The 42,336-nt window shown below is 61.2% G+C and carries 40 protein-coding genes, 1 tRNA gene and 1 pseudogene; 18 read left to right on the top strand and 24 right to left on the bottom strand.

Annotation, left to right across the window (positions count from 1 at the left end; all coding sequences use genetic code 11):
* The first annotated feature begins 459 nt into the window (after positions 1-459).
* On the top strand, positions 460-2,400 hold the full coding sequence (locus CO660_RS29870; RefSeq protein ID WP_097601645.1) for a M23 family metallopeptidase: 1,941 nt from the start codon (positions 460-462) through the stop codon (positions 2,398-2,400).
* A 55-nt stretch (positions 2,401-2,455) separates the two neighbouring features.
* On the opposite strand, the gene clpB is transcribed toward CO660_RS29870, so the two are convergent.
* From clpB to CO660_RS29840, 6 genes are all read right to left on the bottom strand, one after another.
* The gene (gene clpB / locus CO660_RS29865) at positions 2,456-5,056 is read right to left on the bottom strand and encodes an ATP-dependent chaperone ClpB (protein ID WP_097601644.1); all 2,601 of its coding nucleotides are present in this window, start codon (positions 5,054-5,056) and stop codon (positions 2,456-2,458) included.
* Positions 5,057-5,309: 253 nt separating this feature from the next.
* Complete coding sequence (locus tag CO660_RS29860; RefSeq protein ID WP_097601643.1) at positions 5,310-6,038, bottom strand: DUF4167 domain-containing protein; 729 nt, start codon at positions 6,036-6,038, stop codon at positions 5,310-5,312.
* Between the two features lie 343 nt (positions 6,039-6,381).
* Entirely contained in the window at positions 6,382-7,242 is an 861-nt protein-coding gene (prmC, locus tag CO660_RS29855) for a peptide chain release factor N(5)-glutamine methyltransferase (protein WP_085779599.1), read from the bottom strand.
* Positions 7,239-8,318 carry a peptide chain release factor 1 gene (gene prfA, locus CO660_RS29850; RefSeq protein ID WP_097601642.1) on the bottom strand — a complete coding sequence of 360 codons (1,080 nt, stop codon included), beginning with the start codon at positions 8,316-8,318 and terminating at the stop codon, positions 7,239-7,241. Before prfA ends, prmC begins: the two co-directional genes overlap by 4 nt.
* Positions 8,319-8,346: 28 nt before the next feature.
* Positions 8,347-10,614, bottom strand: a complete 2,268-nt coding sequence (gene ptsP, locus CO660_RS29845; RefSeq protein WP_097601641.1) for a phosphoenolpyruvate--protein phosphotransferase — start codon at positions 10,612-10,614, stop codon at positions 8,347-8,349.
* Positions 10,615-10,703: 89 nt separating this feature from the next.
* Positions 10,704-11,978: an aspartate kinase gene (locus tag CO660_RS29840; protein WP_011426959.1), complete on the bottom strand. Its 1,275-nt coding sequence runs from the start codon at positions 11,976-11,978 to the stop codon at positions 10,704-10,706.
* 294 nt (positions 11,979-12,272) lie between these two features.
* On the opposite strand from CO660_RS29840, the gene ubiG reads away from it, so the two are divergent.
* Positions 12,273-13,019: a bifunctional 2-polyprenyl-6-hydroxyphenol methylase/3-demethylubiquinol 3-O-methyltransferase UbiG gene (ubiG, locus tag CO660_RS29835; protein WP_097601640.1), complete on the top strand. Its 747-nt coding sequence runs from the start codon at positions 12,273-12,275 to the stop codon at positions 13,017-13,019.
* Between the two features lie 60 nt (positions 13,020-13,079).
* Here the strand turns inward: ubiG and CO660_RS29830 are convergent, their stop codons facing one another.
* Genes CO660_RS29830 through CO660_RS29815 form a run of 4 tightly spaced genes read right to left on the bottom strand, consistent with a single transcriptional unit; the run spans position 13,080 to position 15,439 of the window.
* Positions 13,080-13,508: a DUF1178 family protein gene (locus CO660_RS29830; protein WP_097601639.1), complete on the bottom strand. Its 429-nt coding sequence runs from the start codon at positions 13,506-13,508 to the stop codon at positions 13,080-13,082.
* Positions 13,505-14,362 carry a carbon-nitrogen hydrolase family protein gene (locus CO660_RS29825; protein ID WP_097601638.1) on the bottom strand — a complete coding sequence of 286 codons (858 nt, stop codon included), beginning with the start codon at positions 14,360-14,362 and terminating at the stop codon, positions 13,505-13,507. Before CO660_RS29825 ends, CO660_RS29830 begins: the two co-directional genes overlap by 4 nt.
* Before the next feature lie 10 nt (positions 14,363-14,372).
* The gene (grxC, locus tag CO660_RS29820) at positions 14,373-14,630 is read right to left on the bottom strand and encodes a glutaredoxin 3 (protein ID WP_085779605.1); all 258 of its coding nucleotides are present in this window, start codon (positions 14,628-14,630) and stop codon (positions 14,373-14,375) included.
* A 32-nt stretch (positions 14,631-14,662) separates the two neighbouring features.
* Positions 14,663-15,439, bottom strand: coding sequence for a ComF family protein (locus CO660_RS29815; RefSeq protein WP_097601637.1), 777 nt, complete (start codon positions 15,437-15,439; stop codon positions 14,663-14,665).
* Positions 15,440-15,516: 77 nt separating this feature from the next.
* On the opposite strand from CO660_RS29815, the gene CO660_RS29810 reads away from it, so the two are divergent.
* Positions 15,517-16,401, top strand: a complete 885-nt coding sequence (locus tag CO660_RS29810) for a methyltransferase domain-containing protein (RefSeq protein WP_097601649.1) — start codon at positions 15,517-15,519, stop codon at positions 16,399-16,401.
* 15 nt (positions 16,402-16,416) lie between these two features.
* On the opposite strand, the gene CO660_RS29805 is transcribed toward CO660_RS29810, so the two are convergent.
* From CO660_RS29805 to CO660_RS29780, 6 genes are all read right to left on the bottom strand, one after another.
* Complete coding sequence (locus CO660_RS29805) at positions 16,417-16,584, bottom strand: Flp family type IVb pilin (protein ID WP_085779607.1); 168 nt, start codon at positions 16,582-16,584, stop codon at positions 16,417-16,419.
* A gap of 82 nt (positions 16,585-16,666) precedes the next feature.
* Positions 16,667-16,984 (bottom strand): hypothetical protein, encoded by a 318-nt coding sequence (locus CO660_RS29800; protein ID WP_064697586.1) that lies wholly within the window; start codon positions 16,982-16,984, stop codon positions 16,667-16,669.
* 126 nt (positions 16,985-17,110) lie between these two features.
* Positions 17,111-17,524, bottom strand: a complete 414-nt coding sequence (gene mutT, locus CO660_RS29795; RefSeq protein WP_085779608.1) for an 8-oxo-dGTP diphosphatase MutT — start codon at positions 17,522-17,524, stop codon at positions 17,111-17,113.
* The gene (locus tag CO660_RS29790; RefSeq protein WP_097601636.1) at positions 17,521-18,327 is read right to left on the bottom strand and encodes a GNAT family N-acetyltransferase; all 807 of its coding nucleotides are present in this window, start codon (positions 18,325-18,327) and stop codon (positions 17,521-17,523) included. Before CO660_RS29790 ends, mutT begins: the two co-directional genes overlap by 4 nt.
* Entirely contained in the window at positions 18,308-19,549 is a 1,242-nt protein-coding gene (gene argJ / locus CO660_RS29785; RefSeq protein WP_097601648.1) for a bifunctional glutamate N-acetyltransferase/amino-acid acetyltransferase ArgJ, read from the bottom strand. The genes CO660_RS29790 and argJ overlap by 20 nt, the downstream gene beginning before the upstream one ends.
* Before the next feature lie 114 nt (positions 19,550-19,663).
* Positions 19,664-20,545, bottom strand: coding sequence for a peptidylprolyl isomerase (locus CO660_RS29780; protein ID WP_085780207.1), 882 nt, complete (start codon positions 20,543-20,545; stop codon positions 19,664-19,666).
* Between the two features lie 246 nt (positions 20,546-20,791).
* Here CO660_RS29780 and secA point away from each other — a divergent pair, with 246 nt between their 5' ends.
* From secA to CO660_RS29765, 3 genes are all read left to right on the top strand, one after another.
* The gene (secA, locus tag CO660_RS29775; RefSeq protein WP_097601635.1) at positions 20,792-23,506 is read left to right on the top strand and encodes a preprotein translocase subunit SecA; all 2,715 of its coding nucleotides are present in this window, start codon (positions 20,792-20,794) and stop codon (positions 23,504-23,506) included.
* 177 nt (positions 23,507-23,683) lie between these two features.
* The gene (locus CO660_RS29770; RefSeq protein ID WP_097601647.1) at positions 23,684-25,099 is read left to right on the top strand and encodes an oligosaccharide flippase family protein; all 1,416 of its coding nucleotides are present in this window, start codon (positions 23,684-23,686) and stop codon (positions 25,097-25,099) included.
* Positions 25,100-26,377 (top strand): GNAT family N-acetyltransferase, encoded by a 1,278-nt coding sequence (locus tag CO660_RS29765; protein WP_097601634.1) that lies wholly within the window; start codon positions 25,100-25,102, stop codon positions 26,375-26,377.
* Between the two features lie 16 nt (positions 26,378-26,393).
* Here CO660_RS29765 and CO660_RS29760 read toward each other — a convergent pair whose 3' ends face one another.
* The gene (locus CO660_RS29760) at positions 26,394-28,022 is read right to left on the bottom strand and encodes an AMP-binding protein (RefSeq protein ID WP_097601633.1); all 1,629 of its coding nucleotides are present in this window, start codon (positions 28,020-28,022) and stop codon (positions 26,394-26,396) included.
* Positions 28,023-28,214: 192 nt separating this feature from the next.
* Between CO660_RS29760 and CO660_RS29755 the strand changes: the two genes are divergently transcribed.
* A complete protein-coding gene (locus tag CO660_RS29755; protein ID WP_097601632.1) occupies positions 28,215-29,195 on the top strand; it encodes an aldo/keto reductase in 981 nt (326 codons plus the stop codon).
* A 65-nt stretch (positions 29,196-29,260) separates the two neighbouring features.
* Here CO660_RS29755 and CO660_RS29750 read toward each other — a convergent pair whose 3' ends face one another.
* On the bottom strand, positions 29,261-29,839 hold the full coding sequence (locus CO660_RS29750) for a TetR/AcrR family transcriptional regulator (RefSeq protein WP_097601631.1): 579 nt from the start codon (positions 29,837-29,839) through the stop codon (positions 29,261-29,263).
* Between the two features lie 127 nt (positions 29,840-29,966).
* Between CO660_RS29750 and CO660_RS29745 the strand changes: the two genes are divergently transcribed.
* Positions 29,967-31,262, top strand: coding sequence for an MFS transporter (locus tag CO660_RS29745; RefSeq protein WP_097601630.1), 1,296 nt, complete (start codon positions 29,967-29,969; stop codon positions 31,260-31,262).
* Positions 31,263-31,386: 124 nt separating this feature from the next.
* Positions 31,387-31,471, top strand: a tRNA-Leu gene (locus CO660_RS29740).
* Positions 31,472-31,672: 201 nt separating this feature from the next.
* Here CO660_RS29740 and CO660_RS29735 read toward each other — a convergent pair.
* On the bottom strand, positions 31,673-31,960 hold the full coding sequence (locus tag CO660_RS29735) for a hypothetical protein (protein ID WP_097601629.1): 288 nt from the start codon (positions 31,958-31,960) through the stop codon (positions 31,673-31,675).
* A 167-nt stretch (positions 31,961-32,127) separates the two neighbouring features.
* On the bottom strand, positions 32,128-32,409 hold the full coding sequence (locus CO660_RS29730) for a hypothetical protein (protein ID WP_097601628.1): 282 nt from the start codon (positions 32,407-32,409) through the stop codon (positions 32,128-32,130).
* A gap of 209 nt (positions 32,410-32,618) precedes the next feature.
* Between CO660_RS29730 and CO660_RS29725 the strand changes: the two genes are divergently transcribed.
* On the top strand, positions 32,619-34,364 hold the full coding sequence (locus CO660_RS29725; RefSeq protein WP_097601646.1) for a cation:proton antiporter: 1,746 nt from the start codon (positions 32,619-32,621) through the stop codon (positions 34,362-34,364).
* Between the two features lie 16 nt (positions 34,365-34,380).
* On the opposite strand, the gene CO660_RS29720 is transcribed toward CO660_RS29725, so the two are convergent.
* Positions 34,381-34,671: a hypothetical protein gene (locus tag CO660_RS29720; protein ID WP_097601627.1), complete on the bottom strand. Its 291-nt coding sequence runs from the start codon at positions 34,669-34,671 to the stop codon at positions 34,381-34,383.
* A 195-nt stretch (positions 34,672-34,866) separates the two neighbouring features.
* Between CO660_RS29720 and CO660_RS29715 the strand changes: the two genes are divergently transcribed.
* Both CO660_RS29715 and CO660_RS29710 read left to right on the top strand, forming a co-directional pair.
* Positions 34,867-35,463 carry a YqaA family protein gene (locus CO660_RS29715; RefSeq protein ID WP_097601626.1) on the top strand — a complete coding sequence of 199 codons (597 nt, stop codon included), beginning with the start codon at positions 34,867-34,869 and terminating at the stop codon, positions 35,461-35,463.
* Between the two features lie 22 nt (positions 35,464-35,485).
* Positions 35,486-36,001, top strand: coding sequence for a disulfide bond formation protein B (locus CO660_RS29710; protein ID WP_097601625.1), 516 nt, complete (start codon positions 35,486-35,488; stop codon positions 35,999-36,001).
* Positions 36,002-36,011: 10 nt separating this feature from the next.
* Here CO660_RS29710 and CO660_RS29705 read toward each other — a convergent pair whose 3' ends face one another.
* Positions 36,012-36,569, bottom strand: a complete 558-nt coding sequence (locus tag CO660_RS29705; RefSeq protein ID WP_085779620.1) for an HNH endonuclease — start codon at positions 36,567-36,569, stop codon at positions 36,012-36,014.
* A 111-nt stretch (positions 36,570-36,680) separates the two neighbouring features.
* On the bottom strand, positions 36,681-37,373 hold the full coding sequence (locus tag CO660_RS29700) for a DNA-3-methyladenine glycosylase (protein ID WP_097601624.1): 693 nt from the start codon (positions 37,371-37,373) through the stop codon (positions 36,681-36,683).
* On the opposite strand from CO660_RS29700, the gene gluQRS reads away from it, so the two are divergent.
* Positions 37,372-38,253, top strand: coding sequence for a tRNA glutamyl-Q(34) synthetase GluQRS (gluQRS, locus tag CO660_RS29695; RefSeq protein ID WP_097601623.1), 882 nt, complete (start codon positions 37,372-37,374; stop codon positions 38,251-38,253). The genes CO660_RS29700 and gluQRS overlap by 2 nt on opposite strands.
* Here the strand turns inward: gluQRS and CO660_RS29690 are convergent.
* Complete coding sequence (locus CO660_RS29690; protein WP_085779623.1) at positions 38,218-39,141, bottom strand: YihY/virulence factor BrkB family protein; 924 nt, start codon at positions 39,139-39,141, stop codon at positions 38,218-38,220. The genes gluQRS and CO660_RS29690 overlap by 36 nt on opposite strands.
* Before the next feature lie 76 nt (positions 39,142-39,217).
* Between CO660_RS29690 and CO660_RS29685 the strand changes: the two genes are divergently transcribed.
* From CO660_RS29685 to CO660_RS32990, 5 genes and pseudogenes are all read left to right on the top strand, one after another.
* The gene (locus CO660_RS29685; protein WP_097601622.1) at positions 39,218-40,051 is read left to right on the top strand and encodes an SDR family oxidoreductase; all 834 of its coding nucleotides are present in this window, start codon (positions 39,218-39,220) and stop codon (positions 40,049-40,051) included.
* An 18-nt stretch (positions 40,052-40,069) separates the two neighbouring features.
* Positions 40,070-40,273: a twin transmembrane helix small protein gene (locus CO660_RS29680; protein ID WP_097601621.1), complete on the top strand. Its 204-nt coding sequence runs from the start codon at positions 40,070-40,072 to the stop codon at positions 40,271-40,273.
* A 410-nt stretch (positions 40,274-40,683) separates the two neighbouring features.
* Positions 40,684-41,262, top strand: a complete 579-nt coding sequence (locus CO660_RS29675) for a cob(I)yrinic acid a,c-diamide adenosyltransferase (RefSeq protein WP_097601620.1) — start codon at positions 40,684-40,686, stop codon at positions 41,260-41,262.
* Positions 41,263-41,294: 32 nt separating this feature from the next.
* Positions 41,295-42,077, top strand: a complete 783-nt coding sequence (locus tag CO660_RS29670; protein WP_097601619.1) for a rhomboid family intramembrane serine protease — start codon at positions 41,295-41,297, stop codon at positions 42,075-42,077.
* A 184-nt stretch (positions 42,078-42,261) separates the two neighbouring features.
* Positions 42,262-42,336 (top strand): annotated as a pseudogene (locus CO660_RS32990) (electron transfer flavoprotein subunit beta/FixA family protein); the annotation flags it as partial.

Raw genomic sequence — 42,336 nt, 5'->3', positions numbered from 1 at the left:
ATCCGCTTGAGTTTCTTTAGAACGAGAGACTTCGTCGCCAGCAGCGCCGCCGCCCTCGTTCAGTGAGTGGGCTTATAATCCCACCCCCTTTTCTAAGTCAACAGCCCTTTTCGAAAAAAATCATTTTTCTTTCAAGTCATTGTTTTTTCAGAAGAAGTTTCTTTGGAGCCTGTCAGTGCGATCATTTCGCGGATTCTGAGCTGTCTCCACCGAGCCGGAGAAGTGAACATTCGTCGACTTTTCGTGGAAAGAGCGCCGTTTCGTCTCTCGCGCCCCGACATGATCACAATCTACTGGTCTTTACGGACACATGATTCACACAGGCAAAATGCAGATAGGCTGCCTTTCCAGTGCACGATTTGACTTCGGTGCCCAAAATATGCACATCTTTCGCCCCAGCCAGGATGGCCGAGACATGCTTCCAGCGACGTCAAATGTAAGGACGCGGATCCGACTGCCATGATGACGGAGAAAATGATGATCCGCTCGTTGGGCAACGAGCCTCCGCTTCTGGCTGACGGCAGGCGTGCGCCTGACAAGCGAGAAGTGTCCCTGCGCTGGCTCTCGGGCACGTTCCTCACCGGCATCACCTCCTCTGTCCTGATGGGCGTCGCCCTTTTTGCCGCGCTTGATGGCCGCCAGCAGCTTGCGATTCCTGCCGAGGCCTATGCGAGTGCCGTCGCAGAGGGGCATGTGGACACGAGCGTCGTCCGTGGCGGTCGGCTGATCGCGCCCGCCATCGCCGCAAAACCTTCGGACCGGGCGATCATGGAAGTATCGACCGTTGTCCACGACGGCGAGAAGGAGGTCGTGCGCCGCCAGCCCTTCGCGCATGTGAAGATGACGCTGGCCGCCAACCATGTTGCGACCGAGGACTACCCCGATTTCGATCCCCTGGCGATATTTTCCGCCGATGAACCGCAGCCCGCCCCGCAGAGCCGCACCGGCGCACTCTATGGCTCCGACGTTGAATCCGAAGTCAGTCTGAAAACCGTTCCCTTCCCGACCGCTAAGACCAGTATGAAAATGGCCTCCGGCCTGTCGCTTGAGGAGGTCGAGGAAAACGTCCGCTCCAACGGCTCCGTGCTCACCGACGGCAATACGCAGCTTGCGGCCCTCTATTACGTCGATCCGCGTCGTTTCTCCAACGAGGAAACCGATGTCGATTTGACCGCGGGCCTGTCCGCCCGCGTGCTCGAGCAGAACATGACGGTCTCTGCGCCGGAATCGATCACGCCGCAGACCGAAGAATTCGCCGACGACATCCTTCCGGTTCGCGCGGATACATCGATCGCCAAGGCGCTTACGGATTCAGGCTATCCACAGCAATATGCCGATGGCATTGCCAATTATATCTCGCAGCAACTCGGCGCCAGCGATCTCGAAAAGGGCGACGTGCTGCGCATCGGCATTATCCAGAAGGGCGAACAGGCAAAGATCATCCGCGCCAGCGTCTACCGCGGCACCCGCCATCTGGTCACCGTGGCCCTGGACGACAAGGGCAAGTATGTGCCGGGCAGCGAGCCGCCGATGCTGGATGCGATCGCCACGGCCTTCGATGACAATACATTCGCTCCGCCGCCTGGACAGAACCTGCCGCGCGTCTATGACGGAATCTATCGTGCCGCCCTTTCCTACGGCATGACCAAGGATATGACCGCGCTGATCATCAAGTTGCTCGCAAGCAACGTCGATTTCCAGGCGCAGCTGAGACCGACCGATAAGCTGGAGGCTTTCTTCTCCGTCGCCGACAGCAGCGGCCAGGCGACCGAGGATTCCGAACTGCTCTACGTCAATGCTCGTTTTGGCGATACGCAAACGCGCATCTATCGCTTCCAGGATCCCGATGACGGGACGGTCGATTACTTCGACGAGAACGGCAAGAGCATTCGCCAGTTCCTGTTGCGCAACCCGGTTCCGAACGGCATTTTCAAATCGGGCTTCGGCATGCGCCGCCACCCGATCCTCGGTTTCGCCCGAATGCATACAGGCGTCGATTGGGCCGCGCCACGTGGCACCGCGATCATCGCCGCCGGCAATGGCACAGTCGAAAAAGCCGGTTGGGATTCCGGCGGATACGGCAATCAGACGATCATCCGCCATGCCAATGGCTACGAATCCTCCTACAATCACCAGAGCGCCATCGCCAAAGGCGTCGTTCCCGGCGCGAAAATACGTCAGGGCCAGGTGATCGGCTGGGTCGGCACCACGGGTGAATCAACCGGCCCGCACCTGCATTACGAGCTGATCGTCAACGGCACCAAGGTCGATCCGTTGCGCATCCGCCTTCCGGGCGGGAAGTCGCTGCAGGGCGAGGCGCTGGCGAAATTCGAAGACGAGCGAAAGCGTATCGATACGCTGCTGAACAACCCGACGCCGGATCAGGTGGCGAGCAAGTAATCTCTAAACGAAATGGCGGCCGAAGCCGCCATTTCTCATTCCGAAGCAAACTAAATTAAGCCGCAGCGCTGACCGTCTGCCGCGTGCTGAACTGCAGCCGGTCCGAGCCGTTCGTCACCTTGACAGTCGATCCGTCCGGCACCTGGCCCGACAGGATCTGCTCGGCCAACGGGTCCTGCACGAACTTCTGGATAACCCGCTTCAGCGGCCTTGCGCCGTAAATCGGATCGTAACCCTTGTTCGCCAGCCAGTGACGAGCGTCCTCATCAAGGTCGATGACGATCTTGCGTTCGGACAGCAATGCCACCAGCCGCTTCAGCTGAATGTCGACGATCGCACCCATCTCCTCGCGTTTCAGGCGGTGGAAGAGAATGATCTCATCGATGCGGTTCAGGAATTCCGGCCGGAAATGCCCACGCACGACATCCATCACCTGCTCGCGAACCGTATCGCTATCGTCGCCGTCCCGGAGCTGCGTCAGATATTCGGCTCCGAGGTTCGAGGTCATGATGATCATCGTATTGCGGAAATCGACTGTCCGGCCCTGGCCGTCTGTCAGCCGTCCGTCGTCAAGCACCTGCAGCAGGATGTTGAAGACGTCGGGATGTGCCTTCTCGATCTCGTCGAACAGCACGACCTGATACGGCCGTCGGCGTACGGCTTCCGTCAGCGCTCCGCCTTCGTCATAGCCGACGTAGCCGGGAGGTGCACCGATCAGTCGGGCGACGGAGTGTTTCTCCATGTATTCCGACATGTCCATGCGCACCATCGCCGTTTCGTCATCGAAGAGGAAGCGGGCGAGCGCCTTGGTGAGCTCCGTCTTGCCGACGCCGGTCGGGCCGAGGAAGATGAACGAGCCGATAGGCCGGTTCGGATCTTGCAGGCCGGCGCGGGCGCGGCGGACGGCGCGCGACACGGCCTGAACCGCATCGCCCTGGCCGATCACCGATTTTGCCAGCTCGTCTTCCATCCGAAGCAGCTTGTCACGTTCGCCTTCCAGCATCTTGTCGACCGGGATGCCGGTCCAGCGGGAAACGACATGGGCGATATTGTCGGGGCTGACGACCTCCTGCACCATCGCGCCGCGCTCGCCGTCCTGCTTCTCGGCTTCGACCAGTTGCTTTTCGAGATCCGGAATGACGCCGTAGGTCAGTTCGCCGGCGCGCTGGAACTCGCCCTTGCGCTGGGCGATCGCCAGTTCGTTGCGGGCATCGTCGAGCTGCTTCTTGAGATCGGCGGCAAGGCCGAGCTTCTGCTTTTCCGCCTGCCAGCGGGCCGTAAGCGCATCGGCCTCCTCTTCAAGCGCGGTGAGTTCGGTCTCAAGCCGCTTCAGCCGGTCGGCGGAAGCAACGTCGGTTTCCTTCTTCAGCGCCTCGCGCTCGATCTTCATCTGAATGATCCGGCGGTCGAGTTCATCGAGTTCTTCCGGCTTAGAATCCACCTGCATGCGCAGTCGCGCCGCTGCCTCATCCATCAGATCGATCGCCTTGTCGGGCAAAAAGCGATCCGTGATATAGCGGTGGGACAGCGTCGCGGCGGCGACCAGCGCCGCATCGGCGATGCGCACCTTGTGATGTTGCTCGTATTTCTCCTTGAGTCCGCGCAGAATCGAGATCGTGTCTTCGACCGTCGGTTCGTCGACGACGACGGGCTGGAAGCGGCGCGCAAGCGCCGGATCCTTCTCGACATGTTTGCGATACTCGTCGAGCGTTGTCGCGCCGACGCAATGCAGCTCGCCGCGGGCAAGGGCGGGCTTCAGAAGGTTCGAGGCATCCATCGCCCCGTCCGCTTTGCCGGCACCGACCAGCGTGTGCATTTCGTCGATGAACAGGATGATCTCGCCGTTTTCCGCCTGCACTTCATTGAGCACGGCCTTCAGCCGCTCTTCGAATTCGCCGCGGTATTTCGCGCCGGCAATCAGCGCGCCCATGTCGAGCGCCATCAGCTTCTTGTCCTTGAGCGATTCCGGCACGTCACCGTTGACGATGCGCAGAGCCAGACCTTCGACGATCGCGGTCTTTCCGACGCCCGGCTCGCCGATCAGCACCGGATTGTTCTTGGTGCGGCGCGACAGGACCTGGATGGTGCGGCGGATCTCATCGTCACGGCCGATCACCGGATCGAGCTTGCCCTCGCGGGCTTCGCCAGTGAGGTCGCGCGCGAACTTCTTGAGCGAATCGAAGCCCTGCTCGGCACTGGCCGAGTCCGCCGTCCGGCCCTTGCGGATATCGTTGATGACTTGGTTGAGGCCTTGGGCCGTCACCCCTGCATTCTTCAGCGTCGAATAGGTCGAAGCCGAGGATTCGATCGCCAGCGCCTGCAGCAGACGTTCGACCGTGACGAAACTGTCACCGGCTTTCTTGGCCGCCTCTTCCGCGGTCGAAAGCACCTTGGCGAGCGGCTGCGCTAAGTAGATGTTGCCGTTGCCGCCTGATATCTTCGGCAACTTGGCAAGAGCCGCGTCATTGGCGAGGCGAGCAGCCTTGACATCGCCGCCAGCACGCTCGATCAGCGACGCCGCCATGCCCTCATCGTCGTCGAGCAGAACTTTGAGCACGTGTTCGGGTGAAAATTGCTGATGCCCCTGCGCCAGCGCATAGGTCTGGGCCGACTGGATGAAACCGCGCACCCGCTCGGAATATTTCTCGATATTCATATTCTACCTCCATTGATCGCCCTGCCCTTACGAGGCGCAGACCGATGATTGAGATCGACCCCCTTAAAAGGCAGGTCGCGCTTGGCCCGTCTGGGATTTGGGCGAAGCAGTCGAAGAGAATATGGTACGCTGTTCCGGGAGTTTAAAGAGCCCATAAGACGAAAATCCCCGGTACGAAGTCCGGGGATTTTCAAGGAAATTCGAACAGATGGCATAAGTACCCGGCTCTCCCCGAAAGGAACGGCCAGATCCCTTATTCCGATGCGGCGTCCGCCAGAACCGGTGCCTCGGCGGAAGCACCCTCGCCTTCGGGGGCTGCATCGCCGTCTGCGCCGCGACGCGGGCGACGGGGACGATTGCCGGGGCTACGACGACGGGGCTGGCGTTCGCGTGACTGGCCGGCAGAGCCTTCCTCGTCCATGGCGACCTCGGCGGGAATGCCTTCGATCTCCGGCTGTGGGCCGGTTCCGTCGATGATTTCGGGCTGGGGTGCCGGGGCAGGCGCCGCAGCTGGTGCCGGCGCCGGCTTTGTCTGCGCCTGCGGCTGATGCTGTCTGCTCTGCGGCGGCTGGACGACGACGACATCGTCGCCGTCATTGTCGCTGACATCGATGTCGTCGCTGTCGCGATCCGTCGCGTCGCGGTCATTGTAGTCACTGCGATCGTCGCGCTGGAACCGCTCCTGCATCTGCGCCTGAGCGCTGGCGATGATCCGATTGTAATGTTCGGCGTGCTGAAGATAATTCTCGGCTATCACACGGTCGCCGGAGCTCTGGGCATCACGGGCAAGCTGCGCATATTTCTCGGCGATATGCTGTGCAGTACCGCGAATCTTCACATCGGGGCCGGAGCTGTCATAGGTCCGGGTCAGCGGGTTGCCGCCCTTGCGGTTGAAATTGTTGTTATTGTTATTTCCGCCGCCGCCATTGTTATTGTTGTTACCACGCCCTCGACCGCGCTTGTTTTGCTGTCCTGGCCTCATAGATCGTTCACCTGAATTCTCTGTTTGTGATGGATACATGGCACCAACCGCCATGACCGGAAAACCGGGTCAGGACCTTTGTGCCGCGAGCATACTGCGCCTTTGCGCCGACCTGCCGCTTGGTTCTCAAGTCAGTTTGACTGATTCACGCGTTGGGTCGTGTTCAACCGTTGAAACTCTCGTTTAAAAGAGCGGACCCCCGAGGCAAACCAAGTACCGAACGAATCTCGTTCATTCCTATCTGCCCAACACGTGTCCGCAACCTATATTGCTTCCCTGGGAAATCCAAGCCTTTTCTTCGCAATAGCAATAATGTCCCGCCCAATGCCGCAATTATCGCCTTTTACGCGAGCGCGAAAACGAGCGCCCTGTCGTTCTGACCATAATCTTTCACGGATTTGAGGCACCTGAAGCCTTCCGCTTCGAAGATCGCCGTCACATCGTTTCGCTGATCGTAGCCGATTTCCAGTCCCACGACCCCTTCGGGCCTCATGAACCTTGCCGCATCCTTGGCTATGGCTTTGTAAGCGTCAAGCCCATCCGGGCCGCCATCCAGCGCTGCAACCGGATCAAATTTCGTCACTTCAGGAGCGAGATCGTGAATGACATTGGAGGCAATATAGGGCGGATTTGAGACAATCGCGTGAAACGAGCCCTGGATGTTCTCGAACCATCTCGACTGCACGGCCTGAAAGCGATCCTGCAACCCGTTTCTTTCTGCGTTTGACTTTGCCGTCCGAAGTGCATCCGACGATATGTCGCTGCCGATACCTGACGCCTCGGGACATTCGCTCAAAAGCGCAAGACATATCGCCCCAGTCCCGGTTCCGATATCAAGAATATGGAGATGGCGTTGCGCCATTGCAAGGTCCTTCAGATAAGGAAGCACCGTATCGACCAGGATTTCCGTATCCGGACGCGGCTCCAGAGTTTCCGCCGACAAGCCAAGCGGCAGGCCATAAAATTCCCGCTCGCCCAGAATACGATGCACCGGCTCATGGCCGAGCCGGCGTTCCACCGCCTTGAAAATCACATCAATCTGCTCAGGTGAAAGCCTCTCGGCCGACCGCGTCAACAGCTCCGTCGACGACAGTTTCAAAAGACCTGCGACAAGCAGCCGCGCATCGGTCGCCGGATCGACAATGCCCGCCTCTGTGAAACGACGGCGCGCTTCGGCAAGCGTATCGGCGACCGTAGCGCTCACTGCTGTTCGCCGAGCTGCGCCAGCTGGCTTGCCTGGTAGTCGGCCATCAGCGCATCGACGACCTCCTCGATCTCTCCTTCCATCATCCGGTCGAGCTTGTAAAGCGTCAGATTGATGCGATGGTCCGTGACGCGCCCCTGAGGGAAATTGTAGGTACGAATGCGTTCGGAACGATCACCGGAACCGACCTGGCTCTTGCGATCGGCCGAGCGCTCGCTGTCGGCGCGCTGCCGCTCGGCGTCGTAAAGCCTGGAGCGCAGCACCTGCATCGCCTTGGCGCGGTTCTGATGCTGCGATTTTTCCGAGCTGGTGACGACGATGCCGGTCGGCAGGTGGGTGATGCGCACTGCCGAGTCCGTGGTATTGACGTGCTGGCCGCCGGCTCCCGAAGAGCGCATGGTGTCGATGCGGATGTCCTCCGGCCGAATCTCGATGTCGATCTCCTCGGCCTCCGGCAGCACCGCCACCGTTGCGGCCGACGTGTGAATGCGCCCGCCCGCCTCAGTCTCCGGCACGCGCTGCACGCGGTGCACGCCAGATTCGAATTTCAGCTTAGCGAAGACGCCCCTTCCGGTGATCGTCGCAATGATTTCCTTATAGCCGCCGGCTTCGCCCTCGCTTGCCGAGAGCACTTCGACTTTCCAGCCCTTCTCGGAGGCGAAACGCTCGTACATGCGAAAGAGATCACCGGCGAAAAGTGCTGCTTCCGAGCCGCCGGTGCCGGCGCGGATTTCGAGGATTGCGCTTTTCTCGTCGGCCGCATCTTTCGGCAGAAGCAGAATTTGCATCTCCTGCTCCAGCGCCTCGATCCGCTCCTTCACCTCGGGCAGTTCGAGTTCGGCGAGGTCTCGCATCTCACGATCGACCGATTTGTCCTCGAGCAGCGTTTCGAGATCGGCAAGCTCGGCGACAGCCTTTTCATAGGCGCGGATCTTCGTCACGACAGGCTGCAGCTCGGAATATTCGGATGCAAGCTTCACATAAACATCGGCGGCTGGACCGGCCGACATGCGCGCTTCGATCTCGCCGAAACGGCGTTCCAGCTCGCGCATCTTTTCAACGGGAAGCTTCGCCACCCTGCACTCCGATTCTTCTTATATTTCTCTAAAGGGGAATATTGTGGCTCTCGGCGAAGCGGGCAAGCACCTCGCGCATCGGCACCGTGCTACGATGATCGTCCAGCACTTCGTCCATCACCTTCGCCAATGCCCCGACATCAAGCCCGAGCAGCATTGCCTTTACCGGACCAATCGAGGCCGGCGACATCGAGATCGAGCGAAAGCCGACGCCAAGCAGCGCCATTGCCGAAAGTGGCTTGCCGGCAAGCTCCCCGCAAAGCGTCACGGGCGTCTTGTTCCGATCCGCCCCACGCACGATATCCCGGAGGATCCGCAGGAAAGGCTTGCCGAGTGGGTCGAAGCGATCCGACACCCGCGCATTGCCGCGATCGACCGCCATAGAAAACTGGAAGAGGTCGTTGGAACCGACCGAGACGAAATCGACCGCCTCCATCAGTTCGTCAAGCTGCCAGAGCAGCGCGGGTACCTCCAGCATCGCTCCGAATTGCAGCTTGCGCGGCAGCCCATGCCCGAAGCGCGATAGATGCTGCACTTCCTTCTGCAGGAGCTCGCGCACCGTCTTCAACTCGGAAACCTCGGTCACCATCGGCACCATCAGCTTCAGCTCGGTGCCGGCCGATGCCTTCAGCAGGGCGCGCAGCTGGGTGCGCAACAATCCCGGCCGGTCGAGCGACAGCCGGATCGCGCGCCAGCCGAGCGCGGGATTTTCTTCCTCATGGCCTCGGAAATAAGGCACCACCTTGTCGCCGCCGATATCGAGCGTGCGGAAGGTGACCACGCGGCCTGCCGCCTGTTTGATCACATTACGGTAGAACTGCTCCTGCTCTTCCGCCTTCGGCATGGTCGAAGCGATCATGAACTGCAGCTCGGTGCGGAAGAGACCGATACCCTCCGCACCCGATTCCGAAAGCTGCGGCAGGTCGACCAGCAGGCCGGCATTCATCATCAGCGAAATCCGCTGGCCGTCCTTGGTGACCGGCTCGATGGCACGCAGCGCCCGGAACTGCTCCTGCCGCCTCGCGCGGAAGCGCACCTTTTCTTCGTAGGAGCGCCGGTGATCGGCCATCGGGCGAAGATGCACATGCCCTTCGTCGGCGTCGATGATCACGGCATCGCCATTCTCGGCGAGCGCCACAACGCCCGCCGCCTGGCCGATGACGGGAATGCCCATGGCGCGGGCGACGATCACCACATGGCTTGTCACCGCCCCTTCTTCCAGCACCAGTCCGCGCACATTGGCGCGGGGATAATCGAGCAGCTCGGCCGCCCCCATGGCCCGCGCCAGGATAATCGCGTCATTGGGAAAACCTTCGGCGGTCGTGCGCCCGGTATAACCCGTCAACTGCCTGAGCAATCGGTTCGCCAGATCCTCGAAATCATGCATGCGTTCGCGCAGATAAGGGTCGGTCAACCGCATCATCCGCGCCTTGGTGTCGCTCTGCACCTTTTCGACCGCCGCTTCGGCCGTCAGGCCGTTGCGGATCGCCTCCTCGAGCTTGCGCACCCAGCCCTGGTCATGCGCGAACATCCGATAGGTTTCGAGCACCTCGCGATGCTCGCCCTCCATCGACACGTCACGGCGCGACAGCATGTCGTCAATCGAGATCCTCAGCGACCCCATGGCCTCCGCCAGCCGCCGGATCTCCTTCTCCGTATCCTCGTTCAGCAGGTTGGTGACGACGATGCGCGGCTCGTGCAAGACGACATAGCCGAGGCCGATGCCGTCATTATAGGTGTCGCCGTCGATCGTCACCGAGCGTGTCAGATCGAGTTCGAGGCCGGGCTTGGTGATCTTCTTGAGCTCGCCGGTGGCGATCATCTCGGCAAGCACCATCGCCGTCGTTTCGAGCGCTTCCACTTCCTCGTCGCGATAGTTGCGGCTCGCCTTGTTCTGCACGACGAGAACGCCAAGCGAGCGCCCGGTCCTGAGGATCGGCACACCGAGGAAGGAATGGTAGATTTCTTCGCCCGTCTCCGGCAGGTAACGGAAGGCCGGATGCGACTGCGCGTCGGAAAGGTTCAGCGGCTGCGCCGAGGCCGCAATCGTGCCGACCAGGCCCTGTCCCATCTTCAGCTGCGCCAGGTGCACCGCCTCTCGGTTGAGGCCTTCGGTCGCGTAGAGTTCGAGCACGCCGTCGGCGCGCAGCACGTAGACGGAGCAGACTTCCGCCACCATGTTGCTGGCAATCTGGCGGACGATCCGGTCAAGACGATCCTGCGGCTCCAGCGGCTCTGCCATCAACTCGCGCAGCCGCCTGAGCAGCACGCGCGGACCGCCGGAAAGGTCTCTCATGGCGTCTCAAGCTCCCGAAACAACGCACTCAGTCCCGGCAGGCCGGCCCTCGTCTACTCAACCTGAAGGGGCAGGCCGCCCACTGGGAATCAATTCTTATCCAGACCGTAGCAGGAATGCAAAGTTCTGACAGCGAGTTCTGCATAGGGACCGTCGATCAGGATGGAAATCTTGATCTCGGAGGTGGTGATCGCCTTGATGTTGATGCCTTTTTCGGCAAGTGCACGAAACGCGGTGGCAGCAACACCCGCATGGCTGCGCATGCCGATTCCGATGACCGAGACTTTCACCAGCCCCGATTCGTTCTGCACGACATCGTAACCGATCTTCTCCTTATGGTCGCCGAGCACCTTGATCGCCTTCTCGACGTCGCCTGACGGCACGGTGAAGGTCATGTCGGTCTTCGATCCGTCCTCGGAGATATTCTGGACGATCATGTCGACATTGATATGGGATTCGGCAAGCGGCCCGAAGATCGCGGCGGAGACGCCCGGCCGGTCAGCAAGACGGCGAAGCGAGATCTGAGCCTCATCCTTGGCATAGGCGATGCCGGTGACTACTTCCTGTTCCACGATTTCATCCTCGTCACAAATCAGCGTTCCGGGCGGGTTCAACAGATCGCCCATGCCCGGAGCATCGGGATCTTCGAAAGACGATCGCACAAAGGTACGCACCTTGTGCACCATGGCAAGCTCGACCGAGCGCACCTGCAGCACCTTGGCGCCGAGCGAGGCCATTTCGAGCATTTCCTCGAAGGCGATCTTCTTCAGCCTGCGCGCCTGCGGCACGATACGCGGATCGGTCGTATAGACCCCGTCCACATCGGTATAGATATCGCAGCGATCCGCTTTGACAGCCGCGGCAATGGCGACGGCCGACGTGTCCGATCCGCCGCGTCCCAGAGTGGCGATGCGGTTGTCGGGTCCCAGCCCCTGGAAGCCGGCGATGACGGCGACCTGTCCCTCGCCCATGCGTTTGATGATGTCGGAGCCGTCGATTTCCAGAATCCGGGCAGCGCCATGCGCATTGTCCGTGCGGATCGGAATCTGCCATCCCTGCCAGGACCGCGCATTGATATCCATGGCCTGCAATGCAATCGCCAACAGCCCCGAGGTCACCTGCTCGCCGGAGGCGACGACGGCATCATATTCCCGCGCATCGTAAAATGGCGAATTGGCGCCGATCACCTTCGGCGTACCCTGCACCCAGCCGACCAACTCATTGGTCTTGCCGGACATGGCCGAGACCACCACCGCGACCTCGTGGCCGGCATCGACTTCGCGTTTCACGTGGCGGGCAACGTTCTTGATGCGGTCCAGGTCAGCGACGGACGTGCCGCCGAATTTCATTACGATGCGTGCCATATGCCTCTACCACGACTGGCGCCGGACAGCGGAAACCCGACCCGGCATCACGAAAGCTCTGGGGCGAACCGCTTGGCGAAAGAGCCGGGCTTCCATTTCTGGAACCGCTCTAAAGCCCAGGCCCCTGAAGGCCCCAAGTTGCGGCGTCTCTTAGCGAGTTTGGCGGGGGGAGGCAAGCGTACACGATAAAAGCAATTGCCGGCCATTTGCACGCTCGCCCCTCCCTTATGCGCCGCCCCTTGACTTATGCCCCCGATCGTCCGACTTCACATGACATGAACGATGGAGAACACCATGACGGAAACCGCCAGAAGCACGATCGACCAGGGCGAAGTGGACCGCTTCTCGGCGATGGCGGCGGAATGGTGGAGCCCGACCGGCAAGTTCAAGCCACTGCACAAGTTCAATCCCGTTCGCCTCGCCTATATAAGAGACAAGGCCTGCGAGAATTTCGGCCGTGATCCGAAAAACGCCCGGCCGCTCGAAGGTCTGCGCGTGCTCGATATCGGCTGCGGCGGCGGCCTCCTGTCTGAGCCAGTCGCGCGCATGGGCGCCTCCGTCGTCGGCGCCGATCCTTCCGAGAAGAATATCGGCATTGCTTCGACCCACGCCAAGGCGTCCGGCGTCCCGGTGGACTATCGCGCCGTCACTGCCGAGGAGCTTGCAGATGCCGGCGAGACCTTCGATATCGTCTTGAACATGGAAGTGGTCGAACACGTCGCCGACGTCGAACTCTTCATGACGACCTGCGCGAAAATGGTCCGCCCCGGCGGCCTGATCTTCGTCGCCACTATCAACCGCACAATGAAGGCGGCGGCCCTTGCCATCTTCGCCGCCGAGAACATCTTGCGCTGGCTGCCGCGCGGGACGCATCAATATGAAAAGCTGGTGCGCCCCGAAGAATTGGAAAAGCCGCTCGCGGCAAGCGGTCTCGAGATCACCGACCGCACCGGCGTCTTCTTCAACCCGCTGTCGAACCAGTGGAATCTGTCCCGAGATATGGATGTGAACTATATGTTGCTGGCGAAGCGGCCGGCATAATCAATAAGCCGGCTACACTTCGGCGGATGCTCGCGCCAAGAAGGGTGCACTGACTGCATCTTAGTTTACGTCCTCCGGCAGCACTGGAATGGCGGCGATCTCAATGCCCTCTTCGACGAGCGCCTGGGCCTCGTCGACCGTCGCCTGGCCGATGATGCCGCGGGCATCCGCCTCGCCATAGTGGATCTTGCGGGCTTCCTCAGGGAACTTCGCACCGACATCCTCGGAATTGGCCTTGACGGCCGCGACCGCCTCTTTCAGCTTTTCCAGGGCCTCGCGGCGCATGGCGTCCATCGCCAGCGTCTGCCGCTCGTCCTTCTTGCGCGCGGTCGACACCGAAGGCGCCATCAGGAGCTTGGAGACGGCGGCGGAATGGCAGACCGGGCAGGTCAGGAAGCCGCTGGCGACTTGGCGGTCGAAATCGGCGCTTTCCGAAAACCAGCCTTCGAACTCATGGGCACTGTCACAGGTAAGGGAATAGCGGATCAAGCGGCGACGCCTCCTGCGACTGCCCCCGCGATCTTCTCGACCGAGAATTCCCGGCCATTCCTCAGGTTCGGGATCTTGTCACGGGCGGCCTTGACCGCGCAGGGATCGATCTCGGCGAGGATGATCGCCTCGCCGGTCGCGCCGGCGGACACCAATACCGTTCCCCAAGGATCGATAATCATCGAATTGCCAAAAGTCTCGCGTCCGTCCTCGTGGCGGCCGGCTTGCGCAGCAGCGATGACAAAGACGCCGTTCTCGATCGCGCGTGCCCTCAGCAGGATTTCCCAATGCGCCTCACCGGTCTGCCTGGTGAACGCTGCGGGAACCGTCATTACCTCGGCACCGGCGATCGCCTGCGCACGGAAGAGCGCCGGAAATCGAACGTCATAGCAAATGGCGAAGCCCATTTCTGCGAAGGGCAGCGACAGGACGCGCGCTTCCGAGCCGGCCGTATAGGCCGCACTTTCGCGCCAGCTTTCGCCATTGTCGAGATCGACGTCGAACATGTGGATCTTGTCATAACGATTGAGAATCCGCCCATCGGGACCGAACAAGAACCCGCGGTTTGCAATCTTGCCGTCGGCAAGCGCGATCGGCGTCGATCCGACATGCATGTAGATGCCAAGTTCCGCTGCAAGCGCCGAACCGGTCTTGACGATGATATCGCGCGTCTCGTCGGCAAGCACGGCGCGTGCCGCCGCCCGATCACGCTGCAACATTCCGGTCATTTCGGGCGTCTGCACATAGGTCGCGCCTTGAGCGGCAGCCTCGCGCACCAGCCGCGCCATCGCTGCGGCGTTCTTTTCCGGATCGACCCCGGAGCACATCTGGACGGCGGCGGCCTTGAAGCTCATCGGTTCGTCCTCAGGCCGCCAGCATCGGATCGAGCTTGCCGGCCCGGTCGAGCGCGAAGAGGTCGTCGCAGCCGCCGACATGTTTGGTGCCGATGAAGATCTGCGGAAATGTCGTGCGCCCGTTCGCCTTGCCGATCATCTCCTGGCGAAGATCCGGCGAATAAGTCGCGTCGTGCTCGACGTAGTCGACACCCTTCTGTTCGAGAAGGGATTTGGCGCGGCTGCAATAGCCGCAGAACTGCCGTGTATAGATCGTGACGGGTACCATGATATCTCCAGACGAATGCCGGGTATTTTCTGTCATATAGGCTCGGAGAGAGCCCTTGCAAAGGCCAAAACCGTTATCTCGGCCGCACCCGCCTTGCGCAGCGTCCGGCTGGCGGCGGCGACCGTCGCCCCGGTCGTATAGACGTCGTCGACAAGCACAATACGCTTGCCGAAAACGTCGTTCTCGCAGCCTTTGGCAATCGCGAAAGCGCCTCTGACATTGTCCTCGCGCGCCTTGGCGCCGAGGCCGACCTGCTGACTGGTGCGCTTGACGCGGATGAGCGTTGCGGCAAGCAGCGGCTTGCCCGATAGGCTCGCCATATGGCGGGCAAGTTCGGCAGCCTGGTTGAACTTACGAGCCAGCATGCGGGTGCGGTGCAACGGCACCGGGATCAGCGCATCGCAGCTTTCCACCGCGCCGTCGGAGGCGCGCAGCATCCAGCCGGCCATCATCGGCGCCAGATCGGTACGATCGCGATATTTCAAACCGTGAACGAGATCTCGGATGGCATGATCGTGCGTCGCCGCTGACCGCAACCGGTCGAAAGGCGGCGGATTGGCGATCGCCTCGGCGCTGAGGATGCCGACGCCGAGATCATGCGAGAAGGGAATGCCGAGCACTTCGCAATAGGGCCGCTCGATGAATTGGATGCCGGACCAGCATTTCGCACACAGTCCGCGATGGTCGCCGGTCGAAATGCCGCAGACGGAACAGGCGGGCGGATAGAGAAAATCGGCGAGCGCCGAAAACGGTCGCAGGAGATGCGCCCGGAGCAAATCTGTCGGCCATTCGGATTGGATCCGTTTCATAAGGTCGAGACTAGCCTGTTCTCTTCGAAAGGAAAATCGCCTTGCCGCTTCAGCGAGCCGGGACTATGGACATTCCCATGGAAACGATCTTCGACAGAGCCCTGATCGCCGCACATCGCCATCGCGCGCTTGTCAACAACGACCTGAAAGCCGCTTTCCTGCTCGACATCGCGGCCGAGGAAATGGCAGAGAGGCTTGATGTCGTCGAGCGGCGCTTCGACACCGCCGTTGAATTGCATGGCACGACCGGTGCAGCCGCCCGCGCGGCGCTGGCGACGGGCAAGATCGGCGCGATGATCCGCGTCGAGAGCGAAAGGGCCTATACGGGCCCGGGCGAAACCTTGATCGAGGCGCCGCTCGAGGAGGTGCCGCTTCCGCCGCAATCGGCCAATCTCATCCTCGCACCGCTCTGCCTGCATCTGACCAACGATACGCCCGGCGTTTTCATCCAGATTCGGCGCGCCCTCAAGCCGGACGGCCTGTTCCTGGCGGCCATTCCCGGCGCCGGCACGCTGCAGGAACTGCGTGAAGTGCTTTTGGCCGCCGAGGTCGAGACGACGGGCGGCGCAAGCCCCCGTGTCGTTCCCTTCGCCGATGTGCGCGATATCGGCAGTCTGATGCAGCGCGCCGGCTTCACCCTGCCGGTGATCGACGCAGAGAACTATACGGTCCGATATGACTCGCTCTTCCCGCTGATGCGCGATCTCAGGGCGATGGGCATGAGCAATCCGCTTGCAGCCCGCAGCCGCATGCCGCTGACGCGCGCCTTCTTCCTGCGCGCCGCAGAGATCTACGCCGAACGATATTCCGATCCCGACGGACGCATTCGCGCGACATTCTCGATCATCTATGTCTCCGGATGGGCTCCGCACGAGAGCCAACAGAAGCCGCTCCAGCCGGGCTCGGCCAAAGCACGCCTTGCCGACGCGCTGAAAGTGCACGAACACAAGCTCAAGCAGTGATCGTCCGCAGCTTCTTCAATTGACGGTGATATTGTTGCTGACCACGTTGAAGACGTTCTGCAGGCTGCCGGTGAAGATGCCGAGACCGGAGACAAGCGCCGTGCAAATGATGGCGGCGATCAGGCCGTATTCGACCGCCGTTGCGCCGATGTCATCTGCAAGAAATGCTTTCCAAAGACGCATTACCCCCACCTTCTGCGTGAACCGCCTGCAACGATCAATTCCGCAGCCACCGAGCGATGGCCGTCATTCCAAGCGTCCGGCTTCAGCAACCGGCGCCGACGCCGTAGCCTTGGACGACGCAGACTGAGCCGGGCGTGTCCTGAAGGACGCTACGACGAATGGTATAGTGCTTGCCGCTTTCGTTCTTCGGAATCGATCCGGTCGTGATCGTATCGAAATCGACCGGTGCGCTCGCAAAGACGCTTTTCTTCGAGGAATCCGCAAGCATGGGCGTCAGAATCAACGTCAACGCGACCACCGCCGTGCCGAACAGAAGGGCGATATTGAGCGCACCGGTCCTGCGCGAGGCAGACGAAGCCCGTTCCTTTTCCCGGACAGCTTTCCAGAAATCATCGTCCATGACGTCAAGCCTTTTAATACACGCACGCCAGATGCTTGATTGAGGCCGATCTTTGGCAGAAGGTGTTAAACGATCCATTAATATCCACAGCCGAAAACGCCGCGGCGAGACAATAATCAGCTAATGCTAAAGTAAATCCTGCAACATCGGGATCAGCGGCTCGTCGGCCGGCGGCATCGGGTAATCCCGTAGCGCCTGCGCACGCACCCATTTCAGAGCCTGCCCCTCGCGGCCCTGGGCAATCCCCTCATAGCGCCGGCAGATATAAAGCGGCATCAGCAGGTGGAACGTCTCGTAGGAATGGCTGGCAAAGGTGAGCGGCGCCAGGCAGGCGATCTTGGTCTTGACACCAAGCTCCTCCTCGAGCTCGCGCACCAGCGTCTCCTCCGGAGTCTCGCCGGGCTCGACTTTCCCTCCGGGAAACTCCCAGAGCCCCGCCAGCGACTTTCCCTCAGGACGTTGTGCCAATAGGATACGCCCGTCGGCATCGATCAGCGCACAGGCGGCGACCAGCAATATCTTCCGGCCTGCCTCGCTCATCGCGACCCTCGCTGCCAATAGCAGTAATGATAGGCGTCGCGAAACCCGAGGCGCTCGTAAAGCGCGATGGCCGGGCGATTGGAAAGCTTGACCTGCAGCCAGGCCGAACGGGCGCTACGCATGCGCGCCCAGCGTAGCGCTGAAGTCAAGATTTCGGTGCCGAGCCCTTCGCGCCGTCGCGTTTCGCAGACCGAAAGCGACATGATGCCGGCAAGATCGTTATCCTGGACGCAGAGCACGGTCGCAAGCGGTCCCTCCACGGCATTCTCGATGAGGAAAAGCCCCGACGGCGGCTTGATCGCCGAAATGATTTCGGCAAGCGCCGGTTTCAGGCTCACTGGCGCCCCGTCGACCGCCAGGTTGGCATCGACGAAACGACCGACATCGTGGGTCGGCAGATGATCGAGAGTGTCCGGCAGCTCGGCTTCAGTGAGATCGCAGGTCATCACCACGGTCTCGTCGAACCGTGTCCAGTTCCGGGCGCTGAGAAGCTCGATCAGCACCGGCGAGGCGAGCGGTGTCTGACGGACCACGGCGGCGCGGCCATAGGCCTCGAACTTCCGGCTCGCCTTTTCCAGACGGATATCGACATCGCGATGGTCCGAGGGGTCGAGCGGCACAATGGAATTCAGCCGGTTGGACGGGTGGCCCGCCGTCAGCCGCACCTGCCAGCTGCCGTCATATTGCACGGACGCCGCCGGCCAGGCGCGAAAGCCGACGGCCTCCAGCCTGCGAACCAACGGCAAATTCTTTGAAGATATGGACGCCTGGCCCAATGGACGATCAGCTCCGATAGTCGCCATTGATTGCAACATATTCCTTGGTGAGGTCGCAGGTCCAGACGGTTGCCGACCCCGTACCGAGGCCGATATCGACTTTAACGGGGATGTCCTGCGCTTTCATCACATTCGAGGCGGCGGCCTCGGAATAATCCGGGTCACGCTCGCCGTTGACGGCGACCCTGATATCGCCGAACCAGATGGCGAGCCGGTCACGATCCGCCATCTCCCCGGCTTTGCCGACGGCCATGACAATACGGCCCCAATTGGCGTCTTCGCCGGCGGCCGCCGTCTTGACCAGCGGCGAATTGGCGATCGACAGCGCAATGCGCTTGGCGGCGGCATCGCTCTCGGCGCCCGTTACAGTGATTTCGAGCATCTTGGTGGCGCCTTCGCCGTCGCGCACAACCTGCAGCGAAAGGTCCTTCAGCACTTCGTTCAGGGCGGCGCGGAAAGCTGCAAGGCGCGGATCGTCGGCGCGTTCGATGTGGGCCTGGCCGTCCTCGGCCGCAGCCCCCGTCGCAAACAGCATCAGCGTATCGGAGGTGGACGTGTCGCTGTCGACGGTCATGGAATTGAAGGTCGGCCCGACGCCGTCGGACAGAAGCGCCTGTAGCGCTTCGGAGGCGATATCGGCATCGGTGACGACGAAGGAGAGCATAGTCGCCATGTCGGGCGCAATCATGCCGGCGCCTTTGGCAATGCCGTTGATCGTCACGGCCACGCCGCCGATCTCGGCGCTGCGGGTCGAAACTTTCGGATAGGTATCGGTCGTCATGATCGCCTTGGCGGCTTCGAACCAGAAATCGCCGGTCGCCTCGGCCTGCATCCTGTCAAGAACGCCAGCGAATTTGGTGGCATCGAGCGGCTCACCGATGACGCCGGTCGATGCCAGATAGATCTCGTTTTCGCCGCAGCCGACGGCCGCAGCAGCCGACTTCGCCGTCAGCGCGGTCGCCTGGCGGCCCTTCATGCCGGTAAAGGCATTGGCATTGCCGGAATTGACGACGACGGCGCGCGCAGTGCCGTGGGCCAGGTTCGCACGGCAGAAATCGACTGGCGCGGAGGGGCATTTGGAACGGGTGAAGACGCCCGCGACCGATGCCGGCTTATCGAAGACCATCATCAGCACGTCGGTGCGGTTCTTGTACTTGATGCCGGCCGAAGCCGTCGCCATGCGCACGCCGCGCAGCGAAGGCATCGGAACGAAGGATTTCGGGGCGAGCGGCGAAACGGAACCGGACATGATGAAACCTGCCAATGAGCATTTCCCGGCGACTGAAAGAACCGGCTCGCCGTCCGGAAATGCGACAACAACGATAAGGAAGGGCCCGGAAGAACCGGGCCCTGATGCGAATATTTACTGCTTCGGCGCCGGCTGGGCGGGCTCGCTGCCCGGCTCCGGCTGCTTGTTGGCCTCGTCGTAACCCTTACGCAAAGTCTCGTCCGAGATCTCGATCTTGGCAGAAGACTTCGCCTGATTGAGCAGGGCAAGATACTTGTCGCGCATGACGAGCTGACGAACCTGGTCCTGCACCTGATCGAAAGGCGGCGGCGGAGCGTCGCGCTTGTCCTCGACCTTGATGACATGATAGCCGAAATCAGTCTTGACCGGCGTTTTCGAATAGGCACCCTTCTCGAGCGCGAAGGCCGCGTCCTCGAATTCCTTCACCATACGGCCGCGCGAGAAATAGCCGAGATCGCCACCTTCCGACTTGTTTGGGTCGGTGGATTTTTCCTTGGCGAGTTCGGCGAAATCCTTGCCAGCGTCAAGCTGCTTGATGATGTCCTTGGCTTCGTCCTCAGTCTTGACCAGGATGTGGCGGGCGTGGACTTCTTCCTGCTTCGGCAGAGCTGCGACTTCCTTGTCGTAACGAGCCTTGATTTCGTCAGGCGTCACTGTGTCGACGACGTGCTTCTTGAAATAGGCGTTGTGAAGCTCACGATCGGTGAGATACTGCATGCGCTTCTTGAATTCGTCGGTCTGGTCGAGCTTCTCAGTCGTGGCGCCGGTCGCAAGCAGTTTCACATCGATGGCTGCGGAGAGCGCCGCGACCTTCTTCTGGTCATCGGGAAGCTGCGCCAGCTGCGGATCGAGGTTGGCAACGGCGAGATCGAGTTCAGACTGGTGGATCTCCAGATTGCCGACCATGGCGACGACGGCGTCCTCTGCATGGGCCGGAGCCTGGAATGCAACAAAAGTTGCAAACGCCAGCACGGCGAATTTATTGGTGCTCAACATCAAATAACCCTTCACAGTTACATCGCCGGCTTCAGCATCGCCTGTTCCAGCTCAAAATAGCCATCAACACCGGATTGTGGCCTTTCTGTATCCGCCAAATCCGTTGACATCATTCGACCCCCCTCTTATCTGTCACGCAACCTCGCGTCCAGAACAGTTTCCGGGCGTTTCAAGGCGTGCGCCTGATTTTCGGCTGGGCCACGGACAAGAAACGTCGCGGATGAATATTGAGAAAGGACCAGTCACATGGTCAGCTTTGGCGGTATAGCCCGCAAGTTATTTGGGTCGTCCAATGATCGCCGCGTGCGGTCCTACCAGCCGAACGTCGCCGCGATCAACTCCATCGAAGAGAAGACGAAGGCGCTGACGGACGAGCAGCTCGCGGCAAAGACCGTCGAATTCCGCGCCCTTCTCGCAGAAGGCAAGACGCTCGACGACATCCTGATTCCCGCCTTCGCCGTCGTGCGCGAGGCGTCGCGCCGCGTTCTCGGCCTGCGACCTTTTGACGTACAGCTGATCGGCGGCATGATCCTGCATTCGAATGCGATCGCCGAGATGAAGACCGGCGAAGGCAAGACCCTCGTCGCCACCCTGCCGGTCTATCTGAACGCGCTTTCCGGCAAGGGCGTGCACGTCGTCACCGTCAACGACTATCTTGCCCAGCGCGATGCCGCGACCATGGGCCGCGTCTACAGCTTCCTCGGCATGACCACAGGCGTCATCGTCCATGGCCTCTCCGACGAGGAGCGCCGCGCGGCCTATGCCTGCGACATCACCTATGCCACCAACAACGAGCTTGGCTTCGATTATCTGCGCGATAACATGAAGTACGAGAAGAATCAGATGGTCCAGCGCGGCCACAATTTCGCGATCGTCGACGAAGTCGACTCGATTCTCGTCGACGAAGCGCGCACGCCGCTGATCATCTCCGGCCCGCTCGACGACCGTTCCGAGCTCTACAATACGATCGACGCCTTCATTCCGCTGCTCGCGCCCAGCGATTACGAGATCGACGAGAAGCAGCGTTCCGCCAACTTCTCCGAAGAGGGCACCGAGAAGTTGGAAAACCTGCTCCGCCAGGCTGGCCTTTTGAAGGGTAACGCGCTCTACGACATCGAGAACGTCGCAATCGTCCACCACATCAACAATGCGCTCAAGGCCCACAAGCTCTTTCAGCGCGACAAGGACTATATCGTCCGCAACGACGAAGTCGTCATCATCGATGAATTCACCGGCCGCATGATGCCGGGGCGGCGTTATTCGGAAGGCCAGCACCAGGCGCTCGAAGCCAAGGAAAAGGTGCAGATCCAGCCGGAAAACCAGACGCTGGCTTCGATCACTTTCCAGAACTACTTCCGCATGTACGATAAGCTCGCCGGAATGACCGGCACTGCGCAGACGGAAGCGGAAGAATTCGCCAACATCTATAATCTCGACGTGGTCGAAGTCCCGACCAACCTGCCGATCAAGCGTATCGACGAGGACGATGAGGTCTATCGGACCTTCGACGAGAAGTTCAAGGCAATCATCGACGAGATCCTCGATGCTCATAAGCGCGGTCAGCCGGTGCTCGTCGGTACGACCTCGATCGAGAAGTCGGAGCTGCTTGCCGAGCGCCTGCGCAAGCAGGGTTTCAACGACTTCCAGGTGCTGAACGCCCGCTACCACGAGCAGGAAGCCTATATCGTCGCCCAGGCCGGTGTACCGGGCGCCGTCACGATCGCCACCAATATGGCCGGCCGCGGCACCGACATTCAGCTCGGCGGCAACCTGGAAATGCGTATCGAACGCGAGCTCGGCGATGTCGAAGCCGGTCCGGAGCGCGACGCAAAGGTCCAGGCGATCGTCGAGGAGATCAAGGAACTCAAGGAAAAGGCGCTTGCTGCCGGCGGTCTCTACGTCATCGCCACCGAACGCCACGAGAGCCGCCGCATCGACAACCAGTTGCGCGGTCGCTCCGGTCGTCAGGGCGACCCCGGCCGCTCAAAATTCTACCTTTCGCTTCAGGACGACCTGATGCGCATCTTCGGCTCCGACCGCATGGACAGCATGCTGACCAAGCTCGGCCTCAAGGAGGGCGAGGCGATCGTCCATCCGTGGATCAACAAGGCTCTCGAGCGCGCGCAGAAGAAGGTCGAAGCCCGCAACTTCGATATCCGCAAGAATCTGCTGAAGTATGACGACGTCCTCAACGATCAGCGCAAGGTGATTTTTGAGCAGCGTCTCGAGCTGATGGAATCGACCAATATTTCCGAGACCGTCTCCGACATGCGCCGCGAAGTGATCGAGGATCTGGTCGAAAAGCATATCCCCGAGCGCGCCTATGCCGAACAATGGGATGCCGTCGGCCTGAAGACCGGTGTTGCCAATATTCTGAACCTCGATCTGCCGATCGAGGAGTGGTTCAAGGAAGAAGGCATCGGCGAGGATGACATTCGCGAGCGCCTGACGCAGGCCGCCAATGCCGCCTTTACGGAAAAGGCCGAGCGCTTCGGCGACGACATCATGCATTATGTCGAACGCTCGATCGTCATGCAGACGCTCGATCATCTCTGGCGCGAGCATATCGTCAACCTCGACCACCTGCGCTCCGTCATCGGTTTCCGCGGTTATGCCCAGCGCGATCCGCTGCAGGAATACAAGTCCGAAGCTTTCGAACTCTTCACCGGCCTCCTCAACAATCTGCGCGAGGCCGTCACGGCCCAGCTGATGCGCGTCGAGCTGGTGCAGCAGGCGCCGGCTGAGCCGGAACCGCCGCTGATGCAGGCCCATCATCTCGATCCGACGACCGGGGAGGACGATTTCGCCCCGATCTACCAGGCCTCCGAAGTCTTCGTCTCACCTGAGAACCGGAATCCGGACGATCCCGCCACCTGGGGCAAAGTCGGGCGCAACGAGGCTTGCCCCTGCGGTTCCGGCAAGAAATACAAGCATTGCCACGGCGCCTTCGAGCAGGTCTGAGGCAAATCGCGAAAAACTGGAAATGCCGCCTTGGGGCGGCATTTTCTTTTCTGCGGCAGCACCGAAACCCCGGCCTTCGCAGCCGAATCGCGACCTGATCCGGAACCGTTTCTTAACCCTGTCCTGTCAAGACTTCAGGGACGATTTGCCTGACCTTTAGAGTTTTGCGTGTTCATCATGGCGGTCATAGAAACAGCGGAGAAACTGCTGCCCGGGGGCCTGCGCCCGATCGGCGGCCGTATGCTGCGCATGTTTGCCGCCATGCTCACTGAACGCGGAGAAAAGGCCGCGGCCCGGCGCATGGCGCTGACGGCCTTCTCGATCCGCATCCTCAGCGCCGCGCTGGCCTTTATCTCGCAGATCGTGCTCGCACGGCTGATGGGCGAATATGAATATGGCATCTTCGTTTTCGTCTGGGTGCTGATCGTCGTCTTCGGCGATCTCTCCTGCCTCGGCTTCCACACCGCGATCGTCCGCTTCCTGCCGCAGTACAAGGCGGCGGGCGCTTTCGAGGAGATCCGCGGCCTGACCGGCACGGCGCGTACCTTCGCGCTGCTTTCCGGCACGGTGATGCTCGCCGCCGGCATGATCGGGCTGCATTTCTTCGGCGATATGATCGAGAGCTATTATCTCGTCCCGATCTTCATCGGCCTGCTTGCCATGCCGATGATCGCGCTCGGCGATATTCTGGAGGGCACGTCGCGGGCGAACCATTGGCCGGTGATGGCGCTGAGCCCGGTCTATATCATCCGGCCGATTCTTATTATCGCCTTCATGCTGATCGCGATAGCGATGGGCGCAGAGCATACCGCTGTCACTGCCATGCAGGCAGCGCTTGTCGCGACCTTCGTCACCGCTCTTGGCCAGTATGGCGCGACACTCTTGCGCCTCCGCCGGCATTATGACGAAGGTCCGCGCAAGGTCAATTTCCTCGCCTGGCTGAGCGTCGCCTTCCCGATCTTCCTCATTGAGGGCGTGAGTTTCCTGCTCACCAATTCCGATGTCATCGTTGTCGGCATTTTCCTTGAACCGCACGACGTCGCCGTCTATTTCGCCGCCGCCAAGACCATGGCGCTGGTGCATTTCATCAATTTCTCGGTCAAGGCCGCTTCCGGCCCGCGCTTTTCCTCGATCATTGCCGAAGGCGATCAATCCCAGCTCGCCAACGCCGCTGCCGACGCCGCCCGCTGGACGTTCTGGCCGGCGCTGGTGGTCGGCCTTGCGGTGCTCGCGACCGGCCATCTGCTGCTGTCGCTGTTCGGCGGCGCCTTCACGTCAGGTTATCTTGTCATGGCGATCCTGCTTGCCGGCATCCTTGCCAAGTCGCTGGTCGGCCCGGCTGAAACGCTGCTGATGATGGCGGGCAAGCAGAACCTGTGTGTGGCGCTCTATGCCGGCGCATTGGCTGCCAATGTCGGCCTCAACCTTGCTTTGATCCCGCACTACGGCATCGAAGGCACCGCCGTCGCCACGGCCTCGGCCATGGCGGTCGAGGCTATCCTCCTGCATGTCGCCGTGCGCCGCACGCTCGGCATCGCCCTCTTCGCCTTCGCCAGCCCCTCCGCCGCAACGCCAGAAATGAGAGTTCGATAGATGGTGCGCCTGCCCCCCATCACCGAAAGCACCGACAGCATCAGCAACCGCATGATCCATGAGCTCGCGGCGCTGCATTTCGAAGCGCCGCAGGCCGAGGCCCGTGCCGAGATCGGCCGGCCGGGACGCGAGCTCTGCCTCTATCCCGGCAAGCTCGGCTACGAACTTCAGGATGAGCTCGACTTCCTGTCCAACCGGGCGATGGAACCGAACGTCTTTTTCTCCGGCCGCTTCCTTGCGCCCGCCATGCCGCGGATCGAAGACCGGCAGGTCAATTTCGCCCTGATCCGCGATCACGGCGCCGGCCGTAGCCGCATGCGTTTCCTCCTGCCGTTTTCGGTCGACAGACCGGGCTTTGCCGTCGGCCCCTCGATCATCCGCGGCTGGTCGAACAGCTTCGGTCCGCTTGGCACACCGCTCGTCGACAGCGAAGATGCGGCCGAAACCCTCGACAATTTCTTCGAGGGACTGGCCGTTCCCGACCTCAACCTGCCGAGCACGCTGGTCTTGCCGGATCTGAGATTGAACGGCATTTTCGTGCGCATCCTCAAGGCCGTGGCGCTCGGCCGCAACCTGCCGCTCACCGTGGCCAATCCCTATCTGCGCCCCATGCTGCAGAGTGAGGAAGAGGCGCCCGCCTATCTCGGCAAAACAATATCCTCGTCGCATATGCGCGAGATGCGCCGACAGTGGCGCCTGCTTGAGGAACAGGGAACGGCGGTCTATGCCGTCGCCCGTCAGCCGCGCGACGTCCACGTCCGCTTCGAGGAATTCCTGGCAATGGAGGCCGGCGGCTGGAAGGGCAAACGCCGAAGTGCTCTCGTCACCGATCGCTACCATACCGCCTTCGCGCGCGAAGCCGTCTCGAACCTTGCCGCCGTCGACGCCGTGCGCATCCATACGATCGATCTCAACGGCAAGGCGATCGCCGCCATCGTCGTTCTGATGATGGGCGGCGAGGCCTATACCTGGAAGACGGCCTATGACGAGAACTATGCCCGCTATTCGCCGGGCAAGCTCCTGATGAGCGAGCTCACGGAATGGCATCTCGATGACGCCAATATCGTGCGCTCGGATTCCTGCGCCGTCTCTGACCACCCGATCATGAGCCGCTTCTGGCAGGAGCGCGAGGAGATGGGAACTTTGGTCATCGGTCTGACGCAGAACGGCGACCGCGACATGCGCCAGGCCGCCGCCCAGCTGCACATGTATCGCAGCACCCGCAACATGGCGAAAATGCTGCGCGAGAAGATCATGTCGCTCGCCGGCCGAGGCTAAAGCATCTCCGGAATGCTTAGCCCTCAGCCGCAGCCTTCTCCCGCAGCAGCCGGCGGATGACCTTGCCGGTTGTCGTCAACGGCAATGATTCGACGAATTCCACCTCGCGCGGATATTCGTGCATCGAAAGCCGCATCTTCACCCATTCCCTGATTTCGGCGGCCAGCGCCTCGCTCGGCGAATGACCGGGTGACAGCACGATATAGGCCTTGACGATCTCGGTGCGCACCGCATCGGGTTTGCCGACGGCCGCGGCAAGCTGCACGGCGGGATGGCCGATCAGGCAATCCTCGATCTCGGCCGGGCCGATGCGATATCCGGACGATGTGATGACGTCGTCGTCGCGGCCTTCGAAGGTGACGTAGCCGTCTTCGTCCTGCCGGCCGATGTCGCCGGTAAGCAGCCAGCCGTGGAGAAATTTCCGTTCGGTCGCCGCCGCGTCGTTCCAATAGCCGAGGAACATGACGGGATCGGGACTGGCGATAGCGATCTGACCGGATTCGCCCGCCGGCAGTTCGTAGCCGGCCTCGCTGACGATCGCGACACGATGGCCGGGCACCGCGCGTCCGATAGCGCCGGCCTTGGTGACGCCACAGGCGGCACTCGACGACAGCACGAAATTGCATTCCGTCTGGCCGTAGAACTCGTTGACGGTGATGCCGAGCGTGCGCTGCGCCCAATCATAGGTCTCGCGGCCGAGTGCTTCTCCCGCCGAGCCGATGGTGCGCAGCACCAGATCATATTTCGACCTGGGGTCGGAAACCGACCGCATCAGCCGAAGTGCCGTCGGTGGAATGAAGGCATTGCGCACCTTCATCTCTGCCATGATCCGATAGGCCATCTCGGCATCGAATTTCTGCGCCGGCGACGAGACGACGGGGACGCCGAGCAGAAGGCTCGGCAGCAACGCGTTGAGCAGCCCGCCGGCCCAGGCCCAGTCGGACGGAGTCCAGACCTTGTCGCCCGCCTTGGGAAACCCTTCATGGGCGAACTGCATGCCGGGGATATGCCCGGGCAGAACACGGTGGCCATGCAATGCGCCCTTGGGCGACCCCGTCGTGCCCGAGGTGAAGATCATCAGCGCCGGATCGTCGGGCGTTGTCTTCTCTCCCTCGAAGACCGGCGCATGCGAGGCGGTCAGATCGGCAAAGGAGAGGGCGTCGGCAGCGTCGCTGACGCTGATCATTTGTCGCAGCTCCGGCAGGCGATCGCGGATTTGCCGGACCCGATCAAGGCCGAAATCATTGGTGATGATTGCCGCCGCGCCTGAGATTCTGAGCCGATATTCAAGCGCCTCGACGCCGAACAGCAGCGCCAGTGGCAGGGCGATTGCACCCATTTTATAGATCGCGACGTGCGCAATCACGGTCTCGAAGGACTGGGGCATCAGCAGAGCGATACGATCGCCGCGCTTGATGCCGAGCGACGCCAGCGCATTGGCGAACATGGAGGAAGTACCGGAAAGCTCGCCATAGGTCAGCGAACGATGATTGCCGTCCGGACTGAAATGCTCTAGACAGACGCGCTCCGGATCTCGCACCGCCCATTCGTCGCTGACGGCGCGGCCGATATTGAAATCCTCCGGAATCCGCCAGGAAAAATCACGGTAGAGATCGCCATAACGATCGAAGGACGGCAGTCGCATAGTCGGAATCCGGTGAAATGCTGCACCAGCTAACACCTTGCGGCGCGGATACGCAAGCTGCAGGGAAAAACGGCAGATCACGCACCAGTGTGCGCATTGTCCGCAGATTGTTTATTCAGCCCCTGCGACTTTCGCGGTTGCGCACTAGATCATGAGACGCCGCGTGGGTTATCTCAAGTCTTGGAGTTTTTCATGGAATACGTCAAATTCGGAAAGACCGGGCTCGAAGTCTCGAAAATCTGCCTGGGCTGTATGACCTTCGGTGATCCCGGCCGCGGCAATCATGCCTGGAGCCTGCGGGAAGAGGAAAGCCGGACGATGATCAAACAGGCGATCGACCTCGGCATCAATTTCCTCGACACCGCCAATACCTATTCCAACGGTTCCTCGGAGGAGATCGTCGGCCGTGCGATCAAAGACTTCGCCAAGCGCGAGGACATCGTGCTGGCGACCAAGGTGTTCAACCGCATGCGGCCCGGCCCGAACGGCGCCGGTCTGTCACGCAAAGCGATCTTCGACGAGATCGACAATAGCTTGCGCCGTCTCGGCACCGACTATGTCGACCTCTACCAGATCCATCGTTTCGACTATACGACGCCGATCGAGGAAACGCTGGAAGCGCTGCATGACATCGTCAAATCGGGCAAGGCGCGTTACATCGGCGCCTCGTCGATGTATGCCTGGCAATTCGCCAAGGCACTCTACATCTCTCGGCTGAACGGCTGGACCGAGTTCGTCAGCATGCAGAACCACCTGAACTTGCTTTACCGGGAAGAAGAGCGGGAAATGCTGCCCTTCTGCGAAGACCAGAAGATCGCTGTCATCCCCTGGAGCCCATTGGCCCGTGGCCGCCTGACCCGCGACTGGGACGAGACGACGGCGCGTAGCGAAACCGACGAATTCGGCAAGACGCTTTACACGCAGTCCGTCGATGCCGACCGCAAGATCGTCAATGCCGTCGCCGAAATCGCCGGAGCCCGGGGCATTTCCCGCGCCCAGGTCGCCACCGCCTGGATCCTGCAGAAGAACGTGGTCACTGCGCCGATCATCGGCGCATCCAAACCGAACCACCTGATGGACGCCATTGCCTCGCTGTCGGTCAAACTCACCACCGAGGAAATCGCGGCACTCGAAGCGCCCTACATCCCGCACGCCATCGCCGGCTTCAAATAGCCGCCGGCATCTCGATCGGCAGACTGGCGTGGAGAGGGTCGGGACATCGGCACCGGCGCTCGGGACTATCTCCGGCTGGCGGGATCGAGCTGCCGACGCATCGTCACCAGGAACTGCTCGGCAAGTCCCCTGTCCTCGACGGCGCGCGCAAGAATCACGGCACCCATCATCGATGAGAGCGTCGTCGCGGCATTGGCGCGGCGCTCCTCTTCGGTCTCGCCGGGAACGATATCGGCAAGTGTGTCGACCAGTACGGACAACCCATCGCTGAAGACCGCGCGGACCGCGCCGCGGCTGCGGCTCACCTCCTGGATCAAGGTGGCGAAGACGCAGCTGCCGCCTGGATCGTCAACAGTGCGCCAGTGGATATAATGGTCGAGAAGCGCTTGCAGCGGCCTGTCCGGAGACTCGGCAATATGTTCCTTCCAGCGCCTCTCGACCTTGTCGATCAGCTTGCGGCTGACCTCAAGCGCCAACTCGTCCTTCGAACCGAAGTGGCCGTAGAAGCCGCCATGCGTCAGCCCCGCCGCCTTCATGATGTCGGCGACGCCGACACCGTCGAAACCGTTCTCGCGAAAGAGCACGCCGGCAACAGTGAGGATCCTCTCGCGGTTCTCGGCAAATTTTTCGCGGCTGACCCGCATCTTCATTCTCCAGAAATCGTCGCTTGACAAAATATATGATGTCCATCATGAATAAGCAAGAAATATGATGACCATCATGTAAATTGGTTCTGTATCTTCCCAACCTGAATTCGAATGGAATCCCCTCATGGTTTCAACAGTTCTTGCCTCCTCCCTTGCGCGGCGCAACATTCATTACGGTTGGGTCGTCGTTGCCGCGACCTTTCTGACCATGCTGGTGACAGCAGGCGCCATGGGCGCGCCCGGCGTCCTCATCAAGCCGCTCCAGGACGAATTCGGCTGGGAAACGTCGCAGATTTCCTCTGCGCTGGCGATTCGCTTAATCCTTTTCGGCTTCATGGGTCCGTTCGCTGCGGCTTTCATGAATTATTTCGGCGTCCGTAAGGTTATTGTCTTTGCGCTGGCGCTGATCGGCGCGGGCTTTGTCGGCTCGCTGTTCATGACCAAGCTTTGGCATCTGCTGGCGCTGTGGGGTGTCGTCGTCGGCTTCGGCACCGGCCTGACGGCGATGGTGCTGGCGGCGACGGTTTCGACGCGCTGGTTCGTCAAGCACCGAGGCCTTGTCGTCGGCATGCTCTCGGCAAGCTCGGCGACCGGGCAGCTCGTCTTCCTGCCGCTGATGGCGGAACTGACCGGACGTTACGGCTGGCGTGCCACCGTGTTTTTCGTCTGCGCCATGATCATGGCGGCCGCCCTTCTCGTCCTTCTCTTCATGCGTGACCGCCCCTCGGACGTGAACCTGCCATTATTGGGAGAAGCCCATGTGGCGCCGGCGCCGGCCCGAACGACGCTCGGCGCTGCGCTGATGACGCCGATCACCACGCTCCGTGAAATCTCGACGACCTCGACTTTCTGGATCTTGTTTGCCACCTTCTTCATCTGCGGTCTTAGCACCAACGGCCTGATCCAGACCCATTTCGTCACCCTCTGCGGCGACTTCGGCATCGTGCCGGTTGCCGCCGCCAGCGTCCTTGCCGTCATGGGCATCTTCGATTTCTTCGGCACCATCGGCTCCGGCTGGCTCTCCGACCGCTTCGACAATCGTTGGCTGCTCTTCTGGTATTACGGCCTGCGCGGCCTCTCGCTGCTCTATCTGCCGTTCAGCGATTTCAGCTTCTACGGTCTCTCCATCTTTGCCATCTTCTACGGCCTCGATTGGATCGCCACCGTGCCGCCCACCGTCAAGATCGCCGCCGATCGCTTCGGCCGCGAAAAGGCCGGTCTCGTCTTCGGCTGGGTCTTTGCCGGCCACCAGCTGGGCGCTGCCACGGCCGCCTATGGCGCCGGCCTGTCGCGCACGGAATTATCGAGCTACCTGCCCGCCTTTTTCGTCGCCGGTGCCTTCTGCCTGTTGGCTTCGATCCTGGCGATTACGCTGAAGAAGTCCGGGCTGCCCAGTGCGGCACCCGCCGCCGCTCATTGAGATCGACAGGATCCGGCCTCGTAACGAGGCCGGATTTCCCGCGGCATCGCCGCGATAACTTCGCTCGCCCGTCTTGCGCGCTCGCCCGCTCGCATGTTAGACACCCGCCTCGTCTGGATCCGTTGCCCCATTGGCGGAATTGGTAGACGCGCTCGACTCAAAATCGAGTTTCGAAAGAAGTGCTGGTTCGACCCCGGCATGGGGCACCAGCCTTCGTGCTGCGGAGCTTCGGCTCGGCGAGCCGAAGAGCAGCCAAGCGGAGGCTGTCGCGCCGTAGTTCCGTCAGGAACGAAGGCGGACTGTTCGACAATCTCCGGTTAGCTGCACCATCATCTCAAATGGCTTTGTGTAGCCCCTACCTCTAAAGACCTAAACGGGACTACGGAGCAAGTTTCGCCTCCGAGTGAAGCCTACTTGTTCTTCAGCAGCCACATCTTGCCGGCCATGGTAATGCCGTAGACATCCTTTGATGCATCATCATCCAGGTGCCGCCGCTCGAGGAAGCCCGGCTCTTTCAACTCGCTGAGCGTCTTTGCTGTGACCGATTTCACTTTCAGCGGCCGCTCTTTCCAGCGGTCGGTCTTTGCGTAAGTCACCGTCGCGTTCTGATGCGTCCATTTATTCGCCGGCTGAGGATAGAGATCTCCATCCTTGGCGAGTTTGAGTGCAACGATCTGGGATGGGGTAAGCTCAATCATGCCGAATAATTCCTGTGCGGGGTTCTGTGCGCCGAAAATGCGCTTCGAACGAAGGGGTGCTCATAACACCGCCTGATCACTTCCACCACCGCATTGCGCTTCGTGCCACGCGAAAGGCGAAAACCCGGCTCGCGGGAGCCGGGTTTCGTCTTTGTCGCGAATTTTCGTCAATAGCAGCGCCTTACCGTCTTGGTCACCTCGCCTTCATCAGTCTGACGGGTAACGCTCCTGGTTTCGCAGCCGTCATGTCGATAGCGGCGATGCTCGCGTTCGCGGACGCCGAAGGTCACGCCGCGCTCGCTGATGGTGATGCCGGGCCGCACCCGCTCGTAACGATAGTCATCGTCATAGGTACGCTCCCTGACGTAGACGCTATCGGCGAGAACAGGCGCTGCAAACGAGCAGGCGGCAAGGGCCGTCACGGCACAGTTCAGAATGATCTTTCTCATGTCGTTTCTCCTTGTCTGAAGGGCCAACGAAGCAAAAGGGAAGTGGTTCCCACGTCAGCGGCAACCCTGTCATTCTCGAATGGACGTGGAATCTATTGTTCGCGACCAAGCCTACGCCTCGAAGAGCAGCCGCAAAACGCAAATCAACTATTTAATTTTGCTTGCGCTTCGTCCAAGGTGGCGGCCGTTACCATCAGGCGAGGGCAGACGTGCATCAGGAAGTAGGACTCATTGCGACGGTCGCCGTCAGTTTTGTTTTCGCGGCCGTCCTCGGTTATGGCGCCGACCGGCTGCGGCTGCCGCCGCTCGTCGGCTATCTGATGGCCGGCATCCTGATGGGCCCGTTCACGCCGGGCTTTGTCGCCGATACCGCTCTTGCCGGCCAGCTCGCCGAAATGGGCGTCATCCTGCTGATGTTTGGCGTCGGCCTGCATTTTTCCGCCTCCGACCTGCTCGCTGTACGCGGGATCGCCGTGCCGGGCGCGATCGGCCGAATTATCCTCGCCACCCTGCTGGGCATCGGCCTCTGCATGCTCTGGGGCTGGAGCCTCGGTGCCGGCGTCGTCTTCGGGCTCAGCCTCTCGGTGGCGAGTACGGTCGTGCTCCTGAAGGCGCTGGAGGAACGTAATCTCGTCAATGCGCCAAGCGGGCGCGTCGCCGTCGGCTGGCTGATCGTCGAGGATCTGGTGATGGTGCTGGCGCTGGTGCTGCTGCCGGCGCTGGCAGAGCTTCTCGGCGGCCACGCCGTCGACACCAATCACGGCCTCGGTGAGCTGCCGCTGGCACTGACGATCGGGCTGACCTTGTTCAAGGTGCTGGCCTTCGCCGCTATGGCGGTCTTCCTCGGCCCCCGTATCGTGCCCTGGCTGCTGACGATGATCGCGCGCACCGGCTCGCGCGAACTCTTCACACTGACGGTGCTGGCGATCGCGCTCGGCATCGCCTTCGGCTCGGCGGCGATTTTCGGCGTCTCCTTCGCGCTAGGCGCGTTTTTCGCCGGCGTCGTCATGAGCGAATCCCAGCTCAGCCACAGAGCGGCGGCCGATTCGCTACCGTTGCAGAACGCCTTCTCCGTGCTGTTCTTCGTCTCGGTCGGCATGCTCTTCGACCCTTCGATCCTGGTGCGCCAGCCGCTGGCGGTGATTGGCGCCCTGGCGCTCGTCATTCTCGGCAAGGCCGTCATCACCTTCGCCATCGTCATGCTGCTGCGATATCCGATCGGCATGGGGCTGACTTTGGCCGGCGGCCTTGCCCAGATCGGCGAATTTTCCTTCATCCTCGCCGGCCTCGGCGTCTCGCTCGGGCTGCTGCCGCATGAAGGCCAGGATCTCATCCTGGCTGCAGCGATCCTGTCGATCACGCTCAACCCGATCGTGATCATCGCAACCGAGGGCTTGAAGAACTATATCCATGCGCAATGGCCTTCCGTCTTCGAAAGCTTCGGTAGAAAGAGGCAGATAACGCTCGGCAAGGAACTGGAAAAGATCAGGGCGCTCGGCGAGGAACGCGAACGCCAGCATCAGCTGAAGATGCAGCAGCTGATCGAAACCTTTCCGCTGTTCTCCCAGGTCGGGGAGGATGCGCAGGAAGAGCTGCTGCTGCTCTTCAAGGCGAAGTCGGCTCCCCCTGGCGAACGTGTCATTCGTCGCGGCGATCGCGGCGACAGCATGTACTTCATCTCCTCAGGCGCGGTCGAAGTGCGCCTAGCCAGCGGCGCGATCCGCCTGGAGCCGGGCGCCTTCTTCGGGGAGATGGCATTGCTGAGCGGCGGAAGGCGTACGGCCGACGTCATCGCCGTCGACTTTTGTCAGTTCGAAGTGCTCGAGCGGCGCGATTTCAATATGTTCATGTCGCATCACCCCAACTTGCGCGCCATCGTCAGCGAAATGGCGCAAAAACGCACGGAAATGAACGTCCTGCGTCAGCAATGGGAAAAGTCGATGGATCTGTCCTGAGGGCGCCGCGCTCGTCTCAACCCGCCGGCCAATAGGCGTCAGAGCGGAAATCGTCCGGGATCGGGTCGAGCCGCGACAAGGTCTCGGCTGCGAAATCGATCTGCAGCGACAGGTATTTCAGGGAGGCCAGCATCGGCACGCCGGTGGCAAATTCCCGGATGCGGGAAGGGTGATAACCACTTTCCTTGAGCCGCCGGTTCGCTTCCCGGCGCACATCTTCCCGGCTCGGTCCCGAACCCGCTTCAGCCCGGTCATTCATCTGCGCGGCCCGCCCAAGGCCGCCTTCGATCACTTTGAACATTCTCATGCCACCCTGCACGTCGACCACGTAAACCTTGCCCTAGAATGGCCGATTCGCAATCCCATGAAATCCTGGGAGAGGCGGCGACGCCTCCGCATCACAAAATTTTTAGACGGCGGTGGCACGAAGGACACGGGCGAGCATTTACAGCGCTGCATACGACCCCTAAAGCTTTTTGCACCGCAATAGGAAAGGAATGGAATGCTTCGCAGACTTTACGATTGGACCATGTCTCTGGCCTCGCGCAAATCGGCCGAAGTCTGGCTCGCCGTCATCGCCTTCGTCGAAAGCTCCGTCTTTCTCGTCCCCGCCGATGTGCTCTTCCTGCCGATGGCGCTTGCCAAGCCGCAGCGTTCCTATCGCTACGCCCTGATCGCGACGGTCGCCTCCGTGCTCGGCGGCATCGCCGGCTGGGCGCTGGGTCATTACGCTTATGAGGCGGTGGCGCGGCCAGTTCTGGAATTCTACAATAAATTCGAGGATTTCGAGCGACTGCGAAACAGCATCCACGAACAATGGGGATTCCTGTTGCTATTGCTGGTGACTTCCGGTTTGGCGCACCTGCCGCCGATCAAAGTCGTAACTATTTTGGCTGGCGTCATTAACATGAATCTAGGCGTCTTCATTATTTCCGCCATCATAGCTCGCGGTGCTCGGTTCCTGCTCTTGGCCTGGCTGCTTCGTCGATACGGCGAGCCGATCCGCCACTTCGTCGAGAAGCGCCTTGGTCAGATCGTCGGCATCGGCGCCGGCGTCCTCATCACACTCGGAATCGCTTATAAACTGCTTGCCCACTGAGCCACCTTTGCGGAGTTCCGCCATGACTGCCACTTCCTCGCCGCTCGCCCGCCCCGGCTTTACCTATTCCATATTGCTCGTTATCGGCATGGCGGTGGTGGTCGGCGCCGCACTCGGCTTCCAATATCTCGGCGGCTATATTCCCTGCGCACTCTGCCTGCTGCAGCGCCAACCCTATTATTATGCCATTCCGATCGCCATTCTCGCTGCCATCTGCGAGCTTGCCGGTCTGCCGAACTGGATTTCCCGTGCGATGCTGCTTGCGGCCGGCATCCTGATGCTGGTAACCGCCGGCATGGGCGTCTATCACGCCGGCGTGGAATGGCATTTCTGGCCGGGGCCGGCGACCTGCTCGACGACAGCAAACAGCATGACGAGCAATGCCGGCGATCTGCTGACTGAGCTCAATACGATCAAAGGTCCATCCTGCACCGATGCAGCGCTGCGGGTGCTTGGCCTGTCTTTTGCAGGCTGGAACGTGATCGCCGGCATTCTGCTCGCAGCTGTCGCCTTCGTCGGCGTCCGCAAATCTGCGTGAGGTGAGCCTATCAGGGCTGCAGTTCGGTATCCCAATAGAGATAGTCGAGCCAGCTTTCATGCAGATAGTTAGGCGGAAACAGCCGGCCATTATTGTGCAGATCCTGCACCGTCGGCTGATAGGGCTTCTGGGACGGGAACATGCCCGCCTGCTTCGGAAGCTTGCTGCCCTTGCGCAGATTGCAGGGCGAGCAGGCTGCCACGACATTCTCCCAGGTCGTCTCGCCGCCATGGGCGCGCGGGATGACGTGGTCGAAAGTCAGATCGTCGTGGGAGCCGCAATACTGGCACTCGAACCGGTCGCGCAGGAAGACATTGAACCGGGTGAAAGCCGGATTGCGGGATGGCTGAACGTAAGTCTTCAGGCATACGACACTCGGAAGCCGCATCGAAAAGCTCGGTGAGGAAACCGAATGTTCATATTCCGCGATGATATTCACACGGTCGAGAAAGACCGCCTTGATCGCGTCCTGCCAGGACCAAAGCGACAAGGGATAATAACTCAGCGGCCGGTAGTCAGCGTTCAGGACGAGCGCCGGCAGGGCCTGCGGGGAGACTGCAATCGTCAAGGGACTCTCCTGATCGATTCGGCATCTGCTCCTGTATATTAGGCCGGTTGTTACAGGATTGTGAAGTCCAATAAATTCAGAGGATAAAGGCAATTTGAAGAGTGTTGCCGATCAGCCGGTCGGTACCATGTCGCGCCGCATTTTCATTGCGTAATAGGCCCAGAAAAGCCGCGCCGCCACGGAGCGCCATGGCGACCAGATCTCCGAAAGCTTGGCAAGCGCCTTTGTTTGCGGCGGCGCCGCAAGTCCAAGCGCCGCACCGACGGCATTCTGCAGCGCCACATCGCCAGCCGGAAAGACATCGGCGTGGCCGCCGCAGAACATCAGATAAACCTGCGCCGTCCATGGACCGACGCCCTTCAAGGCGGTGAGTTCGCCAAGCGCTTCGTCCGGTGGCTTCAGACAGAGTCTGGAAAGATCGAGGCGTCGGGAGGCAACGGCTTCCGCAACCCGCGACAGCGTGTCGGCCTTGGCGCGCGACAGGCCGAATTCCCGCCATGCCTCGGGCCCTAGCAGCATGTAACCTTCGGCCGTCAGCGGCCCGTCCGTCGGCAGCATGCGCCGCCAGATCGCCTCGGCGCTGGCGCGCGAGACCATTTGCGAGACGATGATATGGGCAAGGCCGGCAAAACCGGGTTCTCGCAGCCGCAGTGGAACAGGCCCTGCATTCGCCGCAATCGGTACAAGGCGCGGATCGAGGCGCAGCAATGCTTCGAGCCCCAGCTTGACGTCATCGTCGTTGCGGATGATCTGCACGCGTCCTCCCAGTGGTTCGAAACGAAAATCCGTGGCAGAAGAAAGCATGACCACAAGCGAGCGTCAAAAACCTGTCTTTCGTTTTGCGCCGAGTCCGAACGGATCGCTGCACCTCGGCCACGCGCTGTCGGCCTTTTTGAACCGGGATATGGCCGAAAGCCAAAACGGCCGGCTGCTGCTGCGCATCGAGGATATCGACCAGATGCGCTGCACGCCTGAATTCGAGGCCAGCATCCTGAGGGACCTCGACTGGCTTGCCATCGACTGGGAAAGGCCGGTGCGGCGCCAATCGGAACATTTCCCGGAATATCAGGCGGCGCTCCACGCATTGATCGAACGCGGCCTGGTCTATCCGGCCTTCCTGACGCGCGGCGAGGTGAAGGGGCGTGTCTCCGCCTACGAGGCAACGGGCCAATCCTGGCCGCGCGACCCCGATGGCACGCCGCATTACCCGCCGATTGATCGCGAGCGGCCTGAGGCCGAATGGCGGGACATCCTTTCCTCGGGGAAAAAACATGCCTGGCGGCTCGATATGCGCAAGGCGCTCGACCTGATCGGCGAACTGCTGTTCTGGACCGAAACCGGCGACGGCAGGACGGGCGAGATCGCCGCCGAACCCGAGGTCTGGGGAGACGTCATCCTGTCTCGCTCGGATGCACCCTCGAGTTATCATCTTTCGGTGGTCGTCGACGATGCGCTGCAGGGCGTCACCCATGTCGTACGCGGACTCGACCTCTTTCACGCAACATCGGTGCACCGGTTGCTGCAGGTGCTGCTCGGCCTGCCGCAGCCCCTCTATCACCACCATCGTCTCATTTTCGATGCCAATGGCCGCAAGCTTTCGAAAAGCGAAGGTGACAGCGGCCTTGCCGAATTGCGTGCCCAGGGCATGTCAGGGGCCGATATTCGCCGCCTTGTCGGGCTCTGACCGCCGCTCGACACGCTCTCTGCCGACGATCGAAAGTGTGTGGGAGAACATCCGGAAGACGCGGAACTTGATCAGCGCCGCGTTGATCTCTGCGCCGATGATGAAGATGACGCCGACCATGTAGAGAAAGATCAGCACGATCATCACCGAGGCGAGACCGGCATAGGTCGCGGTATAATTGGCGAAGGTCGCGAGATAATAGGCAAAGACCAACGCGCCGGCGAGCCACAGAAGCAGCGTCAGCAGCACGCCGGGAATGACGTCGAACACCCGCCGCTTGCCGGCCGGCAGCCACAGATGCATGACCAGCAGGCCGACGGTGAGCACGACAAGTGTGCCGTAGATGCGCCAGCTGAAGACGACGTCGAGCGTATCGGCAAACAGCGGAAGCCACTTCCGGGCATAGTCGAGAGCCAATGGCACGGCCACCAGCAGAATGCTGATCGCCGCGAAGATGATGACGGCAATCAGCACATAGCCGAGGCTGGCGAGGCGGGTGAAATACCACGGCCGCGTTTCCTGCACCCGGTAGGCACGATTGAGCGAGATTCGAAGCGCTTCTACCCCGTTCGAGGCGAAATAGGCCGCCGCCAGCACCGAGATCGTCAGCAGTCCGCCGCGCTGAATGGTGAGGACCTGGAGCACCTGGTCGGCGAGCGGCTTGGCGATCGCTTCCGGCCAGGTGTCGAAGATCAGATGGATGGCGGTGGAGGAAAACTGATCGGCGCCGAGGAAGCTTGCAAGCGCCGTGCCGAAGATCAGGAAAGGGAAGACCGCAAGCAGGCTCGACAAAGCCACGTGGCTCGCCATCGCAAATCCGTCATCCTCGACCATGTGACAGATCGCGTCATAGACCACGTCGTAGATCGTGCGCAGCACCTTCGGCATTCCGTCTCCGGGTTTCCAGATTGTATCCTCTGGCCGAATATGGGAAACGAGTCCCATTTTGTACAGGAATCATTCCATGGCGGAACAGCGCACAATCGTCGTCACCGGCTGTTCCTCCGGCATCGGCGCTTACTGCGCCCGGGCGCTGAAAGCCGATGGCTGGCGTGTCTTTGCGACGGTGCGCAAGGCGGATGATCTGCCGGCACTGGAAGCCGACGGCATCGAAGCCTTCGTGATGGACTATGCCAGAGCCGACACCATCTGCGACCTGGCAGCCGCGGTCCTCAATCGCAGCGGCGGCCGCATCGACGCGCTCTTCAACAACGGTGCCCATGGCCAGCCTGGTGCCGTCGAGGATCTGTCGACGGCGGCGCTGCGAGCGCAGTTCGAAGCGAACTTCTTCGGCTGGCACGAATTGACGCGGCAGCTCATTCCGTCGATGCGCAACCATGGTCGCGGACGGATCGTGCAATGCTCCTCCATTCTCGGCCTGGTTCCTTATCGCTATCGCGGTGCCTACACCGCCTCGAAATTTGCGCTCGAGGGCCTCAGCATCACCCTGCGCATGGAGCTCTCCGGCAGCGGCATCCATGTGAGCCTGATCGAGCCCGGGCCGATCGCCACGCGTTTCACCGCCAATGCACTCGCAAAGTTCAAAGAAAACATCGACCTCGAGAATTCCCCGCACGCAGCCGATTATGCCAGACAGTTGGCGAGACTTGACGGCTCCGGGCCGGTCAACCGCCACAAACTTGGCCCGGACGCGGTCTATTCGGTGTTGAAACACGCATTGAACTCGAACAGACCAAGGCCACATTATCCTGTAACGACTCCGGCTAAACAGGGCATGCTCCTGAAGCGGCTGCTTCCGGCGGACCTCTTCTACAATCTGATGCGCTGGACCGATTGACCGAGAAAGTTGAATACCATGTCCACGGCCACCTATATCCTTGCGATCGTCGTCATGGGCCTCGTCGCCCTCGTGCTGATCCGCGGCCTCTTCAACATGATGAAGGGCGGCGATGCCAACCGTTCCAACAAGCTGATGCAGCTTCGGGTTCTGCTGCAGGCCATCGCCGTCATCCTGATCATGATCACCCTCTGGATCACCGGCGGCGGCCGGCCGACGTGAGGAAACCATAGGGAGGTTTTGATGACGAATGGGAATGACAGAGCCGAGGTGATGCCGGATGAGGTGTCTCTCCAGGCAGCGTCAGGTTTGGCGAAAGGGCGAACTCCATTCTTCGTCATCCTCGGCCTTGAGTCGAGGATCCAAGCCGCGGCTGCTGGTGGGCGCCGCGTGGATGCTCGGGTCAAGCCCACAGCCGCTCGGTTTGTACCAGTGGCTGCCCCTCACCCTAACCCTCTCCCCGTTCCAACGGGGAGAGGGGACGTGCCCTGCGAGACGTCAGTGAGGAGCGGAGAGGGTGCAGCATGTTCCCTTCTCCCCGTGAAAACGGGGAGAAGGTGGCGGCAGCCGGATGAGGGGCCGGCCTCGCCGATCTCCGGCCTTGCAAAAGCCCTCCCGCCAGGCGGTGCTACATGGTGAAACTCAACAGGATCTACACCAAAACCGGCGATGACGGCACGACCGGGCTGGTTTCCGGCCCGCGCCGGCTTAAGGACGATCTGCGCGTCGAAGCCTATGGCACGATCGACGAAGCCAATTCGGCGATCGGCCTGGCACGGCTGCACACATCAGGCTTGCCCGAGCTCGACGCCATGCTGATGTCGATCCAGAACGACCTCTTCGATCTCGGCGCCGATCTCGCCACGCCCGATACCGGAGAGACGCCGGCCTACGAACCGCTGCGGATCGTCGAGACCCAAGTCGACCGCGTCGAGCGCGACATCGATCAGTTGAACTCCGGTCTCGAGCCGCTGAAATCCTTCATCCTGCCGGGCGGCAGTCCCGCTGCCGCACATCTGCATCTTGCCCGCACGATTGCGAGGCGCGCCGAACGTCTGATGGTGGCGCTTGCCCGCAGCGACGGTGAAATCGTCAGCGAGCCTGCAAGGAAATACGTCAATCGGCTCTCGGATTTCCTCTTCGTGGCGGCCCGTCACGCGAATGAACGCGGTCGTGCGGATGTGCTTTGGGTTCCGGGAAAAAACAGATAGGTTTGCCGCGATCACGATCGCCGGGGGGCCTTATGTTCATACCACTTCATGATGCCAATACGCTGAAGCATATCAAGGTTCAGTGGGTGACCCTGGCTTTGATCATCCTGAATGTCGCGGTCTGGCTCTTCACCAGCCTGGAGAGCGAACTGGCAGCCCAGGCGACGACGGTCGGTCTCGGCTTCATCCCGGCGATCGCCTTCGGCCATGCGCAATTGGCCGAGGGATTGGAAATCGTGCCGGAACCGCTCACCTATCTCACCTATGCCTTCGTCCATACCGGCTTCTGGCATCTGGCCTCCAACATGGTCTTCCTCTGGGTCTTCGGCGACAATGTCGAGGACGCGATGGGGCATATGCGTTTCCTGCTTTTCTACCTCCTCTGCGCCGCTGCCGGCGCCCTTTGCCACGGGCTGCTGACGGCGACGTCGGAAGCGCCGCTGGTCGGCGCTTCCGGGGCGATCTCCGGCGTCGTTGCCGCCTATGTCATGCTGCATCCGCGCGTCAGGGTCTGGGTGCTGGTGTTCCTGCGTGTGCCCTTGCCCCTGCCGGCCTTCGTGCCGCTGCTTTTGTGGATCGGACAACAATTCTTCATGCTGGCGATTGCGCCGGATGGCGATGTTTCCTGGGGCGCCCATGTCGGCGGCATCCTTGCCGGTGCCCTGCTGATTCTCGTCCTGCGCCGTCCAGGCCTGCCGCTCTTCGACCGTGAAATCGTAACGCCCCGCGCCGTAAGGGATGAAGCCGGCGCCGTTGCGGCCGGCACGGGCGGCCGCAACGAGCAGCGTCTTCCCTGGGGTCGAGACCGGCGTTGACCGATATATTGACGTGTACGTAAACGTCCATATATTGCCGAGGCGATTCCCTGCCGGCATCATGCAAGCGTTGTATTTGGAGGAAAAACGCGTATCCATGTCGCCATTCGACAATCGAAGCGGCGCCTGAGCGCGCATTTTCCTAAAAACTCGTGAAACCAGTTTCTCTTGAAGGAAGGCTCCCATGAAGATTCTCGTGCCCGTCAAGCGGGTTGTCGACTACAACGTGAAGATCCGGGTGAAGCCGGATGGCACGGGT

Source organism: Rhizobium sp. L9 (assembly GCF_002531885.1).
In the GTDB taxonomy this organism is placed as follows: domain Bacteria; phylum Pseudomonadota; class Alphaproteobacteria; order Rhizobiales; family Rhizobiaceae; genus Rhizobium.
This window is presented reverse-complemented; position numbering and strand designations above follow the sequence as displayed.

Coding starts and splice junctions, on each gene's coding strand:
- CO660_RS29870 (WP_097601645.1), top strand. CDS start 460: ATGATGACGGAGAAAATGATGATCCGCTCGTTGGGCAACGAGCCTCCG.
- clpB (WP_097601644.1), bottom strand. CDS start 5,056: ATGAATATCGAGAAATATTCCGAGCGGGTGCGCGGTTTCATCCAGTCG.
- CO660_RS29860 (WP_097601643.1), bottom strand. CDS start 6,038: ATGAGGCCAGGACAGCAAAACAAGCGCGGTCGAGGGCGTGGTAACAAC.
- ptsP (WP_097601641.1), bottom strand. CDS start 10,614: ATGAGAGACCTTTCCGGCGGTCCGCGCGTGCTGCTCAGGCGGCTGCGC.
- CO660_RS29840 (WP_011426959.1), bottom strand. CDS start 11,978: ATGGCACGCATCGTAATGAAATTCGGCGGCACGTCCGTCGCTGACCTG.
- ubiG (WP_097601640.1), top strand. CDS start 12,273: ATGACGGAAACCGCCAGAAGCACGATCGACCAGGGCGAAGTGGACCGC.
- CO660_RS29825 (WP_097601638.1), bottom strand. CDS start 14,362: ATGAGCTTCAAGGCCGCCGCCGTCCAGATGTGCTCCGGGGTCGATCCG.
- grxC (WP_085779605.1), bottom strand. CDS start 14,630: ATGGTACCCGTCACGATCTATACACGGCAGTTCTGCGGCTATTGCAGC.
- CO660_RS29815 (WP_097601637.1), bottom strand. CDS start 15,439: ATGAAACGGATCCAATCCGAATGGCCGACAGATTTGCTCCGGGCGCAT.
- CO660_RS29810 (WP_097601649.1), top strand. CDS start 15,517: ATGGAAACGATCTTCGACAGAGCCCTGATCGCCGCACATCGCCATCGC.
- CO660_RS29805 (WP_085779607.1), bottom strand. CDS start 16,584: ATGCGTCTTTGGAAAGCATTTCTTGCAGATGACATCGGCGCAACGGCG.
- CO660_RS29800 (WP_064697586.1), bottom strand. CDS start 16,984: ATGGACGATGATTTCTGGAAAGCTGTCCGGGAAAAGGAACGGGCTTCG.
- mutT (WP_085779608.1), bottom strand. CDS start 17,524: ATGAGCGAGGCAGGCCGGAAGATATTGCTGGTCGCCGCCTGTGCGCTG.
- CO660_RS29790 (WP_097601636.1), bottom strand. CDS start 18,327: ATGGCGACTATCGGAGCTGATCGTCCATTGGGCCAGGCGTCCATATCT.
- argJ (WP_097601648.1), bottom strand. CDS start 19,549: ATGTCCGGTTCCGTTTCGCCGCTCGCCCCGAAATCCTTCGTTCCGATG.
- CO660_RS29780 (WP_085780207.1), bottom strand. CDS start 20,545: ATGTTGAGCACCAATAAATTCGCCGTGCTGGCGTTTGCAACTTTTGTT.
- secA (WP_097601635.1), top strand. CDS start 20,792: ATGGTCAGCTTTGGCGGTATAGCCCGCAAGTTATTTGGGTCGTCCAAT.
- CO660_RS29770 (WP_097601647.1), top strand. CDS start 23,684: ATGGCGGTCATAGAAACAGCGGAGAAACTGCTGCCCGGGGGCCTGCGC.
- CO660_RS29765 (WP_097601634.1), top strand. CDS start 25,100: ATGGTGCGCCTGCCCCCCATCACCGAAAGCACCGACAGCATCAGCAAC.
- CO660_RS29760 (WP_097601633.1), bottom strand. CDS start 28,022: ATGCGACTGCCGTCCTTCGATCGTTATGGCGATCTCTACCGTGATTTT.
- CO660_RS29755 (WP_097601632.1), top strand. CDS start 28,215: ATGGAATACGTCAAATTCGGAAAGACCGGGCTCGAAGTCTCGAAAATC.
- CO660_RS29750 (WP_097601631.1), bottom strand. CDS start 29,839: ATGCGGGTCAGCCGCGAAAAATTTGCCGAGAACCGCGAGAGGATCCTC.
- CO660_RS29745 (WP_097601630.1), top strand. CDS start 29,967: ATGGTTTCAACAGTTCTTGCCTCCTCCCTTGCGCGGCGCAACATTCAT.
- CO660_RS29735 (WP_097601629.1), bottom strand. CDS start 31,960: ATGATTGAGCTTACCCCATCCCAGATCGTTGCACTCAAACTCGCCAAG.
- CO660_RS29730 (WP_097601628.1), bottom strand. CDS start 32,409: ATGAGAAAGATCATTCTGAACTGTGCCGTGACGGCCCTTGCCGCCTGC.
- CO660_RS29720 (WP_097601627.1), bottom strand. CDS start 34,671: ATGAGAATGTTCAAAGTGATCGAAGGCGGCCTTGGGCGGGCCGCGCAG.
- CO660_RS29715 (WP_097601626.1), top strand. CDS start 34,867: ATGCTTCGCAGACTTTACGATTGGACCATGTCTCTGGCCTCGCGCAAA.
- CO660_RS29710 (WP_097601625.1), top strand. CDS start 35,486: ATGACTGCCACTTCCTCGCCGCTCGCCCGCCCCGGCTTTACCTATTCC.
- gluQRS (WP_097601623.1), top strand. CDS start 37,372: ATGACCACAAGCGAGCGTCAAAAACCTGTCTTTCGTTTTGCGCCGAGT.
- CO660_RS29700 (WP_097601624.1), bottom strand. CDS start 37,373: ATGCTTTCTTCTGCCACGGATTTTCGTTTCGAACCACTGGGAGGACGC.
- CO660_RS29690 (WP_085779623.1), bottom strand. CDS start 39,141: ATGCCGAAGGTGCTGCGCACGATCTACGACGTGGTCTATGACGCGATC.
- CO660_RS29685 (WP_097601622.1), top strand. CDS start 39,218: ATGGCGGAACAGCGCACAATCGTCGTCACCGGCTGTTCCTCCGGCATC.
- CO660_RS29680 (WP_097601621.1), top strand. CDS start 40,070: ATGTCCACGGCCACCTATATCCTTGCGATCGTCGTCATGGGCCTCGTC.
- CO660_RS29675 (WP_097601620.1), top strand. CDS start 40,684: ATGGTGAAACTCAACAGGATCTACACCAAAACCGGCGATGACGGCACG.
- CO660_RS29670 (WP_097601619.1), top strand. CDS start 41,295: ATGTTCATACCACTTCATGATGCCAATACGCTGAAGCATATCAAGGTT.